Raw genomic sequence first — 57671 nt, forward strand, 5'->3', positions numbered from 1 at the left:
ACCTGAAGTTGGAGAAACCCAAACATTCAAGACCTTTGAGCAAGCACGCAACAAATCACTTGAATGGCTCGAAGGAAATGAATTCAAAGCAGAAAAACCTACTATTGGTAAATTTGGTACAAATGCCGGAAAAATGGTGGGGATGCAAACAGCTGATGGCAAGACGGGCTACAGAATAGAACACGATGAAAGAAGTGGTGCACACATAAATGTTTGGTCAGGAAAAAAACCTGCCCCCCACTATCTTTTCAACGCAAGTCCAAAAACCGTATTGAAATTGATTAAGGCATTTAAAAAATGAGCTACTTTGATGAAGAACTAGAAAAAGAATTCTCCACATATCACACCCCCTATAAAAAACTAGAACAGGGTACGCATGACGACTTTGTTATATATATAAATAATAAACTGCCATTCGCAGGCGCTAAGATCGACTGGAACTCACTACCCAATAGCAAAAATTTCAACGAGCATGAAAAAAGCCAAGCATTTAAACTAATCACAGAAAAGATACGATCACTAGCCACACCCGAAATATTTTTTATTGGCGACTCATTGACAGAGTGCGCCTATCAAGTGGAAATCAAAGACTTGGAGCGAGCCTTATTAATTTTCTCCGAAATCCCACAACACAGTTATTTCTTCCCAAAAGATCTTAGTTGGATTGGCTGCATAAGTGCAGAAGGACATATAGACCTTAGCACCATTTAAAGTTACACAAATATTCGCAACACAAAAAACTTACGGGCCAATACCATAAAATCAAAATAACCCGTATTTTTGTGCTTAATGTAAGAAAAGTGGACTGAACAAGCGGACGCCCATCAGCCGGTATCAACCCTTTTTTCAGCATATCGACAACAGCGCTGGCCGCTCCTTGTTTCTGCGTTATGACGACGGCCACATCTAAGAGGTGGCCTACCAGCAGCAACGTACCAAAAGCGGTCCTCATGGTGAGCGCCACACCCATAGCAAACAGTGCCCCCTGGTCACACCACTACAACGAGCGCAATCAACTCTCCACCTCACTGGTCAACAGATGGACATTAAACAAGTTCTATTCGTCATTTTAACTATTTTTTCGACGTCAGCACTTGCCCAGGATATCGGGTTTGGATTCGTTAAAAGCAATCCAGATGGAAAGGCTTATTTATATACGACTCAGAATATTTCAAGTGACGATGCCATTTCAGTCCAGTTCCCTGATGCCAACGGAGCCGTCGCTTGCTGCAAATCAACAAAATCAAATGGAGGAAAACGGCAACCAGGTGATGTAACCGATTTGCTCAACGAAGCCGACATGCACATCTACGGGCTCGACATTCAATACAAAGAGCCTTTTATCGGTATAGCCGTAGTGGGTAAAAATGTAAGCGAACACGGTGTGTCAGCGCTGGAAGTCAAGGGACAAGCAACAATAATCAGCACATGCTTAAGCCAAGAAGGCGTTCATCTTTACTCAAAAAAAAATGGACGCTTGAATGGTCATTTGTATTTAAGTCTCGGGTACGACGTAGAGCCAACCTATCAATCTTGCGAAACGGAACGTCAAAGCTCCGTACCGACAGACGTCTCCCGCTACATCAAAAGTAGAGACAACTGTGACTCTCTGCGCGGCGACATTCCTGCTCCGGACCCTGCCGACCCGGGGAGTCTCGATCGTGCCATCAGCAATATCAATAAATATTGCAAAGGAACAGATCAGCAGCTGAAGCAGTTGAAGGAGAAATACTCCGGAAACAAAAGCGTTGAAACGCTGCTCTCGACTTACGAAGAAAATATTGAAGCGGATATGAGTTTTTAGATTCGCTCATCAAGGACGACAGTTGTGACATCTGAAAGCATTTCACCACAAGCCTGGTTATCCGAGAGCCCGCTGCAAACGGGCGAACACCTGTATCTGATCATTAGCGCCGCCAGCGATGCCGATGCGCTGAAGACGCTTTATCAGAACGAACCCACCACCCAGGCCGCCCCGATCTGGGGCGGAACACCCTACGCGAGTTGGCAACAGGTGATGCCCTACCTCACCGAACTGAAGCCCAACTCGGGTTTTCTGTCGTGGATTGCCGAAACGGACGCGCAAGACTGGGGATGGCTGGCGGTTTCAACCAGCACGCCGGAGGTGGTCTTCGAACACCTTCGCAGCCTGACCCAAGTGCGCATGCCCGATGGAACCGAGGTGTTTTTCCGGTTCTGGGATGGGCGGCATATCTATCCGATTCTGGAAGGCTTGGGTGAGGCGGCGGGTGAAGTGTTGCCGGTGTTTGATCGGTATCTGATTAATGGCAAGCGGCTGGATATCGGGCCACGCGTGGTGCCGGTGGCGAAAGATTGGCCTTGGTGGGAGGTGCCAAAGACGTTGCTTGATGGCTTGGCCAAGCAAGACCCGTCGACCTTGATCGGCAACCTGATGCAATGGCTGGAAGAGGAACGCCCAGACATCTACGCCGCTTACCCCGACAGCAACCTGAAGCTGAAAATCGCACGCTTCGTGCGTCGGCCCGATGCTCCGAAAAACTTGAATGAAGCACTGTTAAACCACCTGATTCTGGAGCAAGGCTGATGGATCGCGTTGCCTACGTTGATAACCAACTGAGTACGTTCAAGGACAGTCTGAAGCTGTACCAGGAACAAACCAAAACCTGGTATGCAGAGGTCGCCGATAAAGGCAGTCGCGCTGCAGACTTGCCTTCTTTGCTCGGCATGGAGCGAGTGATCAAGGTCGGCAACTCCAGCAAATCCGTCAGCATGACTGACGGCGATTTCTCCTCAAACGTCGCTCAGTGCCCACTCAAAGGCCCATTGCTGATCGAAAGCAAATTCGAATCGGTCTACGACATTCCGCTGGGCGATATCGAAGTTGAAATCGTCGCGGTGGAAGGTGGCGCAGTCAGCAAGGTCAAGCTGGATGCCCAAGGCAAAGCAGCCTGGACAGGTGGTGTGCCGGGCAAGTTCTACAAGATCCGCGTTCACAATGAAGTGACACCGGCGCAGATTGATACGCTGTTCAGTTCCTATGGCGGCCTGACTGCAGACCTTGAAGGTTTTCTGCGCAAGGAATGGGCGGGCTTCAAACCGCAATGGTCGAACGTGTCGGCTTCCGGCACTGCCATGGCGGTCGGCAACGGCATCCTTGAAGGCGGCTGGGAAGCGATCAAAGGAGTCTGGGACGGCATCAGCCTGGTGCTCGATATCCTGCAAGACCCAGGCAAGTTTGCGAAAGACCTGGGCGCTGGCACCCAGAAACTGATCGACCTCGCCAAACAAGCACCCGACGTCATGAAAAAGGCCATGTTGCTGGCCAGCGACGAGGCCGCGCTGTTCCTGATGGTGCGCAGCGCCGTTGTCTGGCTGGCGGGGCTGCCACCGATGAAGATGGCTGGCGACGTGGCGAAAATGACCACGGCGGCGGTCGTGGGTATCGCCATCGACATCGTTATTTCGATCGTGCTGACCATCGCTGCGGAAGGTACGGGGGTCATCTACCTCGCCGCGCGGTTGAAGAAGTACGGCGAAATTATCATCAAGGCCGTGACCGGTTTTGTGGAGTCGGTGTTCAAGATCATCAAAGGCTTCATGGAATACGTCACGAAATACACCGCCGTTGCCGCGCGTGGTGTGACGGCCCAGATGAAGAATGGTTTGGCTCAGCTGCGTTTTGACGGGAAGAAAAACGCCAAACTGGGCAAGGGTAAGACCGGCGACGACGCGTCTAGGCAAGCCACGACACCTGCCGACAAAAGTGCCGAACCTGCCGCCAAAACCTGCACGGACAAGTGCCCCGTTTCGATGGTCACCGGTGAAGAGCTGTTGACGCTGACCGATGGTCAACTCGACGGCCTGCTGCCCTTTGAGTGGACGCGCCTGTATCGAACCAGCGCCGTGGAAATCGATTGTGGCCTGGGTTACGGCTGGAGCCATGCGCTGGCGCACCGTGTCGAGATCAACGGTGACGAAGTCATCTGGACCGACCACGAAAACCGTGCCACGCCGTTTCCACTTCCGAGCCAGCAACGCCCCGCTATCACCAACAGCCTGTCGCGCGCAGCGATTTTTATCGGCGACGATCCTTCGGAACTGGTTCTGGCACAGGCAGGCAGTCGCCCTTCCTTCTACCACTTCCGTTACAACAGCAAAGGCGCAACCCTCATCGCCATCAGCGACAGCTATGGCAACCGGTTGCACATCACCCGTGATATTCACGGGCGAATCAAACGCCTCGATAACGGTGCCGGCCGCGCCCTCCTCCTGCGCTACGACCGAAAGCACATCGTCGCCGTCGACTATCAGCAGTTCCTACCGGCGGACACGCTGGAAGATGCCTGGAACACCGTCCAGACGCTGGTCACGTACAGCTATGACGCGCAGCATCGCCTGATTGAAGCGAAGAACGCGGCCGGTGAAGCCGAGCACTATCGCTACAACGATCAGCACGTGATTCTCGAACGGCAATTGGCGGGTGGTGCCAGTTTCTTCTGGGAATGGGAGAACGAAGGCAAGCTCGCGCGTTGCGTCCATCACTGGGCGAGTTTCTCGCAGATGGAAGCACACTACGTCTGGGACGATAAAGGTAGCGTCACGGTTACCAACGCCGATGGCAGCGAAGAGGTTTATACCCACGACGATAAAGCGCGGTTGATCAGTAAAATAGACCCCGATGGCGCGGAACACCTCAAGGCCTACGACGACAAGGGCCAACTGATCGCAGAAAAAGATCCGCTGGGCGCCGTGACCGAGTACCGGTATGACGAAGACGGCTTGATGACGGCGGTCATTCCTCCGGAAGATGAACCGGTCACGTACGAATACAGCAATGGGTTCGTGAGCGATGTCCATCGCGGCAAAGTCACGTGGAAGTATCAGCGCAACAATCAGGGCGACATAACCCAGCAGATCGATCCGCACGGCAACGCCACCCTCTACAGCTACGACCGCCAAGGCCGCTTGCTGGAAATCCGTCATCCCGATGGCAGCCGCCATCAACTGGGCTGGAACAACCTCGGACAACTGCTGGAAGAAAGCCTACCTGACGGCGGTCAACGCAAATACCGTTACGACGCCTTGGGCCGGCAAATCACCCGTCAGGAAGAAACCGGCGCGATCACCCACTACCAATGGGACGCCGCCAATCGCCTCGCACAAGTGACCCTGCCCGGTGGCGCGACCCGTGCATTTACCTACAACGCCTATGGCAAAGTCACCGCCGAGCGCGATGAGCTGGGGCGCATCACTCGCTACGAATACGCCGATGGCCTGCACCTGGTCAGCCGCCGCCTGAATCCGGACGGCAGCCAACTGCGCTACCGCTACGACAACTCTCGCCTGCTGCTGACCGAGATCGAAAACGAACGTGGCGAGCACTACCACCTCGATTACTCCGCCAATGGCCTGATCCAGCAGGAAACCGGTTTCGATGGTCGTCGCACCGCCTACGAGTACGACCTCAACGGCCAATTGCTGAAAAAAACCGAATTCGGCGACGACGGCAGCGAACTGATTACCGAATATCAACGCGATGCCGCTGGCCGGTTGCTGGTCAAGACGCTAGCCGATAGCGAGGAAATCCACTACAGCTACGACGCCTTCGGCCGCTTGGTCAACGTCGACGATGGCAACTGGCCCCTCGCCTACGAATATGACCTGCAAGATCGCTTGATCACCGAACATCAAGGCTGGGGCACGCTACGTTACGAGTACGACTCGCTCGGCCAACTGAGCCACTGCCGCCTGCCCGATGGCAGCAAACTCGACTATCGCCACCAAGCCGGTGGCCGCCTGAACAGCATCGACCTCAACGGCTCGCGCCTGACCACGCACCAGTTCAGCGCTGGTCAGGAACTTCAGCGCCAGCAAGGCCTGCTGCTCAGCCAGTACCAGTACGACGAACAAGGCCGGCTGCAGGCTCACACCGTCAGCCAGCAGGAACGCAACCTGTTCCACCGCCGCTACGCCTACGACGCCAACGGCAACCTCGCCGGCATCGACGACAGCCGCAAAGGCAATCGCAGCTACCACTACGACCCGCTCGACCGCCTGATCAACGTCCGTGGCAGCACCCCGGAAAGCTTCGCCCACGACCCTGCGGGCAACTTGCTGGGCCAAGGTGACCAACCCACCGCAAACCTGGCCAACGTCAAAGGTAACCGCCTGCTGATGCAGGGCGACCGCCACTACGACTACGACGCCTACGGCAACCTGACCCGCGAACGTCGCGGCACCGGGCAGAAACTCGTCACCGAATACCGTTATGACTGCCAGCACCGTTTGATTGGTGCCAGTCTGCCGGGGGGCAGCCTCGCGTCCTACAAGTACGACGCGTTCGGCCGACGCATCGAAAAAACTGTCGATGGCAGCACCACTGAATTCCTGTGGCAAGGCGAACGCCTGATCGCCGAAAGCGCTGACAACCGCTATCGCACTTACGTTTATGAACCGGGTAGCTTCCGTCCACTGGTGATGCTTGATGGCGAAGGCCCGCTGAAGGCGACGCCGTTTTACTACCAACTCGACCATCTGGGAACACCGCAGGAGCTCACCGACTACAGCGGCGAGATCATGTGGTCTGCCAAGTATCGCGCTTATGGCAATCTCGCTGCACTCGATGTTGCCGAAATCGACAACCCGTTGCGATTTCAGGGGCAGTACTTCGATGCGGAGACGGGCTTACACTACAACCGGCATCGCTACTACAATCCGGGGACCGGGCGGTATCTGACGCCGGATCCGATCAAGCTTGCGGGTGGGTTGAATAACTACCAGTACGTGCCTAACCCTACGGGGTGGGTGGATCCGTTGGGGTTGAATGGATGTCCAGGGGCCGGGAGCAATCCTGATTCGAAAAATCCCGCCGACAAAGCTAAAGTTGAGACTAAGGAGCCGCCAACCCCGGAGGTTACTTGGTCAAGCCCTTCAGTTAAAAGAGCCTCCGATCAGCTTGATCGCGGGGCGAAAGATGTAACGGTTAACAGCAGAGGAGAGGCTGAGGAGCTATTTAGAGGGAAATACGTAGGTGAAGGCTATAGAAACGCCGAAGAATTTAACTCCGTGACCGCCAAAGACTACTTTGTAACTCCCGAAGGGAAAGAGTCATACTACCACTGGGACGACACACCCGTTTCCAACATCGAAACCAGAAAAGTATACATGGCGAATCACAGCCCTACTGACCCCCATGCCGCCTTGCCACATTTGCAACTACATCCAAAAGACGGCAAAGTAATCCGTATCTACTGGCCAAATCAATTTGAGGGGCAAAAATGAACGAGCAGAAAACAATCCCACGAAGTGTTTGGTACGGTCTCGACGGCAAAAGCTACGACTCAATTGCGCAAGAATTGAACTCTGAAGACCCACTATCGCGTAAATGGGCCGCGATATATGCAATTTACAAATATAAATTTCTAACGAACGATCCTTTTCGATACTATGACTTTATAAACAATTCAAAAAACTCTCGGTACGCGATCATAATATTTTCAGTACCTATTGAGACACTCGAAACAAGCGACGGCATAGATGACCGCGACATAAATATAGAAAATTTTGAAGAGTTGAATTCAGAAGAAGAAATAAATAGCTTTTTGAAAAACAACCAAGTCAACCCAGAGTTGTTCACAGCTCCATGGCGTTGTGACTATCCACTTTAACTCACCAAAAACAGGCCAGCAAAACAATAAAGCAACAATAAAGGGGACGGATTTATTTTCATCGAAAGAAAATAAATCCGTCCCCTTTTCACTTACGCCTACGACACCAACGGCAACCTCGCCGGGATCGACGACAGCCGCAAAGGCAATCGCAGCTACCACTACGACCCGCTCGACCGCCTGATCAACGTCCGTGGCAGCACCCCGGAAAGCTTCGCCCATGACCCCGCCGGCAACTTGCTGGGCCAAGGCGACCAGCCCACCGCGAACCTGGCCAACGTCAAAGGCAACCGCCTGCTCATGCAAGGCGACCGCCACTACGACTACGACGCCTACGGCAACCTGACTCGCGAACGTCGCGGCACCGGACAGAAACTCGTCACCGAATACCGTTACGACTGCCAGCACCGCTTGATTGGTGCCAGCCTGCCGGGGGGTAGCGTTGCGACCTATAAATACGACGCCTTCGGCCGCCGCATCGAAAAAATCGTCGACGGAAGTACCACCGAATTCCTGTGGCAAGGCGAACGCCTCGTCGCCGAAAGCGCTGACAACCGCTATCGCACTTACGTTTATGAACCGGGTAGTTTCCGTCCGCTGGTGATGCTGGATGGCGAAGGTCCACTGAAGGCGACGCCGTTTTACTATCAGCTCGATCATCTGGGGACGCCGCAAGAGCTCACCGACTACAGCGGCGAGATCATGTGGTCTGCCAAGTACCGCGCTTATGGCAATCTCGCTGCACTCGATGTTGCCGAAATCGACAACCCGTTGCGATTTCAGGGGCAGTACTTCGATGCGGAGACGGGCTTACACTACAACCGGCATCGCTACTACAATCCGGGGACCGGGCGGTATCTGACGCCGGATCCGATCAAGCTTGCGGGTGGGTTGAACAACTACCAGTACGTGCCTAACCCTACGGGGTGGGTGGATCCGTTGGGGTTGAGCAGCGGTTGTCCAGGCAGTTCAGGGAATGGAGCCAATGACCCAACGGCTAATTCAGTCGCAGAGTCATCACCGGTTGCTCCAGCTCCTGCTGAAGAGCTAGATTGGAAAAGCGTAGTACCCGCGAAAGGGAAGTACAAAGGCCAAAGCCGAATAGATCATGTTCAACTTCACAATGTCGATAATCCCGCAAAGCCTCAACATGGGGTTTTCTATGGTGATGGAGTCGATGCGACCAATGAGGCTTGGAGGAAAGCTCAGACAGATGGAATTAAACCGGACGCGACAGGAACATTAAAAGTACCGATGGGAAAAATGGTAGGTCGTTCTGGAGGCGGCGAAGCAGACGCGGGCAAATTATTTTACAATCTTGAAATGAAACTAGTCCCTGGAACTAACAAAATAATCACCTCTTATCCTGCGGAATAAAAATGAAAAAGTATTATTGGTACAAAAACTGCCCAGCCTGCAAGCAAGGAAGGCTGATTATCACTCACGATACTACGAATGAAAGATTATATTTGCACTGCGAAGAGTGCGAGATGGGCTGGTTAAATCCCAGCGACGCTGATAGCAACGAAAATAGCTTCCTAACATTGCTTGTAGAGTTCGAGACGGAAAACCCATCTCTAGAGCTTATCCAGAAAAACAATTGGTCACAGGTAGCAACTCATTCTTTCGAAGAATGACAGAAAAAACATAAACAAAGGGGACGGATTCTGAGAGATCCCCACAAATCTAGTCCAACACATGCGCCTGTTGATGCACCTCGTTTCGCAACGCGCGCTCAAGTCTCTCTAAGGTTTTTCGAGATTTTGAGCCGCTTCCGCTGCGCCAGTATTCCAACCCAAGTCGCCATAGCGACAACACCCTCCGGCGTTTTAGGCTATTGCTTTGAAAGCGATGTTCATGACCTGCTTCGCGAGCCTGTAACCCGGTTAAACAGATAATGTAGTTGGCCAAAGCCGAGACCAGTAACAGCACTTCAATTCGGCGTGGGCAGCAACTTCGATGGTGAGTTATGCCAATGCCAAAGTGCTCGCTTTTTACATCCCGGAAGCCTTCTTCTATCTGCATCCGTTGCTTATAAATCGCCACGATTTTCGATGGATTCCATTGATCCTCCGGCAGATTACTGGCCAGCAACCAAGGCTCTCGTTCACGATTGGCCGATTGCCTGCTGAGTTTGTTTTTGGCGATTGATCCGGTGACGCGCTGGTGTTTTCGCCCCTTGGCTCGGTGCCTGACGCAGTACAAATGAATAAAATGTGGCGCGCTTTGAGTCATCTCGATATGGCCCAGCGACTTCGGTGAAGATGACACCAGAGCGTAGAGATTTTTCACCGGTAGCCAGGTGTTCGAGTCGCTGCGGTAGAGGTCGCGGTTGCGTACCCGAGCTACGTAATACCAGCCTTGCGCCTCGACAGCCTTGATCCAGGGCCGACGAAAACCCGCATCGGCCACAAGAACCGGCACACAGTCTTTAGGGAGCATTTCGGCCAACGTTTGCAGCAATCGCTTTTGATATGTCGGTCATCCTTCGCGCTCGTGAACGCTTTCGTAAATGGGATAGGAACGTCCAGCCAATGGGATGGCTGCGCGCAACAGAGAGAAATCTCCCGCCGCATCAATCGGCGACCAATCGACCAGGATTAACGGGCGTTTCAGCGACCCCAACAAGGCTCGCAACATGACCCAGTAAAATAGCGAGCGCTCCGTTTGGAGGTGACGATTTCCTAACAACCGATCCACTCGTTTAATCGCGTGCTTGGGATAAGCCTTGCCTGACATGAATCGACCAAGTCCTGTCAGAGTTAGACGACGGCCTCGCAGTAATGAACTGACACAACACATCAGCGTTTTCAGACGATGGGAATGGACAGTGGGAAGTGCTTGAGCGAGCGCGCTGTGTAAGAATCGAATAGCCTGCATGGGATCGGGATCTTGTTTTTGTGTGGTGCAATACAAGCTGCCGACCCATGCAGGTCTCTTCAATTCCCAACTTCTTGATTTCTCGTAGGAAAAAGCGGGGATTTCTCAGGGACAGATTTATTTTCACAAAAGATAATAAACCCTCCCCCGTTCTCGCTCTAAACCGCTACCCACCGCCCCACCGCTACCGAACCCGGAATTTTAACCTCCAGACTTCCTAAAAACTGCTCATCAATCGAACGAAGCAAAACTTCCGGCCCCATCAACCCCAACTGAATTGCTTGAACCCCTGAACTGGCAAGCATTAAAGACTTAAACTCCGTTAACGGGCCTTTAACCACCTTGGTCTTAGTTAAATCCTTCTCATGCAACAAATCCGCAGATGCAAAAAACTCAGCCGTATCGAGTCCCAGGGCGGACAACTGGCCGGAGTCCTCCACATCAATTTCCGCATAATGTGTCGCCTGGGCTAAAAATTTTCGCCCGGAAACCTTCCCGTCGATGGCTAACAAAAAGAACGTGAAGGCTGTATTACCCAAGCGGTTCCAGTCGTCTTCATTTGTGTTGCTGGCCTGAGTCCGATGAAGTGTTTTCACCCCTTTGTTAACCAACTCAAAATTCGGTTCAATCGCGTTAAATCTAGGCGGCCCATCGACTGAGGTGGTGTAGTGCCGGAGGGTAAACTTTTTATTCGATGCTTTATCCATTTGTTTTTGATTGGCTTTTTTATCAGAAAAAACCAGCGAGTCGTTTGTTACATCCTTCATGATGGTAAAGGGCAAAACTCTATCTGTTGCATCGTAGCCGGTCTTGTATTTGTCAAAGACCTCTTGAGCAGGAACAGATTTTCTAGCGATTGAAGGGGTCGGTGTCGACTTTTTAAGCGTACAAGCACCCGTGTGATTGGTCTTGCACTGGGGGCAGAGTTTAGGGATTTGAAAGGGAGCTGCTTTTGACGCCGCAGGTTTGGTCGCTGCGATCACCACGCCAGTGGGCATGGTGAAGGGAGGTGATGATGCAGAGGTTGCCCCTTGACCGAGTATTGGGCCTCGCGTTGATTTTTGATGACCGGAAGGATTGTTGGGGGACGCCGGTCGCAAAACGTTAGGCATTGGACTGTTCGATGGCGGATCAGTAGGCATAAATAAACTTACCCCAGACGTTGAGTGGTTATGAACCACGTTACATTTTGAGGCTTTGGTTATAGCAAAGAGGCACACTACAAAAATGTAGGAAATTTCCGAAGGAAATGAGGCCGGGCATATGCAGGCGGGAGCACCGCGTACGGGAATCTGATGGTCATTTGAACCGTGCGCTGGCCCCTTTGACCCATTGGCTCGATACATGCCCGACATCGGCATCAATGCGCCCTCGACGCATTGCACGACACGACGACACCGCAGAGTGACTGCAAAAAAAAACGGGCGATCCAGTGATCGCCCGTTTTTTATGTATTCATTGTCAGCACGTCGCATACGCGCTGCCAAAAAGTGTTCGCCCAGTGCAACAGCCTCGGCATTCCATGCACTGGTAAAGAGCCATGACACTGGACGAACGGGGGAAGTTTAATAGAAGCAGGTGAAGATGTCCGCCTCGCGAACATGAAATTTATAAACACAATGTTTAACAACATGTCGGATGAAATACTATTCAGACGAATGAATAAAACTCACCAACCCGTTCATTAAAACTGATTGTTCTTGTACAAAAAGTTATACAAGAACAATCATTTTTTATAGAGCCAACACTCAATTTTAGTGTGCGCTGGTCACTTTCAGAAGGTCTGTGTAGGTGACAACAACGGTTTGCCCTACTTTCAGGTCCTTGAGTTTCGCTTGAACTTTCGGCTCTACCACTTCAACAGTTTTGGACTGGCCAGCCGGGTTTTCGAAGGTCAATTCATGTTTTGCCAAATCGATTTTGGTGATTTTCAGCTGAACTTGAACCTGACGGTAAGCTTCGCCGGCAGGCATGGAACCGCCCGGTGCCGCGCGGACTTCGCCCGTGCGCTCGGTGGAGCCTGGCAGGCCCTTGTCGACGTCGGTGTCGAGATAAGCCGCAACGGAGCGGGCAACTTCGACTGTGACCTTATCGCCAGCTTTGAGGTTGGCAAGGTTTTTCGCCTTGTCGGTCAGTTGCAGCGTCGTCTCGTTACCTTCTGGCCCTTTAAGGGTGACTTGATGGCTTTTGGCGTCGACCGAGACAACATCAGCGGTGATCGTTGCCGCTTCCACCACGTTAGACAGCGGAATGTCCGCCGCCATGGCGCCAAGGCTGACGGCAGACAGCAAGGTAGCAAGGGTGATGGCTTTGGTCAGTGCGTGGAGTTTCATAGGCGATACATTCCTTGGTAATAAATGACAACAGACCGCTCTGGCTCAGGCGCCGACGCGATCCGTGCCCATGAGCATAGACGCAGTTCAAGGAGTGTTCGAAGTTTCTTCTGCGAGGTATTCACCACCGTCGGTGCTATTGGCGCTTTCCTTGCGCCAGGTCAAGGGAGTGGCACGCAGCGCGTCGTGAACATGCTCGACTTAGCCCGCGATCTACCGAAAGCTGCGACTCAATACCCGGTCATTTCCAGATAGCCTTGCCCCGCGTGGCTGCCACTCAGTTGCACCGGCCCTTCCCAATAGGGAATGCGCAAATCCATCCAGGCGTTTGGATTAAGGGCGTTGAGGGTGAGGTCGAGGTGTTTGCCGGGTATTTTGATCGACCAGCGCACAGGCATCGAACGGCCAGCGACGTTGGCGGTGTCTTGCGGTGTGAGGCGGATGTCGTCGGCGTGCAATGGCTGCGTCTGCCCCTGAGCGTCGATCCAGGTGCCAGTGAGGTACGGCGCGCCTTCCTTGTTGCGCATGCGATAAAGCATCACCTGCTCACCGCTGTCCAGGTGCAGCGAGAACCAGTCCCAACCGGTCTGATTGGCGGTCAGCGGCTGGCTGCTCCATTCGCGGTCGAGCCAGGCCGGGCCGCTGACTTGATAGGTGTTGCCATCGATTTCCAGCGTGCCGCTGGCCTGGAAAAACGGTTGGCTGTAGTAGTACGACGCCTGGCCCTGTTCGGATTTCTGGCTGAAGCCTTTGTCGCCCTGAAGCACCGGCGGACGGCTGGACGTCAGGCGAAGTTGATAGCCAAAATCCTTGTCCCGGGCACTGAGTTGAAGATCCGCTAAAGGATCAGAACGTTGACTGCTGAAACGCCAGTCATCAATCCAGGCATCAAAAGGAGCCACGCTCACACCTGCCTGCCCCACACCGCCACGGGCATAGCGTTCGGCAGCATGATGCACCGTCGCCGACGTCACGGCGGCGTGCCCCAGCCAGATTGTCTGATTACCCCACCCCGCCACCTCGGGCATTGCTTTCAAGGCGCTGCGAAACAGTGTCCATTGCACGCCAAACTCGCGGCCCTGCTCGTCCCTGAGATTGGCGGTGACGTACCACCACTCGATGCGAAAGCCGTCATGTGGCCCATGATCTGCCGGGAAGTTGAACACCCGACCGGGCACCACCGGGGTAAAAGCCGCCGCCTCACCGCCCATACCCGCGAAGCCTTTTTCATCCGGCGCCGGGTTATCGCAGCCGCTCAACAGAAGCACCAGCAACACCACGCCGAGGTTAATCCTCATGAGCAAAGGTCCTCAGCAGGTCCGCCGGTTGCGTGCGATACAGCGCGTACAGCGGCCACGCCGACGCCAGTAATGTCGCCAACAAGGCCAGCCCCATCAACTGCATCAGTTGCAGCGGAAAAACCCGCAACGGCAGGCGCCAACCGAACGCCTGAACGTTGATCACCGCGTCCAGGCACCACGCCAGCGCGATCCCCAGCGGTAACGCCAGCACCAGCGTCAACAGCGCCAGCAACCAGGTTTGCCCGAGGTTGAGCAGCATCAATTGCCGACGCGTCACGCCCAGCGCCCACAACGGCGCCAGTTGCCCGAGACGGCTTTGGCTTTGGGTCAGCAGGCTGATAAACAGCGCCACGCCCGCCACGCAGAGGGTCAGGCTGTTGAGTGCGGCGGTGGCGGCGAAGGTGCGTTCGAACACTTGCGTCGACCAGCCCTTTAGCCGCGCCTGGTCGACGATACGGCTGTCGTCCAGCGCGAAGTGTGCCTGTAACGCGGTGATGAACGGGGGGATCGATTCCGGCTCGATACGCAGATTAAAGCGGTTGGGGGCTTGCTGTGGCCAGCCCCGCAGCAGATGGCTGACATTGACCAGCAGATGGCCCTTGGGATTGCCGTAATCGGCGTAGATTCCGACGATGCGCGGCGACCACGAACCGTTCGGCGTGGGAATCGTCAGGTGATCGCCGAGCCGCACCTTCAGACGTCGGGCCAGTTGTTCGCTGAGCATCAGTGTGTCGTCCCTGGCCAGTTGATCCCATGGGTTATCGCCCAAGGCCTCCAGCAACGGCCAGTGCTGGCGATAGGTCGGATGGTCGATCACGCCAAAAATATCCGCCGGCCAGCCTTGCAACTGGATCGATACTTGCCAGCTAGGCAGTACCGCCGAGACGTTCGGTTGCTGTTTGAGCCACGTGTGCAGTTCGCGAGACTGCGCCGGGTTTTGCGGATTGATGTACAACTCGGCCGTCAGGCGTTGTTCGAGCCAGTTGCTGAAGGTCTGGCGAAAACCGGCGGTCATGCTGCCGGCGCCGATATTCGCCGCGAGTGCCAACAGCAGCGCCATCAACGCCAGGCTCAGGGCCGGTAATTGCTGCCGGCAATCGGCGATAAACCATTGGCCGAGCACTGAATGACTGCGCGGCAATACCAGGTTGAGCGCGGCATTGAGCACCACCGGCAGCGCCAGTGCGGCACCGAGCAACAGCGCCGCCATCAGTACAAAGCCACTGGCCAGGCTGTCGCCCCAGATCAAGGCGCTGAGCGCAATCACGGCCGCCATCGCTGCCACCCAGCCCTGGCGCCGCAACCAACGCGCATGAGCCTGATGCCAGGCTTGAGGATCGGCCAGCGCCAGCAGTGGCAAATGCGCCGCTCGCAGCAGACTGTTCGCGCCGGCCAGCAACGCACCGAGCACACTCAGGCCGACTCCGCTGAGCCACCACCACGGGCTGAGGCTCAACTGCCCCGCCACTTCGGCGCCGTACAAACCGCGCAGGCTGGCGGCGACGTCCGGTAACAGCACACTGGCCAACAGGTAGCCGCTGACCACACCGGCGAGGCCGCCGATCAGCGCCAGAGCGCCGAGCTCAACCACCAGGCACGCGATGAGCATTCGGGCACTGACGCCACAGGCACGCAAGGTCCTGAGCAGTCCCCGGCGTTGTTCCAGCGCCAGGCCGATGGCCGCGTGAACAATGAACAAACCGACCACGAATGACAGAAACCCCAGCGCATCAAGGTTCAGGTGAAAGCTTTCGGTCAAGCGCGCGAGATTGTTCTCCTCGCCACGGGTCTTGAACTGGAGTTGGCCCTTGAATGCCTCAGGTATCGAGGCGCTGAACCCCTTGGGCAACAACAGTCGTGACAGTTGATCCGGCAGACCCAGAATCTGCTGAGCGAAGCCAATATCGACCAGCAAAACACCGGGCGCCATGTCGGTTTCAACGCGCAGCGGCGGCAATGCCACGCCATTCGCGTTCATCGGCCGTTCGCCTTCGTGCAGCCCCAACACCTGCAAGGTCTGCGGTGAGATCCAGGTACTGCCCGGCGCACCGAAAAACTCGACAATCTGCTCAATCGGTAACGCTTGCCCCGCCACCGATGACCCGGGGGGCAGCGACACCGGCTCGATGCCCATCAGTTGCAAGCGCTGGTCTTCATGGCCCTTGAGCGTCACTCGGCCTTGCAGCACCGGCGACACCGGCCAGCCTGAACGGCGCAGTTCGACAAACAGCCCTTGAGAAAACGTTCCACCATCGGGCCCGCTGAGGCTGGCCTGTGGTTCGCCGCCGATCAACTGACTGGCGCGGGCATAGCTTTCCCGCGCCTGGCTGTTCAACGCCTGTACGCCCGTGAGCAAACCGGTGGCCAGCCAGAGCCCGGTCAGTACACTGAAAAATTGCACCGGGTGCTGTCGCCAATGGCTGAGCAGCGCCCGTAGCGTCTCGCGAAAAACCCGCACCTCAGCGTTCGTCCGTGCCAGCCAGACGACCACCGTGCAACACCACTTTTTCCGCCAGCCGCGCAGCCACCCGTGGGCTGTGCGTGACCATTAACAACGTGGTGGGTGTGTTGTCGAGCAATTCCAGCAGCAACTTCAGCACCTCGTCACTGGTGGCTTCATCGAGGCTGCCAGTGGGTTCGTCGGCCAGCAGCAATGCGGGTTTCGACGCCAACGCGCGCCCCAGGGCGACACGCTGCTGTTGCCCGCCGGACAGTTGCTCGGGATAGCGGCGCAGCACATCGTTCAAGCCCAAGCGCTGCACCAGATGCGCCTGCCAGCGCGGATCGTGCCGCCCCGCCAGCCGTGCCTGAAACGCCAGGTTGTCTTCGACGCGCAAGCTGCCGATCAGGTTGAACTGCTGGAACACCAGGCCGATTTCAGTGCGCCGCCAGTTGGCCAGTTGGCCTTCACTCATCTGCTCCAGACGATGTTCACCGCTGCGGATGCTGCCCTGATCGACCTTGTCCAGGCCGGCAATCAAGTGCAGCAAGGTGCTTTTGCCGCTGCCCGATTCACCCATCAGCGCCAGGCTGCCGCCGGGTTTGAGGGTCAGGTCGACGCCTTGCAACACCGGCAACGGACCTTGTGGGGTGGCGTAGCTTTTGTAGACGCCTTGGACCTGAAGCATGGGCAAACCTGTTTGATCAACGTGAAGCAAGGATAGCGGCCCTGCATGTTTTTTGTCCGGTGCCGATTGCTGCCCTTCCCGCCTGCCCACTTACCCTCGGAGGCTGGTCTGACCATAACCATAAAAAACGGAGACACCATGCCTCGTTTCACTTTAAGCCCTCGTGGCCTGTTGGCCTGCCTGATTACTGCTTGCCTGGCGCAATCGGTGGCCGCCGCCGATGAACCGGTCGCCGCCAGCGCACAAACCGCGGCCAACAATGCGGCGGTCCTGCAACAACTGCCCTTTAGCGACCGCACCGATTACGAGTCGGTCAGCAAGGGCTTGATCGCACCTTTCAAGGGCCAGATCAAGGAGGCGGCCGGCAAGGTCATCTGGGATGTACAAGCCTATGACTTCCTGGCCAAGGACAAAAACCCGGACTCGATCAACCCCAGCCTCTGGCGCCTGGCGCAACTCAGTGCCCATGCCGGGCTGTTCGAAGTCAGCCCAAGGTTGTATCAGGTGCGCGGCCTCGACCTGGCCAACATGACCATCATTGAAGGTGACGACGGGCTGATCATCATCGACCCGCTGACCGTCACCGAAACCGCGAAAGCGGCGCTGGAGCTGTACTATCAGAACCGCCCACGCAAACCGGTGGTCGCAGTGATTTATAGCCACACCCACGTCGACCACTTCGGTGGTGTGCGCGGCGTGGTCGATGAGGCCGACGTCAAGGCAGGCAAGGTCAAGGTGTTCGCCCCCGTCGGGTTCATGGAACACGTCATGAGCGAAAACGTGTTCGCCGGCAACGCGATGAGCCGCCGTGCGCAGTATCAGTTCGGCAGCCTGTTGCCCCGTGGCGAGCGTGGCCAGGTCGACGCGGGCCTGGGCAAGAGCTCGCCGAGCGGCGGCACGGTCACCCTGATCCCGCCCACCGACTTGATCGAAAAAGAGCTGGAGACCCGCACCATCGCGGGCCTGGACGTGGAGTTCCAACTGACGCCGGGCACCGAAGCGCCGGCGGAAATGAACCTGTACCTGCCGCAACTGCGGGCCTTGTGCATGGCGGAAAACGCCACGCAGATGATGCACAACATCCTCACCCCGCGTGGCGCACAAGTGCGTGACGCCAAGGCCTGGGCGCAATACCTGGACAGCAGCCTGGCGCGCTACGGTGACAAGAGCGACGTGTTATTCGCCCAGCACAACTGGCCGACCTGGGGTGGCGAGCGGATCCGCACGTTCCTGGCCGATCAGCGTGACATGTATGCCTTCCTCAACGACCGCACCCTGCATCTGTTGAACCAGGGGCTGACACCGCTGGAAGTCGCCGACGCCATCAAGAAATTGCCGGGCACTCTGGACCAGAAGTGGTACACCCGGGGTTACTACGGCTCGTTGAGTTTCAACGTGCGGGCGGTGTATCAACGCTACCTGGGTTTCTACGACGGTAACCCGGCCAATCTCAATCCGTTGCCGCCGGTGGAAACCGCCAAACGCAGTGTCGAGGCCATGGGTGGCCAAGCGGCGGTGCTGGAGAAAATGTACGCGTCGATGGCCAAGGGTGATTACCGCTGGGCCGCGCAATTGGGCAACCAGTTACTGTTCGCCGACCCGGAGAACCCGGACGCCCGCAAGGCTCAGGCCGAGACACTGGAACAGATGGGTTATCAAAGCGAAAACGCCACGTGGCGCAACATGTACCTGACCGGCGCCATGGAACTGCGCAACGGTGTACCAGCGCACGCCGGTAGCTCGGTGTCGGGGGACATGGTGCGAGCGATGAGCCCTGAAATGTTCTTCGATTTCCTGGCCATTCGCCTCGACAGCGACAAAGCCGTGGGCCACGACATGACCCTGAACTGGACGTTCGAAGACCAGAACAAGGACTTCACCCTGACCCTGCGCAATGGCGTACTGACCCACCGCGCCGGGCTCAACCCTCAGGCCGATGCCGGTGTGAGCATGAGCAAGGCAACACTGGAGCAGATCAGCCTCAAGCAACTGGACTTCCCGACGGCGATTCAGAAGGGGTTGATCAAGTTACAGGGGAACGGGAAGAAGATTGCGCAATTGATGGGCAGCCTGGATAGCTTCAGTCCGCAGTTCAATATCGTGACGCCTTAAACCGCGGCGCGCCCTTCGCGGGCAAGCCCGCTCCCACAGTGGAATACATTTCAACCTGTGGGAGCGGGCTTGCCCGCGATGGCGGTCTATCGGTTTACACAGGAACCACTTCAACCGCCGGCATCTTCCATCGCTGTTCGATCACCTGCTGTTGCGGCCCGTATAGCCGCAGCACCAGCGTAAACGCCCCACTCGCCGGCGTCGGCAGCCAGTTGCTCTGGACTTGTGGTGCAGAAGGCTGCATCAGCAGCGTCAACCCGCCGTCCGCATCCGCCAGCAACGAATCGCGGCTGCTCAGGCAGTAACGATCAATCGAGTTGGCGACCAATTGCCGGTCCGGCAGGTCATACAAGGTCAACGACCAGAACTCGCTGGCCGGCGGCAATTGCCCCGGCGCAAAACGCAGTCGATATTGACGCCCGCCCTGTAAGGGTTGCCCCTGATTGTCCTGACGACTGCCGGTGTAGAACGCCTCTTCGACACTGTTGCCGTAGATGCCGACGTGCGCCGCGACCGCGCGGTTGAGGTAATTACCGTGCAGCGCTTCGCGGGTGCCAAACAGGCCCAGCGTAGTGCGCACCTGGCTCACCGCGGTTTGCAGTTGCGCCTGGGCATTGGCGATTCCGGCGATTAACGCCTGACGGGTTTCCACCGATACCCCATCAACATCGAACGCCTGGCCCGGCACGATGCCGATGCGGGCGAAACGGGCACGTAATGCCCGCTCGGGCGGTTGAGTCGGGCACAGCGTGAGGATCTGATTCAACACGGCAATGAAAGAGGGCCCCAATCCGCTTTTACTGTCCCACGCCGGCCAGTCAATTGCGGGCGCCGCGATCGGTGCAGCGCTGGCGGTGTATTCATGCAGGGCACGCAAACGGTATTGCTGCTGCAACGCGCGCACGGCCGGCAAGTCTTCGGCGTTTTTCAGGCCGGTGCGCCCCAGCACCATGACGATCTCGGTCTCGCTGCGCAGCACGGCTTTGATTCCGGGTGGCGTCGGCCCTTGCCAGTCAGGCCCGGCGATCAGGTAATCCCCCGCCTCGCGACCGGTGCTGAGCACGCCGACGTAAGCAAAATTGTGCGTGTATTGGTCCACCAACTGGTGCACGTAATAGCGATCCTTATCGACCGCCGGCACACTCAGCACCTGCGGTTCGCTGCGCAAATCGAGCCAGGCCCAGGAGTACGGCGTGTCGTTGTTCGGGGTGACAATTTCGCGGTTCTTCGGGGTGTACAACTCGCTGTAGTGACGGAAGCGATTGAAGCCGCCGACGTATTCCGGCGCGGCGGGATTGAGCAGCTGTTTTTCCAGGGTCTGGTAATGCATAAGCATCGGGTAGGCGTAGATCCACGCCTCCTGCGCGATGGCTCGAAGGTCATCGGATTCTGCGGCCAACAACCAGCGTGGAAACACCAGACTGCCGCCCAGCACACCCATGCTGCCCAGCATGCGGCGGCGACTGAACATCATATTCATGGCTCAACCCTCGCAATCGTCGGCAGCTGATAACTGCCATCCAGCGCACCGGCCTTGGGCAGGTACAAACGCAACAACACATTGAACGGCCCCTCGGGGGTCGGCAGCCAGTTGCCCTGCTGTGCGGCGGTCGGCGCATCGGGTTGCAGCATCAAGGTCAAGCCACCGTCGGCGTCATAGTGCAAATCAGGGCTGCGATCACCCAGGGCGTAACGCTGGATCGAATTGGCGGCGAGCAACTGGGTCTTGCCGTCGTAGAGGGTCAACGACCAGAAGGCATTCACGGGCGGCAATTGCCCCGCGGGGAAATGCAGGCGATAGGTTTTACGCCCATCCAGCGTCTGGCCCTGCGCATCGTGCAAGGCCATCGGGTAGACCGCTTCCACCGGATCATTGGCGTAGATATAGCGCCAGGCAACCGCCGCACGGGTCAGGTCGTCGTCGCCAAACTTGCCGACATTGGTCGGTGAGCGAAACCAGCCTTGTTGCTCCACCGACACCTGGCTCGACGCCGCCCGGACTTGCTCGCGCCCGGCCTCGGCACCCTGGGCAATCGCTTCGCTCAGCGCTGCCGGCGGTTCGAACGCGGCACCCGGCTTCACCCCAATGGCCGCGAAGCGTTCAAGTTTCGAACGCTCGGTTGGCGTCCATTCATGCAGCGGCGCCAAGGTATTGAAGGTGGCGAACAATGCCTGGGCCGGGCCTTGTTTGGTGTCTTGATAGGCGGGCAATCGCAACGGAGCCAACGCTGCCGGTGCTACCCCGCCGGTCACCTTGGACAACGGCGCCAAGGCGTAGCCCGTCAGCACGTTCGCTGCGTCTTGCAGGTCCGCCTCACCCTTGACCTCGGTGCGCCCGAGCAGGAACACCAGGCGACTCGGCGAGCGAATCACACCCCTGAAACCGCTCGGTGTTTCACCGTGCCAATCCGGCCCGGCAATCAGGTAACGCCCGGCTGTGTTGCCGGTGGCGCGGGTGCCGATGTAATCGAGGTTGTCGGTGCGCATGTCGACCAGCTGGAAACTGTAGTAGCGCCCTTCCACGGCCGGAACGTCCAGCACCATGGGCTCGCCACGCAGGTCGAGCACAGCGCGTGAATAGAACGTGTCGTTGTTGGGCGACACCACTTTGTTGTCTTGCGGGCCCAGCAATCGCGGCTCGCTGTAGAGCCGGTTGAATGGCAATTTGGCGGCGATGGCGCTGAGCACTTTGTCATGTTCGACGGTGGCGTAGGCGAAGACGTAAGCCTCTTGCGCCAGCGCCTTCGCCTGCGGCTGATCGAGGGTTGTCGCATGAGCGCTGCCCAGGCTTGCGCCCAGGGCCAGAGCGGATATCCAGTAGCGCACGGTTGATCTCCTGGTGGATGCAAACACTGAAATCCTGTGGGAGCGGGCTTGCCCGCGATGGCGGAGTGTCAGTCAACATAGCTGCTGAATCTGAAGGCCTCATCGTGGGCAAGCCCACTCCCACAAGGACTTGCGGTGTGTGTGAGATACGATTTACTTCGCCCAGCGCCGCAGGTCCGACGGTGTGTAGTCATCGGTCGTGGCCGCGAAGCCGACGCGCATTGGTTCAGTCTCTTCGTTGGCCAGACCACCGGCGTAGTAGCGCCCGGAGATCAGGTCGTAGGACGTTTCCAGCACGTTGTAGGTAAAGCCGTGGTCGTACTGCTGAATCGCGTGCAGCTCGCCGCTGCGCCACAGTTCGCCGCGACTGTCGTACTGGTCCGACTGAGCGATCTGCCAGCTGTCTTCGTCGACATAGAATCTTCGCTTGGCATAGATGTGCCGGGCACTGGGCTTGAGCGTGGCTTCCACCACCCACACCCGGTGTTTCTCGTAACGCGCCAGGTCCTGGTTGACGTGGTTGGGCTTGATCACTTCGTCGTACTTGAGGCTGTGGCTGCCGATTTTGTAGCTGTTGTACGGGATGAACAGCTCTTGTTTGCCGATCAGCTTCCAGTCAAAACGATCCGGCGCACCGTTGTAGCCGTCGATATTGTCGGCGGTGATCAGGCCGTTGCTGTAACGGGCGCTGTTGTCATAGGCGATCATCGGCGCACGGCGAACCCGGCGTTGACCCGGCAGGTATTGCCACGCGGAACGTGGCTCGGCCACCTGGTCGACCGGCTCGTGCACCAGCACCGCTTCGCCGGACAGACGCGCCGGCTCCAGCACCCGGCTCTTGAACATGAACAGGATGTTGGCGCCCGACTCCAACCCGCCGACGGTGTCGGCGAAGTTGATCAGCGACTGGTTGCGCACGTAACTGGTGGCGCCGTTTTCACGCACCAGCGCCGAGCTGCTGATGCGCTCGTAACTGCCGCCGCGATAACGGGTCATGTGGTTCCACATCACCTCCAGGCCTTCGGTAGGCAGCGGAAACGGAATGCCGTGCACATAGCCATGCAAGCCATTGCCGCCATCGGCCATGCTGGTTGTGGCGACGTTGTCGCGGCTCTGCGCCAACACCTCCTTGGGCAGGTTGGCGCTGCGATGACTCGGGTAGATGTTCATTTTGTAGCTGTCGGGAAAACGCTTGAACATCGCGATCTGCCCCGGGCTGAGAAACTTCTGATACTGCGCGACGTTTTTCGCGTCGATGGTGAACAACGGCTTCTCCGACGCATACGGATCGCTGTAGCCGCCCTTGCTGTCGACACTGCCGGCGTTGCTCGCCAGGCCGCCGGTCCAGGCCGGAATACTGCCGTCGGCATTGCCAGCCATTTCCGACCCCATGGGGGTCAGGGTTTTGCCCAGCGCGGCGGAATCAGTGCCTTTGGCCTGAGCCAGGCCGACGGTGCAGGCCAGCGCCAGCACGCACAATTGCATACGCATAACGGTTCTCCTTAGAAGTCTGCCTTGAAGCTGACGGATGCGAAATCGCGGTCGTCGAGGGTGCTGTAATCGTTGGAACCAAAGAAGGCGTTGTAGGCCAGTTCGACGCTGTAATCGTTCATGTAGACGCCGGTCAGGCTCACGCCCAACGCTTGCTGGCCTTCCTGGAACGGCCCTTGCGGATCGTAGGAATAACCGGAGATGTCTTGTCGCCAGTTGACCGCCGGAATCAGGTTGACGCCGGGCAGCACGTCGCTGTATTCGAGGCTGGCGCGCAGGCGATAACCCCACGACCACTCGGTGGCAAACCCTTTGTCGGTGCAGTACTGGTTGGTGACGCCCGAAGCCACGGTGTTGCACAGCGTGCCGTTGCGCGGCGCACTGCGGCCAAACGCAGAGTTGCGGCCCAGACGTTCGTCACCCAGGTCGTCGATGTGCACCACACCAGCCTCACCGAACAGGCTCAGGCGCGTAGCGCCCAGCACGTTGTCGATGGCCTGGGTGGCCGAGCCGGTCATCTGCCAGACGCCTTTGCGCACCCAACCGTCGTAGCGACTGCCATTGGTCGTGCTGAAGCCCGGTGGCAGGTCAACCCACGAACTGCCGCCCGGTCCGGAGATCACCGCAACGTTGATGTCCGGTGCGTTGATCGCCAGTGGCATGTTCGGCCGATAGCTCAATTCACCGGCCAGGGAAATACCGGTGTAGGGCTCGACGCCGTTGAGGCTGATGCCGTACAGGTGAATGTTTTCCGGAAACGCCGCCGCATAACTCGGCGCCTGGACACCGCCGGGGAACGTGCCGGGCAGGCTGGTGTTCTTCGCATTGAGGGTGAAATACGGCAGGCGCGAGTGATAGTTGATGTAGTAGATCGCCGCTTCGGCATCGTTCAGCGAATGGATGATGTTGCGCAAGGCGAAGCCGAACTGACCGTTGTCGGACGGTGATTCATTACCTCGGGCTGTGGCGTACAACCCCGCGGCCTGCATTTGTTGATCGGTCTGCACCTGACTCAAATACAACGGCCCGCAACCAGGCTGGATGGCATCGCTGCTGGCGAAGAACGTGCCGCAACCGTCGAGTACGCTGGGCCGCCAGTTGTACTGGTAGAAACCTTCGAGGTTGAGGCTGTCCGTCAGGCCGAAGCTGAAGGAGACCATCTCCACCGGTAACTGGCCTTCCTTGATTTCCACACCGGGGCGGTTGAACGCCGAGATGTCCAGTGGGTTAATCACGTTGATGCCGTTCTGGATCAGCAACGCCTCGCCCCACGACAACACCTGGTTGCCAACCTTGACGTTCAACGGGTGGTCGGCCACCTGGAAATCTTTCCAGACGTAGGCGTCGAGTGTCTTGAAACCCTGGAACTTCGACAGGTCATCCCAGCCCGAATCGTCGAAATCCTTGAAGCGGCCATTGCCGGTTTCGTAGGCGTGGTCGTACCAGTACTTGAAGCGAACGAACGCCCCCTGGCCCTGGCCATCGAGACTGAAATCGGTGAGGCCCTTGAATATCTGCGAGATGGGGTCGCCCTTCTCGAAGTTCAGCCGGTTGTCGTCGGCGCTGACGCTGGTGCCGTTGGCGCGCACGCCTTGGGCTTGCAGCGCGTTGGCGCGGGTCATCAGGCTTTTGTCGGGGTTTTGTGTCGACCAACTGCTGCCCAGGGTCAGGGTGGTTTTGGTCGACAGGCTCCAGTCCTCGTTGATCTCGTAACTGGTGGCCTGGGCCGGCCCGGTCAAGACAGCGAGGATCGCCAGCGCAAGCGGTTGCGGGCGGGTGTGGCCAAGCCTGTGAAGTCGCGGTCGGACTCCGGCTGTGGCCGAGCTTTTTCTTATCATTATTAGGCTCCGGTCAGATTTACTCAGCCCGGACACGGTGCCCAACAATCAGTGCCGACACGCAAGCGATGGCCGACAAAAAGTAATCATCACCGCCACTTCGACCTGTAGCAGCTGACGAGCAGCGCGAGGCTGCGTCCGGCTCTGTAGCAGCTGACGAGCTCCAGCGAGGCTGCGTCCGGCTGCGAAGCGGTCGTGAATCCGGCACGCGCGGTCTTACTGAAACACCACGCCGCCTGATCTCACGACTGCTTCGCAGCCGGACGCAGCCTCGCTGGAGCTCGTCAGCTGCTACAGACCGGTGTGGTTACAAGGAGAGGCGAAACTGTTTGGGGGTGATGCCGAACTGTTTGCGAAAGGCCCGGATGAAGTTGCTCGGCTGACGGTAACCGAGGCGTTCGGCAATTCGTTCGATGGGTTGATCACCGGCCGTCAGCCAATGCCGCGCCATGTCCAGGCTGTCGCTGCGGGTGGTGTGCGCGGCGGCGGTTTGCCAGTGCCTGAGCATGCTTTGATGCAAGAACGGATTGGCCCCCAGCAGCGGTTCGTCGAGGCTGGCCAAGGGCATTGTCAGGCACAGGTGCGGCCCCTCGTGCACGTCGATGCCGACGCTGCGTAACCACTGCCCCGCGGCCTGTTGCGGCGTGAGGCAGACCTCGACAAACACCTCGCCCGGCGCCCGTCCGACCCGTCGGGCGATGTTGCGCACCAGGGTCAACGCCGCGGCATCCAGACCGAAAAAATGCGGTTGCTGGTCCGTCGCGCGCAAGTGCAATCGGGCCTGCCCGTGCGCCTCTTCCAGTTCGGCCATCACGTAGTTGGTGACACGTGGCAGGAACTCGGTGAAACAGACCAGGCTGGCGCGCAGGGTCGTGGCGGAGTCCAGCAAAATGTTCAGCCCTTGCAGGCAATTGGTCGCCATCCCGTTGACCAGTTCACAGCCAAACGTCGCGCCCGCGCCCAGACGTTCACATTCACTCCAAAGCTTTTCGACGAGGTGCGCGGGAACCGGCAGCCCTTGCCCATCGTGGCACGACAAGTTGATGCCGGCCCGTTGCAGCAATTGCTCCCGGCACAAACCGGACTGTTGGGCGTGGCTGAGAATGGTGCGGGTAAAGGCGCTGGAAACGAACGGTTGATCAGGCATGGCAGGCTACGACGAGTAAACAGGGTTGTAGTTATGCCAGTGGTCATGGTATCGATCCAATGCATTAAAAGTATTCCAGGAATGCAGGAGACGCATGATGGACCTACGCCAGCTTCGCCACCTCGTGGCGCTCGCCGATTACCGTAATTTTGGCCGCGCCGCCGAGGCGATCAATCTCAGCCAACCGGCCTTCAGTCGCAGCATCCAGACCCTGGAGCGGGACCTCGGCTGTGCCCTGGTGGAACGCAGCAGCCGCGAGTTCCGCCTGACCGGCCAGGGCGAACTGGTGTTGCAACACGCCAGGCGCTTGCTCACCGGCAGCCAGGCGCTGCACAACGAGCTGACTCAATACAACGGCCTGACGGGCGGCGAACTGCACTTCGGCTGCGGTCCTTACCCGGCGCAACTGTTGGTGCCTGAGGCGCTGGCGCAGTTCATTCAAGCGCACCCGGCGATTCGCACCAGCTTTCACCTGGGCGACTGGGAGCAACTGGCGCTGTGGCTGCGTGAACAGCAGATCGAATTTCTGGTGGCCGATTCGCGTTACTTCACCGGTGATCCGCAGTATCAGGTGCAACTGTTGCGGCCCCGTCGCGGGCGATTTTTTTGCCGCGTCGGCCACCCCTTGGCGACGGGTGAACGCCTGCCCCTTCGCGCCCTGCTCGACTACGCCGTGGTCGGCACCCGGATTCCGCCGATGATTCGCAAGATCCTCGCCGATGTGCAGGGCGAGCCGGACTTCAACCCCAGCGTCGAATGCGCGCAATTCGATGCGATTCGCCGGGTGGTCATGCACTCCGACGCCGTCGGCATCGCGACCATGGAAGCCCTCGATGAACTGGCCAGCCAGGGGCATATCCACTTGCTGACTTTTACCGACATCCCCAGAGATGACCCGGCCCTGCAATTGCACTACGGCATCGTCAGCCGCCCCGGTCATTCCTTGACGCCGGCAGCGCTGGCGATGGTGGAAGCGATCCTGGCGGTGGACCAGCGATTGCTCGCGGTGGATCAGGTCTAACACCGCAAAACCTATAGGAGCCGAGCTTGCTCGCGATGGCGGCATATCAGTCACATAGAGGCTGAATGTTATGGCCCCATCGCGAGCAAGCTCGGCTCCTACAGGGGTTCTGCGTTGCTTTTGAATCAGGCGCGACGCGCAAATGACTGCATCATCGCTCGCGGCTCACCCAAGGCGCGTAGCAGGCAATGCATTGCTTCTTCACGGCTGCGTTCAAAGCGGTAACGGCCCTCGATGTACAGCGCCAGCTTCAGTTCTACCGATTCGTCCAGCGGCAACGGCACCTGTTGAAGCCCGAGTACGCTGGCGACCCGGCTTGGCAGGCTCATGCCGAAGGGCTGCCGATCCGCGATCAGCTTGGCGGCCAGTGTGCTTTGGGTGTTCACCGCAATCGTTCGGCGCAGACCTTTCAAGCCCAGATGCAAGTCCACCGGGCTGAGGCCGTCGCGGCGGCTGGAAATCTGAATCTGCGGTTGCTCAAGAAAGGCTTGCAGGGTGCGCGGCGGTTCCTTGAGCGCGGTGCCATAGGCAAACACGTAATGGTCGGCCGGCAACACCTGCTTGTGCAACCCGGCGAGCCCGGCCAGCGGTTGGTCGAGGTCGATGAGGATGTCGAGTTTGCCGCTGGCCAGCTCCTGCAAGGCATCGCGACGGCGCGGCTGGAAATAGCGCACCTGCCAGTCGGCCTGGGGGGATTCGAGCAAGGCATCGAGCAGCACCGGTTGCAGGCAATCCAGGCAGCTGATGCGTAACAACGGATTGTTCTGCCGCGCCGCCGGAATCATCCGCAAACCATCGCGCAATGATTCCAGGGCGGCGCGCACATAGTCCGCCAAACGGTGCGCGACCAGCGTCGGCGTCACGCCCAGACGGCTTTTGATGAACAGCGGATCGCCACACAATTCGCGCAGGCGGCGCAGCGCATTGCTCATGGCCGGTTGCGACAGGCACATCACTTCGGCGGCACGGGTGACACTGCGTTGCTGGTAAATGGCATCGAAGGCGAGCAGCAGGTTCAGGTCGAGCTGGCGTAAATCAAGCATGGTCTTGCTCCGGCAAATCGCTTAACGTCGAGCAGCCTAACCAGTGTCCCGGAACATGCTGTGAGCCCTACATGACAAAAAGCGATCAGCGACTGCCCCATCAACCAAGGTCCCATCAATCAAGACCGAATGCGTTTTATGCGCCGACCTTGCTGCCGGCCATCGAAGAACTGCTGGCCCGAGGCGTTGCCCGGGATACCCTCGAAGGTCTGTTTCGACGCAGCCTGTTCGAGCTGCGCACGCCCTTCATGCGCATTCCGCTGTTCCTGTCGCGGCGCTTCTGGACTTTTGCGCTGGAGCAGACCGGCGACCGTTTGATCGGTCTGGCGGCGGGCCGTCGCTTCGTTTCCACCGCCACCAACGGCCTGACCTACCTGTTCGATGTGGCGGCGTCACTGGAAAGTGCCTGCGCGTATTTCGAGCGGTTTTTCCCGTTCTTCAACGGGCATTTCCAGGCCCAGATCGTGCGCAGCGATGACGGTGTGGAATTGCGCCTGATCGACTGCGGCAGCGTGAAAGCCGGTGCGGCGACCACCGATTACATCCTCATCAGCCTGTGCAGCATGCTGCGCCGCAAGTTTCTCGCCAGTGGCCTGGAACGTGATCCGGTGTTGAGTGTTGGCCTCGCGTGGCCAAGGACCGCCAACCCGACCGATCACGAACAGGCGTTCCGCGCACCGGTGCGCTGGGCACAACCGCACCATTCGATTCGCCTGGACCGACAGTTGTTCGTGACCGCGCTGACGCCGGGCAACCATGAGCTGGAACACACACTGGTGGAGTTGCTGGAACAGACCCGGCGCAACAGCGAGCCTACGTTGCTGGAGCAAGTCAGCGACCATTTGATCGCCGATCTGGCCAGCGCCAACTGGCAGCAGTTTTGTAACGACCATCATTTGCTGGAACGCACGGCGGCACGCCGGTTAAAGGCGCTGGGCTGGAGTTTTTCGCAGCTGCAGGATGAGTACCGGCGCTGCCGCGCGGAAGATTTGTTGCAGGCGGCAGACCTGGAGTTGGTGGAGATTTCCGACCGGTTGGGCTACAGCGATGTGCAGAGTTTCAACCGCGCCTGTTTGCGCTGGCTGGGGTGTGCGCCGGGGGTGTATCGGACGCGGTGGGTGCAGCCTTCAGATGAGTGATGACCGGGCCGACGCCATCGCGAGCAGGCTCACTCCTACATTGGATTTGTGGCGTTCACACCCCCTGTAGGAGTGAGCAGGCTCGCGATGAGGCCGGTCCTGCCAACCTAAAACCTTACTGCCCCACCGCCACACTCGCAGGCGCCTGCGAGGGCGTCACGATGCTGTTCAGATCGATATGTTTCCACTGCGGTTGCGCCCCGAGGCGCGCATTGAACCGGTAGTTAAACGTGAATGCATCGGCCGTCGGCACGCTCAACGGTTTGCCGTACACCGCCTCAATTCCCGTCAGGTCATACCCCATCAACTGCAACAGCGTGGGGAAGATGTTGTAGTGGCTGGAGCGATCCTTGTTGACCGGCAATTGTGCCTGCCAATCCAGGGTCTTCAACGTGCTGCCCTGGATCACCACCAGCGGCACCAACCCCTCCTCTTCCACCGGGTCACCACCGCAATGGGTATTGAGCCCGGGATTGCCCCGCTCATGCAGATCCTGTCCGTGGTCCGAGGTGTATATCAGCAACGCGTTGCTCAAATCGGCTTGCACGAACACCCGTGAGAAAAACTCGCCGACGTTCCACAGCAAGGTGTTCTTGTAGGCATTGCGGTACAGCACCCAGTCATCCGGCTGACCGTTAAAACCATCACGCTTGCCGGTGTCCGCTACTTCCACAAACTGCCCGCGAGGCAAGGTCGGGCGGTACGCCATGAACGCATCCGGGTATTTATCGTGCACCGGAAAATGCGCGCCGACCTTATTGATCACCACCAGTTGCGGTTGACCGTCATTCAACAGTTCGATCAGCTTGGCCGCCGCCGCCATGTCGCGGTCACGCACGCTGGTCTGGTCGAATTGCACAAACTCGTCGATGTCCTTTTTCTCGGTGTCGTTCATCAGGTTCTGCAGGTTGCCGCCGGTACGCTGGGCGTCGATGTAGACTGTGCGCAGGCCGGCCTTCTTCGCGTACTGCCAGATCGACGGCAGCGTGCTGTTGATGCGCATGTAGTCAGCACGGGTGCCACCGTAACGCAACGTGACGTTGGTATCGGCGCTGCAATTGGCGATGGATGCGGCGTAGCCGTAGTTGAAAATCTCGACACCCGGACGCGGTTCCTTGAGGTTGCTGTGCACACCGAACGGCGCGTTGATGTCCAGGTAGTTGCCGGAAATGCTCTCGTCGATGATCAGCACAATGTCGTGGCCCACAGGCTGATTGTTCCGCGCCAGGCTCACCGGCTCACGCGGGCCAACGGTGTTGTGCAAGGCTTCATAGGTAAACAGGTTCAGATAAGCCAGCGGTGTGTACATGATCGGCAAGCCCCGGGCGCCCTCGCCGGCCCGCACGAACAACACCGCACTGAGCAGCAGCACCCCGAGTACCGGCGCCGCTACCAGCAACGCACCGGGCAGCGGCATGCGCCGGCGCGGCTTAAGCCCGATGCCGAACAACAACAGCAAGCCACCGACCACGCCACTGATGATCGCGTCGCGGTACTGGTAGATCGCTTCCTGAATGAACCCGCCGGAATACACCAGCGACACGAAGCTGCTGTAGGTCAGGTAATCGGCCGTGACTCGCGTATAGACGTCGAAAAATACCGCGGACACGAACATCACCAGCGCCAATAAATGGCGAATCAGCGACTGACGAATGTAAGCGGTCATAAACAGCGCCACCGTCAATACGATAAACATGCCGCCGAACAGCAACACCGGCAAACCGAGGCCCATCGCGCTCAAACGTTCGAGGTAATAGTCATAATTCTTAAACAAATAGACAACTAACAACAGTTCTTTGAGATATCGAATCATTATCTTTCCGGTACTTGCAAAGAGCATTTGGCCAATAGATTGTCGGTTATTTTTTGACACTAGCACCGAGCCATCAAACCGCAAGAAATGTCGGACTTTTACACAGCGCGTCAAAAAAACGTTGACTCAAAACTGACACACTTGTGGGGACAGATTCCCCAATTTTGTGCACGCGAGACCGTCTATCGTTTAATTTTAATCCTTAAAAACCCTTCAAAACCGCGACAAATCCAGCGCCAACAAGCACTTGATGGCATTTAGCCCCCGAAAACGGGGGCTCCTTACCACAACATCATGTCATTTTGCTGACACGTTTGGCCAACGCTGGGCTATACCCCTTTTGACAGTCTTTTCTTTGTTATCTCAACCGTCTTACGAGGCACGCCGATATGGACGTGAGCGTATTTGGTACGGGCTGCGTTGGCCCGATACAAGTAACAGCACTGGCCGATGTCGGACATCGCGTCCTGTGTGTCGACATTAATTCAAACAATATCAAACAGCTGCAACAAACAGTTCCGCCGCTCTGTGAGCCGATGTTTTCCAGCACTCTGGAAGAGGGTTTGCATTACAGCGCTATCGGTTTGCAGCACATTGCACCCGAGGCACCGCGTCCATGAAGATCCTCGTCACCGGTGCCGCCGGATTCATTGGTGCCCATTGTGTGTTGCGGCTGTTGCGCGACGGGCATCAGGTATTCGGCCTCGATAATTTCAACGATTACTACGACCCGCAACTCAAACACGACCGCGTGGATTGGGTGCGCGAGCAGGCCGGCCATTTCCAGCTCGCCACGATGGACCTGGCCGATGCGTCGGCCATCGAGGCCCTGTTCGCCCGTGAAAAACCCGAGGTGGTGATCCACCTCGCCGCCCAGGCCGGGGTGCGTTACTCACTGGAAAACCCCCGCGCTTACCTCGACAGCAATTTGAGCGGCTTCCTCAATATTCTCGAAAGCTGCCGCCGGCACCCGGTCAAGCACCTGATCTATGCCTCCTCCAGTTCGGTGTACGGCGCCAACCAGCACACGCCGTACTCGGTGCAGGACGGCGTCGACCACCCGTTGTCGCTGTACGCCGCGACCAAAAAAGCCAATGAACTGATGGCCCACAGTTACAGCCACCTGTTCGGCATTGCGTGCACCGGCCTGCGCTTTTTCACGGTGTACGGGCCTTGGGGGCGACCAGACATGTCGCCGATCCAGTTCGCCCGCGCCATCGCCGAGGGTCAGCCGCTGAAGTTGTTCAACTACGGCGAGCATCAGCGCGACTTCACCTATATCGACGACATCATCGAAAGCATCGCCCGCCTGATCGAGCGTGCGCCGCAGGCCAATGCCGATTGGGACCGCGAGCAACCCGACCCGGCCAGCAGCATGGCGCCATGGCGCATCTACAACATTGGTGGCCAGCACCCGGTGGAACTCAAGGACTACCTGGCGCTGCTGGAGAAACACCTCGGACAAAAAGCCATCGTCGAGTTGCTGCCGCTGCAACCGGGCGATGTGCTCAACACCTGCGCCGATGCCAGCGACCTGGCGCGCGCCACCGGTTTCCAGCCGAGCATTGAGCTGGATGAAGGACTCGGGCGTTTCATCGCCTGGTTCCGCGATTACTACCCACTGCCTATCGCCCACGCGCCGTTCGCGGCTGAACATCAGCGGAGGACCCTATGACTGGACATGAAAAGAGTGTGCCCCTCGATCAATTGTGCCGAAACAAACGCCTCGATCCCGAGCACCGGATTCGCATGGACGCGGCGATTCACATGCAGGGGCGCGGCTGGATCACCGGCCGTGACGGCGGCCGGCCCTGGACGCTGTCGCGCACGAACAGGGTTTTCGCCTGTGTCGGTGCGCTGATGATCCTGGTGCTGATTTCGCCGATGCTGCTGGGCCTGGCGCTGGCGATCAAGTTCAGCAGCCCGGGGCCGGTGATGTTCGTACAGAAACGCACCGGCTATCGCGGCCGAAAATTTGGCATGTACAAATTCCGCACCATGGTGGCTAACGCCGAGGAGCTCAAGGAGTCGCTGCGCCACCTGAACAAACACGGTGCCGACGCCATCGACTTCAAGATCGACAAGGACCCGCGCATCACCGGTATCGGCGGCTTCCTGCGGCGCAGCAGCCTGGATGAGCTACCGAACCTGATCAATGTAGTGACCGGCGACATGCGCTTGGTGGGTCCCAGGCCTACTTCATTCAACGCCTACCGCTACAAGGACAATCACCTTGCACGCCTGAGCATCTACCCCGGCATGACCGGCCTGTGGCAGATCTCCGGGCGCAGCAATATCGACTTCGACCAGCGCGTTGAGTTGGATCTCAGCTATATCGCCGAGCAGAGCCTTTTGCTTGATCTGAAGATCCTGTTGAAAACCCCCTTCAAAGTATTCAGCGGCCACGGAGCGAGTTAAATGGACGGTTCATCAGCCAAAAGCCTGAGCATTGCCAACCCGAGCGAGTCCAACCTGACGTCGACCGTGCTCGATCAAAATCTGCGGATCCTGCTGCTGACCGCCGCCAACCCCGGCGCCGGCACCACCACCAGCGCACTGGCCCTGGCCACGCAACTGGCACAGATGAGCAGCGGCCAGGTGCTGCTGGTCGACGCCAGCCAATCCTCAACCAACCTCACGCAGCAGCTGGGGCTGAGCAAAGAACGTGGTTTTCGCGACCTGATCTTCAACACCCAGAGCCCGCCGATGCTGCAGGACTGTGTAGTGAATGTCGCCAGCCTGCCCTTCGACATTTTGCCCAACGGCCGCTATGCGCACGGCACCGAACACCTGACCGCGGAAAGCATAAGCCCGTTGCTCGATCAACTCGGTAGCCGGTATCGCTTCGTGGTGATCGACGGTGACGCGGTGTATTGCGCCACCGACACGCTGGTCATCAGCACCCAGGTGGACGGCGTGATCATGGTCGTGCGCGCCGAAGACACGCGCTGGGAAGTCGCGCAAGCCGCGGTCCAGCGCCTGACCCAGGCCGGCGCGAAGCTGGTGGGCAGTGTGTTCAACCGCCGCAAGTACTACATGCCCAAATGGCTGTACAAAAACCTGTAAGCAACCAGAAAAAAGGATGACGCCATGAACGCCAAAATGCTTGTCCTGCTGTTGCTGCCGCTCGCAGGTTGCTCCAGCAATACGACTGAAACCCAAATGCCGGTACAGATCCTCACGGCCACACCTGCCAACGCCCAGGCCACCGACATGCCCAAGGTCGAGCAGACTTTGCGGCCACAGGATGTGCTGGACGTGATCTTCCACATCAGTACCAGCGGCTCGGATGCCTACCGCATCCAGTCCGGTGATCAGATCGGCCTGAACTTCACCGCGGCCAGCCAGCTCAACGGCAATCAACTGGTGCTGCCCGACGGCACCATCGAATTGCCCGGCGCCAACACCTCGGTGAAGATCGCCGGGTTGTCGTCCGAAGAAGCGCGCCAGGAAATCCAGCGTGCCTATCAGCGCAAACAACTATTCCAGCCGAACCGCAATCAGTTGACCGTGCAAGTCATCAGCCCGCTGAGCAATGAGTCCAACCTCAAAAGCGCGCTGAACCACCCCGCCACCGGCATGAGCCGGGAGATCACCGTGGGCACTGACGGCTATGCGAGTTTCCCGGAAATCGGTGCCGTGCCACTGCAAGGCATGACCGTCAATCAACTGGAAGCCTTCCTCAACAAACGCTACGCGCAATTGCCGGGGCGGATGACCGTCGACGTGCTGCTCAAGTCCACAGCGGGCAACGAAATCTATGTGTTGGGCGAAGTCGGACAACCGGGTTCGTACCCGATTCGCCGACCAGTCTCGGTGCTTGAAGCGCTGACCCTGGCACGGGGCAGCAATGCCAAGGCGCGGCTCGATTCGGTGGTGATCATGCGTCGCAACGGCAATCAGGTTAAGGCCGTGCGTTATGACGTGGAGAAAGCCCTGGCCGGCGATGCCTCGCAAATCGCCTACCTGCAACCGGACGACATGCTCTACGTGCCCAAGACCAAACTGGCCAGCGCCGGTGAGCTCGCGCGGCAACTGGCGGACGTTGTGTTGTTCCAGGGTGTGGGCCTGAGTTTTGGCTACCGCCTCGACAACAAAGACGACAACAACAACTGACTCTCAGGTGACCTGACATGAATCCAAAGGAAAACTACCTGCATGAGTTCTTCAGGATCTTCTTCGCCAACAAGCAACTGGTGAAGCGGGTGTTCTTGGTCTTTGCAGTGATCGCCCTGGTCTTGCCGCTGCTGCTCAAACAGAGCTTCGACATCACCGCGCAAGTCATCGTGCAGTCGAAAAAACTCTCCCAGGGCGACGCCACCACATCCCTGACCGTGGACAACGCCACCTTCATTCCGCCATCGCTGGCGGACATGGAAACCGAGAGCAACATCCTGCGCTCCCCGGCCCTGATCCGGCAGACCATTGCCGAGTTACGCGACAAGGGTGAATACAGCCCCGCTCCCGGTGTGTTCAACAAACTGGTGGCTCAGCCGTTCAAGCGATTCGTCACCACGCCGCTGCGCGAACACCTGATCAACCCGGTGAGAGCCGCGCTGGGTATGGAGATCGATCCGGTGCGTGACACGGCACTGGACACATTGACCCAACAGGCGATCGATAGTTTGAAGATCGAAACCCTGCCCGGCTCCAACGTGATTTCGATCATCTACAGCTTCCCCGATCCGTCCCAGGGCACCAAATTTGTCGCGGCATTGCTGCAAAACTACCTGGCCAGCCGTCAGGAACTGCAATCGATCGACCTGCCGCAAAGCTTCTACGAAACCAAAAAGAAGCAGTACCAGACCCGTCTCGATGGCCTGGAAGGTAATCGGCTGGCCTTGCTTGAAGATGTCGCCTCCTCTGATCCTAAGGAAGAAATCACGTTCCGCCTCAACGCGATCAACACCGAGGAGCAAGCGCTCAACCTGTATCAGGATCGCCTGCTGCAAAGCCAACGCTGGCTCGACTACCTGAAAACCAGCCTGGCCGCCGCCAGCAATTCCAAACTCAACGACTACACCTTCCCCTACACCTTCACCACCACCGTGGACAACGTGGCGTTTGAAGATCGCGAGATCAAACAGATGGGTGAGGCACTGACCACTCAGGTCAGCCGCTACATGAACGACCTGGCGATCTTCCAGCCGGGCAGCGAACCGATGCTGCTGACCCGCGAGCAAATTGCCCGCACCCGCCAGCAGTTTCTGAAAGTGGTGAGCAACCGGATTCAAGAGCGCACCAACGACCTGGCAATTATCAGCTCGGTGATTGACCAGAAGACCGCGCGCATCGCCGAGTTCAAGAATCGTATCCATCAGTTGCAGGAAACCCAGAGCAAGCTGCGGCAGATGGACACCGAGATCGACGCCTTGCACGCGGCGTTCTCCACCTATGCGCAGCGCTTTGCTGAAAGCAGCACCTCGCGTTCGCTGGACAACGACTTGTCCAACGCCCGGGTCCTGAGCCCGCCGTACGAACCGACCGAAGCGGCGTTTCCAAAACCGTTGCTGATCATCCCGTTCGGCTTGCTCACCGGCTTGCTGCTGGCCATTGCACTGGTCTATGTGCGTGAGTTCTTCGATCACCGCTTCAAAGCCCCGGCGCAAATCACCCATGAACTGGGCCTGCCGGTGCTGTTGGTGATCAATGATCAAAACGTCGAGCCGACCAACCCGCACAAGAACTGGTCCGTGCCAAGCCTTGTGCATTGGGTGCGCAATTGAACGCGCCGCTCAACCCCGCCACCGCCCTGCCGATCATTCATTTGCTCAGCAGCGGTGGCTTTTATGGGGCTGAGCGGATGCTGCTGGACCATTGTCTGGCGACGCCGGGGCAGCACCAGGTGCTGTTTCTCGATGCGCCGCCAGAGCTGATCGCACGGTTTCGCCAGGCCGGCGTGGATTGCCGGGACTGCGCGGGACTCGGACCGTTGTTGGCGCATTTGCGTCAGCGCCGGGCGGAATGGCCGCTGATCAACACACACAATTTCAAAGGCCTGCTGTTTGGCTGGGTTGGCGCCACTGTGTTGCGCTTGCCGCTGGTGATCACCCAGCACGGTTTCACCCCGCGCAGCCGCAAGCAGAAATTCTACACCTGGCTGAGCCTGCAACTGTGCCGCACCGCCTCGGTGAATCGTGTGGTCTGCGTCGCCGAAAGCATCGCCGCACTGTGCCGTCAGGCCAGCGTGCGAGCGGACAAGTTGCAGGTGATTCCCAATGGGTTGCCCGCCGCTACCAGCCTGCTTGCGCCCAACGAGAAGCGCCCGCGCTGGTTGGCCGGTTACGTCGGGCGGCTGAGCAGCGAAAAAGGCCCCGACCTGTTTCTCGATGCGCTGATTCCACTGTGTCAGCAACACCCGCAACTGGATGCCGTGATGCTCGGCGACGGCCCGGAACAGGAATCGCTGCTGGCGCGCATCAACGCGGCGGGTTTGCAGGCGCGCATCAACTTGCCGGGTTATCAGACCGACATGCATGCGTGGTGGCGCCGACTCGATGCGCTGGTGATCAGTTCGCGCACCGAAGGCACGCCGATGATTTTGCTCGAAGCGATGCAGGCCGGGGTGCCGGTGGTGGCGTTCGGTGTCGGCGGGATTCCTGATGTGCTGGAGGATCGGCACAACGGCTTGCTGGCGGCACCCGCCGACAGCGCCGCCCTCGCCCGCCAGATTGACACTTTGCTGACGGAACCGGCACTGGCCGCGCAATTGGTCGACAACGCAAAACGTACCCAACTGGAGCGCTACGACCTCAAGGCATTGGCCGAACGCTGGTCGCAGCTTTATATCCGTACCGCACGGGAGGCTCGCGCGTGATCTTTCCGCTCTCGATCGTCAGTTTGCTCGGCCTGGTTTGCCTCGGTTTGCTGGCCAGCCCTTATCCGTACCTGGCACCGGGCGCGGTGCTGGGCCTGGTCGGTATCGCGATGCTGTACCGCAAACCCACCTGGGGCTTGCTCGGCATTGCGGCACTGGTGCCGTTCGAAGGGTTCTTCAAGGACAGTTCGCTGTCGGGCACCAAGTTCATCGGCGCGTCGCTGGCGCTGATCCTGATGTTGCAATTGGCCATCCACCAACTGCCGTCCGAACGCCTGCGCAGCAATATCTGGCGTTTCCTGATCGGGTTCCTGGCGCTGTACCTGCTCAGCCTGTTGAACACCGACGACATGGGCATGTCGTTGGGGCACCTGCGAGAACTGAGCGTCGGCCTGATCCTGTTTGTAATCACCCTGCTGATTGGTCGGGACCTGAACCTGGACCTGTTCGCCAAACTGGTCACCGTCAGCGTCACGATAACGTGCATGCTGGCAATGTTGTCCAGCAAATATCAGGATCAGGGCCGCGCCGCCGGGTTGCTGGAAGACCCGAACGCCTTCGCCATGCTGATCGCCTTCGCCGTGCCGCTCGGTTTGATGTTGGCGATTCGCAGCCCAAACCTGCTGCAACGCCTGTTCTGGGGCGGGTGCTGCATTTTGCTGTTGGGCGGCATGACCAAGACCGAATCGCGCTCGGGGTTGGTGGTGTTGTTCCTGAGCCTGATGATCGGCGCGTGGCACTACCGCACGCACCTGTCGCGCATCCGTGCGCGGCACCTGGGGTTCGCCATGCTCGGCGTGGTGATTGTGATTCCACTGGCCATTTATGCGATGCCGGCGGGTTATGTCGCGCGTATCCAGTCCTTGAGCATCTTGAGCGCGGGGGCCAAGAGTCAGGACGAATCCCTCGGCCGTCGCGCCTCCTACATTGTGGTCGGCAGCGACATGATCCGGGAAAACCCGCTGCTGGGAACCGGCCCCGGGACCTTCCCAATGCATTACGCCACCACCGGTTATGCCAAGGCGTTTTCGGCCAACCGAAAAGCCGGCGATTTGTACCGCCGGGCCCACAATACTTACCTGGAAATCTTCAGTGAACTGGGGATTCCCGCCGGCCTGCTGTTTGTCGGCATGCTCGCCCTCGGCTTGTACAACCTGGCCCGCGCCCGCCGCCTGTGGCTGCAGCGCAACAATCAGGACCAAGCCGATCTGCTGACACACCTGAGCATGAGTTTTCTCTCGTTGACGCTGTTCTTGATGTTCCTCAGCGCACCGAATCAAAAGTACGTGTGGATCATGCTCGCCCTGACCAGCGTGCTGCGATTGAAAGCCGAAGATCGTTCACTGCCGGAGGCCCGGGCATGAGCCGCATCAGCATTGTCATCCCGATGTACAACGAAGCCCGCCACATTGCACGCACCCTGCTGGCCGCGCAAAAGGCCGCACATGCCGCCGACCTGGAATGCGAGTTGATTGTGGTCGACAACGGTTCCGACGATCAGGGCCCGCACATTGCCCATCAGTTCGGCGCCCAGGTGCTGGTGCAGCCCGGCTTGCTGATCGGTGCGCTGCGCAATCGCGGAGCGGCCGTTGCCAGCGGTGAATGGCTGGCCTTTATTGATGCCGACATCGAAATGCCCGAGGACTGGCTGACGCAGCTGCTCGCGATCGAAGCCACGGCGCAAGCCGATGTTTTCGGCCTGGACCTGCACACCCCGGCCGAGGCGCCCTGGTATGCCACCGCCTGGCAACGTCGCACGCTTCGCCCTTCGCGCAATGGCGCGCACGCCGTGGATTGGTTGCCCAGTGCCAATTTGCTGCTGCGCCGCATCTGGTTCGACAAAGTCGGTGGCTTTAACGAGAACCTGCGCACCGGCGAGGACAAAGAATTCACCCTGCGTCTGCATGAAGCCGGCGCGCGCCTGCTGATCGTCAACCAAAGCGTCGCTATACATTGGGGCTACGAAGCCAATTGGCGTGAATGGATGGGCAAGGAGATGTGGCGCCAGGGCAGTCATCTGCAACTGTTGCGCACCCATGGCATAAGCCTGCGACTGTTGCGGTTTCCGCTGTTGTCACTCGCGGCCTGGGTGCTCGACTTGATGGCGATTTCTGCGCTGTTCAATGGCTTTCCGCATCATGCGGCGATCATGTTGATGCTCACTGCCCTGCCGGCACTCATGCTGAGCCTGCGTCAGAGTCACGAGCACCGCAACATCTGCCTGGTCACTCAACTCTGGGGCCTGCATTGGGTGCGTCTGCACCTGGCAGGCGCCGCATTCATCCTCAGCCTTTGTCATTGGAATGCCAGGAGGCCCGCCCGTGGCTGAATTCATTTTCTGGTTGTGCCTGTTGTTGCCGGTTTACGCCTATCTCGGCTATCCGTTGCTGCTGACCGTGCTCGCGCCACTGTTCGCAGCACCGCGCTATGGCGAGCCTGTGCCGATGAACGTGAGCATCGTGATCGCCGCCCACAACGAAGCGCGACACATTGAACACAAGCTGCGCACCCTGCTCGCCCAGGATTACCAGCCGGCCTCGTTGCAGATCATTCTGGCCAGCGACGGTTCAACCGACGACACGGTGGCCTGCGCGCTCAATGTGATGGACCCGCGCATCACCGTGCTCGACCTGCCGCGCCAGGGCAAAGCCGCGACCTTGAATGCCGGCGTGGCGTTGACCAGCGGCGATATCCTGGTGTTCACCGATGCCGACAACCAATGGTCGCGCGACACCCTCGGCCACTTGCTCGCGCCGCTGAGTGATCCGCAGGTCGGCGCCTGTGCCGGGCACATGGTGATCCCGGTCACTGGCAAAGGCTTGAGCGTCGGCGACAGCCTGTATCGGCATTACGAAGGTTGGTTGCGCAGGGTGGAAAATCGCACCGGCTGCATGGTCTCCGCCGACGGTGCCCTGCTCGCCTTGCGCCGCGAGCTGTTCCAGGACGTGCCGGCGGAGGTCAACGATGACTTCTTTATCAGTACCTGCGCACCGGTGGCCTTCAAGCGCATCGTCTATGTGCCCGAGGCGCAAGTGATCGATCACGGCGTCGATGAAGCGGACAAACAATTTCGCCGTCGCCAGCGGGTCACCGTCGGCGGTTTGCAAAGCCTGGCGCAGCGCAGCGAACTGCTCAACCCGTTGAAGCATGGCCTGTATTCGATTGCGTTGATCAGCCACAAGTTGATCCGGCGTCTGGCGCCGATCCTGTTGCTGCCCTTGCTGCTGAGCAATTTCTGGCTGTGGGACGACCACGGTTTTTACCGCCTGAGCCTGATCGCGCAGTTGATCGGTTATGGGATCGCCGTCCTCGGCCTGCTGGATTCACAACACCGTTTGCCCAAGCCCTTTCGCCTGGCCGCGTTCCTGCTGGTGACGCTTGCCGGAATGAGCATCGGCCTGTGGCAGTTCCTGCGTGGCCAGCGCTATGCCCAGTGGAATCCCGAACAGAATCGTTGAAAGGACTGCGCCATGGCGATCAAACAATTACTAAAGCGCACCAGTGGCTGGCTCTATCTCAACTCGCCAGTGGGGCGCACTCAGCTGCAAGGCGCCGGGGTGATCCTGATGTTGCATCGGGTACTGGCCGACGACGCTGCCGCCGACCTGCCCCATCGCAATGAACTGTGCGTAGGGCCCAAGGCGTTCGAACACTTGCTGGCGTGGCTGAAAAAACACTTCGATTGCGTGCCGCTGATGGAGATTTTGCATCCGGGCAAGGTCAGGTCGGACCGGCCGAAAATCACCCTGACCTTCGACGATGGCTGGCGCGACAACGCGGTGAATGCCTACCCGTTGCTGCAAAAGTACCAGGTGCCGGCGAGCATTTTCCTGTCCACCGATTTCATCGGCAGCCGTCAGCGATTCTGGTGGGAAAGCATCGGCGAAACCCTGTGGGGCAGCCACGGGGAACGGGCCCGGATGCAGTTGATCGAGTGCCTGCAAGAGGCCGGTCGGCCCTTGCCGGTGCCGTTCGGTGAGCTGGATATGGAGCGCCGCAGCCTGGCCTTGCTGCATTTTTTGCAAAGCCTGAAAAGCCTGAGCCCGATGACGCTGAATCAATTGACCGATACCTGCCCCGACGAATCGCTGCCCCAGGCGCTGGACTGGCATCAAGTCCGCTCGCTGGAAGCCTCCGGGCTGGTGCGCTTCGGTCCGCATGGCGCCAGTCACGCGATCCTGACCGGCCTCGACGATCAACGATTGCACGAAGAACTGAGCCGCAGCCGCGAGGCCTTGCGCAATGGTTGCAACCGCCCACTGCCCGTCTATTGCTACCCCAATGGCGACAACGATGCGCGGGTGCGCGAACAGGTCGCCGCGCATGACTTCCCGTTCGCCCTGGGCACCGGCACCGGGATTTATCGCGGCACCAACGACCCGTTGAACTTGCCACGCTTCGGCGTCAGCCAGCGTGTGGCGCGCAATCCGCAATTGCTGTCGTGGCGTTTGTATCGCGGGGCTCGCGCATGAGCCGTAGCCATTACCTCAAGCATCTGGCCCTGAGCATGGGCACCAAACTGGCGATGATCGCGCTGCGCCTGCTGCGCAATGTGTTACTGGCGCGGGTTCTCGGTCCCAGTGAGCGCGGCTTGTTCGCGCTGCTCAGCACCCTGCCCGACCTGATCAGCGCCGCTACCAGCGGCGGGCTGAATTCGGCGGTCGGTTATCAGGCAGCCAAGCAGCGACCGATGGGCTTGTTGTTGAGCCAGGTGTTGGTGTTCGGTTGTCTGCTGGCGGGAATGCTGACCTTGCTGGTGGTGGCGCTGGTGCGCGAATTCGGCAACGAGCTCGACATCACCACGCAACTGGGGCTGCTCGCCTGGCTGTTGCTGTTGGCGGTGCCACTGACCGTGCTCAAGAGTGGATTGTTGACGCTGCACAATGCCTCCGGCGGTGTGGTCGCGTTCAATGCCTTGCGCCTGGTGGAATCGCTGGCGCCGCTGTTGTTGTTTCTTGCGCTGTTCTGGATGTGGAAAGAGGCGGCCCTGGAAGCGGCGTTGATCAGTTGGCTGGCGGGGATCAGCCTGGTGGTACTGGTGGGATGGGTCTGGCTCAAACGCGAGCAGCCATTGACGTTGCAATGGGACCGCGCCAGTCAGAACGAACTGCTGCGCTACAGCGCACGCAGCCATCCGGATTTGTTGTTCCAACAAGTGATTCTGCGCTCTGATTACCTGTTCATCGGCGCCCTGCTCGGCAGCACCGCGCTCGGTCATTACGCCATGGCCAGCGCCGCCGCCGAGTTGCTGCTGATTGTGCCGGAAGCGGTGACTACGCCGCTGATGAAACGCCTGCTGCAACAGGAAGAAGGCATCGACAAGGTCACGCCGCTGGCCCTGCGCCTGACCGCCACGGTGATGCTCGGTGCCTGCCTGACAATGGCGGTGATCGGTGAATGGCTGATCGTCACGCTGTTTGGTGCGGTCTATCAACCGGCGTATCCGGCGCTGTTGGCGTTGCTGCCGGGGCTGTTGGGGCTGTGCTACGCGAGCATCCTGCGCCTGGACCTGTTGGGCAAGAATCGCCCCGGCAGCATTTCACTGTTGATGGGCCTCGGCGCCTTGCTCAATCTGGCGCTGAACCTGGTGTTGATTCCGGCGTACGGCATCGTCGGCGCGGCGGCTGCTTCGTCCATCGCTTATCTGGTCGTGACGATCGCGCTGCTGGTGATGTATTGCCGGTTGAGTGGCGTACCGGCCTGGCAAACCCTGATCATCCTGCCCAGCGACGTGGCGCCCATGCTGCTGATGCTGCAAAGGAAGTCGGCATGAGGTATTTCGCGCTGCTGGTGAGCCTGGGCCTGACACTCGACGCCTACGCCGGACCGATGCGCTGGGCGGACATTCGCGATGGCAGTCTGTACCTGCAAACAGATCAGCCCGATACGCTGACTGTGCGCTGGACCCCGGCCTGGCAAGCAGACGCCAACGAAGAACACCTTTACCTGCTCGATGGCAAAGGCCGGTTGCAAGGCGAACGCCTGATCGCCGCCAGTGAGTTGAGCGGCACCCAGAGCTGGCCTTTGGCGCCTGGAGCGTCCAGCTATCAACTGGAAATTCCGGGCTACAGTTTCCGCCGCTACAAGGTTGAGCACGACGAGCGCACGGTGGCGCTGTTCGCCCCGGCCAAGGTGCATTTCAGCGCTGAAACCCATGACGGCGACGAGCTGTTTTTCAAGGTGGCGGCCGGTGAACACGCGGTGCTCGCCGGCAAATTCCACGGTGGGGTCGGCGCCTTGCAAGCCCAGCGTATGGGTGACGGCAAACAGGTGGTGCTGGCGCTGAAACCGTATCGAGCGTACTGGCAGTTCGACCAGGTCGAGTTGCCGGTCGCCAAGGATGAACAGGTCTGGCACCTGCGTTTGCAAGGCAGCGGCAAAGTCGCGTTCTGGCTCGACGGCACCGCCAACTTGTTCGCGCAGAATCCGCAGCAACTCAAACCGCTACGCGAGGATGCGGGCGACGTGCGCCTGACCCTAGGCAAAGACGTGCTCGGCCCGACACCGAACCTGGGCATCGCCCTGCCCTACGTGATGCCGCCCGCCTCCAGTTATGCGGTGCTCGACGCGCTCAAACCGCAAGCAGGTGCCTACTACAGTTTTGTCGACGTCACGGCGAAAAAACCGCAGTACGAAGATGCGTTTCGCCAGGTTTATCAGGACCGCTTCGGCATTACTCAAGACATCACGCTGTTGGCTGGCAGCCAGCGCCAGGCCGACCTGCGCGCCGACACCCTGAGCAACGCCGGTCTCGATGCCTGGCTGGCCTCGACCCGCGCCCTGGGTGGCAAGGGCACGCATTACATCGGTTTTGCCGATGAGCCAAATCTCAACTACCCCGACTACGCCCACTATCAAAACATCTTCAACAGCATGGCCCGGCAAGTGCGCAGCAATCCGGCCAACGCCAAGGCCGGCGTGCGCATCGCCATGCCAGCCAGTTCACGCTTGGTCAACGGTCCGTTTGCCGACAATGCGGCGGATAAGCGTGGCATCGATTGGGCGAAACGCCTGCTGGCCGAATCCGGTGACCAGATCGATGCGCTCGCCTGGCACGAATGGATGATTCGCGATTTGCTGGCAACACGGGTGTATCGCGACAGCGTACGCCGCGCCGCCGACCTGGTGGGTCTGGACGGCAACGGCCGGCCGCGCAAAGCGTTGTTGCTGGACCAGACCAACCTGTCCAGCGGCTCCAGCCTGAGCCCCTACGATCAAGACACCCATTACGCCTCGCTGTGGTGGACGTCGGTGGTCATCAACTCATCCCAGGACGGGTTGCTGGAGATGCTCAACTGGTTCCAGGCCGCCGATGAACCGGACTACCCAAAGGGCATGTTGAAGGTGCTCGGGGATGATCGCTTCGAACTCAAGCCCGTGGGTTTTGCCCAGCAGTTCATCCAGCAACATTGGCTGCACAACGTACTGAAGCTGGAGAACGACGCCTTTGCAGTCGACGTGCTGGCCATGACTGAAGACGATAAACGCAGCCTGTTGGGGGTCAACAAAGGCCGACGTTTACAGCATGTGAGCCTCAGCGGAGCCGCATGCCCGCTGGCCAACGGGTCGTTGCGCTATTTCGGCGCCGACAACCGCAGCCGCGACGCGCCATTGCACTGCCAGAACGGGCGCGTCAGCTTTGATCTGCCAGGAGAAACCCTGTTCGCTTTGAGCTGGAGCGCCTCATGAACGCCTCGATTGCGTTGCCGCGCAGACTATCGCCGCGCAACGCAACACTCCCACCACGGCCACTGCCGTCAGGAGCACACATCATGAGTGTTTTGCACAAACTCAGCGAACAGATCAAACAAAAAGGCTTGCAGGCCACGGTCAAAAAAGCCTGGAAACATTACGTGTTTTTCCACCAGGAACTGCTGTGGATGGAACGCGACCTGGTCAGCCCGGTGCCGCCGCACAAACTCAAGTCCTACCCTGCACTGCGCGTGGAAACCATCACCCCGCAAAACGCCGTGGCTTTTACCCGTTATTTCGGTGATCGCGTAGCCACCATGGCCGAACTCGCCCGCGAGGGTTACACCGGGCACATGCACCTGGACGATCAAGGTAATGCAGTCGCCTTCATCTGGGGCGCGGCGCGCAACTATTACGACAAGCATTACTACGGCTGCTGGTTCCCGGTGAAGCCAGGCGAGTTCTTCGAATTCGGGGGCGAGCTGACGCGTGCCTATTGGGGCACCACGCTGTCGGTGGACCTGCAACTGCAACTGTGGAAAGCCATGCAGGCCCGGGGCTGCGACAAGGTGGTGGATGTCTGCGAGTTCCACAACATTCCGGCCCTCAAGCTGCACATTCGCATGGGGTATCACGAACAAGGGCGGATCATGAACGTGTACAGCCTATTCGGCTGGCGCTTCTACCGCGAAACCCGTTACACAGGCTCGCGGCTGGAAGCCTTGCGCAAACCGGCCCCTGAACCTGTCCCGGCCTCGGTGACCTGACGATATGGCGGTACGATTTGAATGGCGCACTTCGCTGTGCGCCGCTGACTTCCCGGCAGCGGCTTACGAAACGCTGCGTCTGCGGGTGGCGGACCACACGCCGTTCAACACGCTGGCCTGGATGGCGGCGTCCGAACAGGCATTGAGTGCCGGGCAGAATCTGCAAGTGCTGCTGGGTTGGCAAGACAATGCGTTGGTGTTTTGCCTGCCGCTGGTGGCCTCCGTCGAGCGTTTCGGCAGGCTGCCGTTTCGGGTGCTGCATCACCTGGGTTATCCCCTCGCCGACCGCCTCGCCCTGCTCACGACCATGGACGCCGCAGCGACTCGCAAGGCCTTGATCGAAATCCGCCGACAGCTTCCCCATGCCTTGCTGCAACTCAACGAGGTGTCGGAACCGACCGGCGAAGAGAATGTGCTGGCCCACTGGTTGAGCCGTAGCTCGACGGCCGAACGGCGGCTCAGCTGCCGAGTCCCGGTGCACTTGATCAGCAACGCCGACCACCAGGAGGTTTCCGGCGATCCGCGCTACAAACTGCGCCGCGCACGTAAACGCATCGCTGCGTGTGGCGCCATCGTCCGGCGGATCACGCCCGATTCCACGACCATGGGCCCGTTGTTGCAGGCCATCAGCGACGTTGAAGCGGTGAGCTGGAAAGGCGACGAAGGCGTGGGGATTTTCTCTGACGAACGTCATCGGCAATGGATGGACCACGCCTTCACCGCCCTCGCCGGGCAAGGCTTGGTGCGGGTGGTGGTGCTGGAGCTGGGTGGCCGATGCATCAGCTATCGTCTAGGGTTGCTGGAGCAGGGGCGGCTATACGATTACAACCTGGCGTTCTTGCCGCAATACGCCGATCTGGGCAGCGGTCGGGTGCTGCTTGAAGAGTGGATTCGCTGGGGGCTGGACGAGCACTGGCGCTGGATCGATGCCTCGCGGGTCAGCCTGGAAAACTCCAGCCATCAACTCCACGAGCGCATGACCGGGCAACTGGAACATTGGCGCTGGAGTTTCTATTCCTGGCGCCCCAGCGGCATTGCGTTGGGACTGGCCCTGCGCCTCTGGCAACAATTCAAACCTGCCTGGCAACAGTGCAAAGCCCGGCGTGCGGCAGCGGCGGTGGTCAAACCCGCACCTGTTGCAACGTCCGCTGCCAAAGCCGCCGAGCCGACAACAACAATCATGGAGAGCGAAAATGCCTCGCCAAGTCATAGTCAACGCTGACGATTTCGGCCTCAGTGCCTGCGAAAACGCGGTGATCTTCGGGGCGTTCCAGGCCGGGGTGATTAGCTCCGCCACCGCCATGGCCAACATGCCAGCCTTCGAAGCGGCATGCGTGATGGCCCAGCACCCGATGCTTGAAGGCCGGATCGGGCTGCACTTCAACCTCACCTACGGGCGCCCCTTGAGCCAATCGATTCTGGGGCGAAGCAACTTTTGCGACAACGCTGGCGTGTTCGACTTCAACCTGCCCCGCCACCGCTTCTGGCTCAACCGACGGGATCGTGAGGCCGTGCTTGAAGAGCTCGAAGCGCAATGGCAACACTGCGTGGACAACGGGCTACGCCCCAGTCATCTGGACTCCCATCAACACGTGCACAACATTTGGCCCATCGGTGAGATCGTCGCCCGTTTCGCCGCGCGGCAAAAGGTTGCGGTGCGCCTGGCACGCAACCTGGGGCAAAACCTGAGCCTGCCCAAGCGCGTCTTCAAGGCGCTGCTCAATCGGCGTTTAAGCCACCTGGCCGGGGTCACTGCCGACTATGTGTGCACCCCGGTTGATCTGCGCAATGAAGCGCCACCGACTGATGGCCTGCTGGAGATCGTCGCGCACCCCAATCAGCTCGGTGCCGATTTTGGCGACGCCTATCTCGATCAGGGTGAGTCGTTGAGCGCTCTGCTGGAGCAGCGTTTGCCGGGGGTGAAACGGGTTTCCTACGACGCGGCGGGCAAGTCGTTCAGCACCCACGCGCAGGCGGTTATGGAATAAAAATCGAGCGATTTCTTGACGCCTGAATTGTGTCAACCCTGTTACACACATTGAAATAAATTGCCGGTGGCGGCGGTGCCACGAAATGCCCGCCGTGATCTATACCCATCAATACTTTCATCCACGCATGACCAATCCTTGGCTAGGGAGGGCTCCATGAGCGCACTCGGTAAGCTTCGCGAACGTATCAAACAAAAAGGCCTGAGCCGCACGTTCAATACACTGTGGAAGCGCTACGTATTTTTCCATTGGGAGTTGCTGTGGATGGAACGCGACTTGGTCAGCCCGGTGCCGCCGCATAAACTGCGCCCCTATTCCGGCTTGCGCCAGGTGACCATCTCTGCACAAAACGCCACGGCGTTCGGCAAGCATTTCGGTGACCGCGTCGGCACCATGGCCGAACTCGCCGCCGAAGGTCACACCGGGCATATGTACCTGGACGACGAAGGCCATGCCTGCGCGTTCATCTGGGGCAGTACCCGCGACTACCACGACCGTCACTATTACGGTTGCTGGTTCCCGGTCAAACCCGGCGAGTTCTTCGAGTTCGGCGGCGAAATGACCCGCGCCTATTTCGGCACCAGCCTGTCGGTGGACGTTCAAGTCGCGCTGTGGGAAGCGATGCAGGCGCAGGGCTGCCACAAGGTGGTGGACGTCTGCGAAACCCACAACATCCCGGCCCTAAAACTGCACATCCGCATGGGATATCACGAACAGGGCCGCGTGACCCACGTCTACGGCCTGTTCGGCCTGTGGCGCTTCTACCGCGAAACCCGCTACACCGGCTCACGCCTGGACCCGCTGCGCAAACCGGGGCGGCCGGAAGTGACGAGTGCGGCGCAGGCTTGATTGCACTGGCGTGCGAGGCGTCAGTGACACTGCTTTCGCGAGCCTGCTCGCTTCCACAAGAAATCTACGATGCACACCGAATGTGCGCGCGACGCAGGTTAAATGTGGTAGCGAGCCGGCTCCGGGCGGCGTTCCGATGCAAGGGCCAGACGTAGCACTACCCAGTTTAGTGTTTCACCACCACCAACGAAAAACACATCGGCAATTGCGCCCTCTGCTGCTCATACCGGTCATACAGTTCTTCGCGATTGGAATGCGGGTATTCCTTGAAGTGGCTGATCTGCAGCCCGGCCTCAAGGGCACCGGTGAAGATCGCACCCAACGTGTGGACGAACCAGTAAGACGCCGCAGCCTTCTGTTCAACCTTACCCTGGTAAACGATCGGCTGGTTCTGCACGAACGGTTCGCTGCGAAAGTACGAGCTGTCCAGGCGATAGGGATCGGCTGACTCCGGGTCGAACATTTCCAGGAATGGATGGGTTTCATACACCACCAGCGCGCCGCCGGGCTTGAGGGTTTGCGCGACATGGCGCAAGAACTCACCGATGTCCGGCATCCAGTTCAAGACACCGATGGTGATCAGCGCCACGTCGAAACGGCCTTGCAGTTCAGGCGGCAGCTGATGGATGTCGGCCTCGATAAATTCGGGCTGATGAGGCGAACGAGTCGCCAGCTCCCGCGCCTGATCGAGAAACGCGGCAGACTGATCGATGCCAATCACCGTGCGCGCGCCCAACGCAAACAGCGAAAGGCTCTCGCGTCCGTTATTGCAACCCAGTTGCACCACGTCCTTGCCGTCTACACCCACCTGTTCCAGCACGCCGGTGAGGGTCTGGTCCAGGCAGGAAAAATCCTTCTGCGCGACCGCTATCAAGCGCTCCTTCCATTCGGGGGTGTCTTTGTGGTGTCGGGCGGAATCGTTCCACGCCTCGCGGTTGCTGGCGATGGCATTTTCTTTTGTCGGCATTTCCATTGCGCGCTCCAGAATCGGGTCGTTGATTAACCGGACCGAGTCTAGTTCATGCCTGAAAATCACCCCATCGAGACTTTGTAGTAATCGTGTAAACCGCGCCTCAACGACGCTTGCTCATGGGAGCGCTATAGTTAATGACCTTGGGGAAACACGGGAAATCCGACTTCGCAGGTGTTGCCATGAAGACGTTCGAACAGACGCTGTTGCTTGCCCTTTGCCTGGTCGCCACTGGTGTGCACGCGGATGACAGCCTGATGGAAACCGACCAATCAAGCAGTGAATTCAGCTATTACGGGAAGGATCAACCCTTTTCCCACCCGGTGCCGCCCTCCATGAGCATCGTTCCGCCAGGCGCGTACATCCCGACTTCACCACAAACATTCATCCCGGTGTCGAGTCAGCACGTGTTCCACGACTCCCGCTTGCCGACGGTGGCGGACGCGTCGGTGCGAGTGTTCATTCGCACCTATGACGAGGAACACGGTGTCTACGTGAACCAGGAAGTCGAGGACCCGAGTTGCATGTTGTCATGCCTGCGCCAGGGCCCCGCCTTGTAACACAGGTCAATGCCTACCACTGGCGTTTGTCCGGACGTGCCAGGCCGAGTTTTTCGATCCGGTAACGCAGCATGTCTCGGCTCAGGCCCAGCAGCCGTGCGGACTTGGTGACGTTCCAGTCAGTCTTGTCGAGCATCTTGCGCACCATGTCGCGCTCGACTTCAGGCAGGTTCATCGACTCAGTGCCGTTGTAGATCGGGCGTGGTTCGTGGTTTTGCGGCTCATGCTGATACATCGGCGGATCATCCACCAGGCTGAGGCAGACGTTCAACTGATGCGCGGCGATGGTGTCGCTTTGCGCCAGCAGCACAGTTTGCTCAAGCATGTTGCGCAACTCACGCACGTTGCCCGGCCAGCTATAGCTGAGCAGCAGTTCTTCAGCCTGATCACTGAAATGCAGGTTCGGTTTGCCATAGCGTTTGCCATGGACGGCTAAAAAGTGCCGGGCCAGTAGCAGAATGTCTTCGCCACGGGCATACAGGCGCGGCACCTTGATGGAAATGATCCGCAGGCGGAAGAACAAGTCACGGCGAAACTTGCCCTGCTGCACCATCTGTTCGAGGTTGCAGTTAGTGGCGCTGATCACCCGCAAGTCGACCTTGCGCTCCTTCACCGAACCGACCCGACGAATGGTCCGGTCTTCCAGGAGTTTCAGCAGTTTGGCTTGCAGCAACAAATCCATCTCACCGATTTCATCAAGAAACAACGTACCACCATCGGCCGCTTCCACCAGACCGACACGGCGGTCCTTGGCATCGGTAAAGGCGCCCTTCTCGTGGCCGAACAGTTCCGACTCCACCAGATTGGAAGGGATCGATGCGCAGTTGAATTCAATGAACGGGCCTTTGCTGCGCGGACCGTCGAAGTGCAGCGCCCGGGCCACCAGTTCTTTACCGGTGCCGGTCTCACCCTCCACCAATACCGGCGGCAAGTCGGTGTTGGCCATGCGCCGCTCGGCGTCGAGCAACTGGGCGATGGTGTTCTTCAGGTAGTGCATCGGCGCCGATTCACCAATCAGTGCCTGCACGCCGGATTTCTGCGCCTCGCGTTCCTGATAGAACGACAACGTGCGCTCCATGCGATCAGTGGCCAGCGCCTTGTCCAGCAACAGCTTGAGCTCCGGCAAGGCCACCGGTTTAGTGACGTAATGGAAAGCCCCCTCTTTCATCGCCACCACGGCATCTTCGACATTGCCGTAACCCGTCATCATGATCACTTTCAGATCCGGCGCGCTGACGCGCAGCTTCTGGATCAAGTCGTGACCACTCATGCCCGGCAACGAGTTGTCGGTCAACACCACGTCAGGGGCGAACGTTCCCAATTGCACCAGTGCATCTTCAGCAGAATGGCAGACCGTTACCTCGAAGTCTTTACGCTCCAGGTAGGTCTGGATATTCTCGGCGAGGATTTCGTCATCCTCGACCAGCAATATGCTGTGCTCCATATTCCCCTCCCGTTGCCGCTTTAAAATTGAGACAAACGCGGGTTCCCTCCTGCTCCTGGCTGGTCAGTTCGACCGAGCCTTCGAAACGCTCCATTATTCGTTTAACCAGGGCCAGGCCTACGCCCAGCCCTCCTTGTTTGGTGGTGAAAAACGGCTTGAAGACCATCTGTTGTTGCTGCTTGGTCATGCCTTTGCCGGTGTCACTAAGGGTCATGCGTACATGGCCGGGTTGTGGCTGTTCGATATCAATACTCAATTGACCACCCTTGGGCATGGCTTCCAGGGCGTTGGCAAACAGGCTATTGAGAATTTGCGTCAGCAGCACCTGTTGGCTGACGACCGGTGGGCAGGCTTGAGGCGTGAATCGCACCTGCACGTTCGACCGTTTGATCAACGCATCGAATGCACTCAGGGTGTCATCGATGGCCAGCACCAGGTCGACCGTTTCGCAGTCGTCATTCATCGGCCGCAACGACACCAGCAATTCCCGAACCCAGCGTGACATGCGATCGACCTGATTGATGATGTCACCGATATTCTTCTGCGCATTCTGGCTGGCGATTTCCTGGGCCAGTTCGGCGCTGGAGCGAATGTTCGCCAGCGGATTACGCAAACTGTGTGCCACCGCCGAGGACATTTCCCCCAGGGCGACGAAAGTTTCATTGGTGATCAATTGCCTCTGCTGGCTCTGCAGCAGCACTGAAGCACGGCGCACAATCCAGAACAACCCAAGGTAGATGACCAGGCCGCCGAACACGGTTGCCAGCCAGATCGCCTTGAAACCACGCTGGATGCGCTCCACCAGGTCGACCGGCTCCTTGTAGATCTCGACCATGGCGACCACTTTGCTTCTGTCGGCATTGAACATCGGGATGTAGTTCTCGACGAACAGGTACTCCGGCTCGCGCAGCAGCTTCTGCTCGGGACGCTCGTCGTCAATTTCGTGGTAGCTGGTGGACACCGGTTCTTTCATTTCAAAAGAGGAGTCCAGCTCATCGTCGTCTTCGATGCGTACGCCGATCAGCTCCGGGTTCGTCGACCAGACCACGGTACGATCCAGCGCGTACACCGTCGCCAACAAAATGTCCGGCAGGTGCTCCACGTGATCGAGAAATTCAATACGGGCAGCCGCACGGGCGCCTGGCGACACGTCGGGATAGGCGTTGTCCAACCGTGGGTCGAGCATTTCGCCCATGGTTCTGGCAGGGCTGATCGAGGCATGGCGAATTTCGGCGTCACCAATGGCCTGAATGAATTGCGCGGTCAGCATGGAATCGCGTTCGATACTTTCGGTTACCACAAAACGCGTGGATACATAGCCAAGGCCCAACGCCACAGCGGCAATGATGAAAAAGCTGGCCAGGGAAAACCAGCGCAACAGATTGAACTGCCCACGCCCGCTCTGGCCTGCGACGGCCGGTGTGACCGGTACCGGTTCTTGTTGTTGTTCGAGTATCGGCATAGGGATGTCCTGGATGCTCGCATCTAGCCTGTTCAGCCGCATTTCAGATCAGTGTAGGCGGCAATGTACGTGCCTGACTGAGCGAATGATAGTATTTCGCCGCTATTGCGCCTGCGCCGCTTTCAACGGTTGCTGGCGATCAGTTTCTTCCTGCAAAAATTCCACAATCGACTGCGCGGATTTCTCATCCAGACGCAGGTTGGGCATCGGGATTCTGTCGTAACGCTCGAACAGCTCCACGGCAATCGGGTCTTTCTCCTTCAGCATGCTGTCCGGCTCGCGAATCCAGCGGTTGAGCCAGGCCGGGTCGCGTTCGCGGGTCACGCCGATCAGGTCCGGACCAATGCTGCGCATGCCGATGCCCTGCCCGTCCATCGGTCCGAGGCTGTGACACGACGCGCAACGGGTACGAAACAGTTCTTCGCCATTGCTGGGCGGGCGAATTTCCGGGGCGTTGGCGTAGCTTTGTTCGACGCTGGCTTTTTTCCAGTTCTGCAAAGTGTTGGCCAACTGATCAGCCAGAATCCACGGATTCTCGAACGGTGATGCTTTCATCCAGCGACCGGTGCTCTGGTTGCCGACGATCAGGCTCAGGTTGTGGTCCTTGCTGCGCCCGTTGTCGACGCCTTCAATGAACAGCCCGAGTTTCTTGCGCAGCTCGGTGACGTCGGCAAATTCCCCGGTGAGGAATTTCCAGCCCGGCCCGACCTTGAAGCGTTGCGCATAGGCCTTGAGCACTTCGGGTGTGTCGCTCAAGGGATCGATGCTGATGGAGTAGAAAAAAATGTCCTGGCCGACCCGGTCGCCGAGCAGCTTTTGCACCTGGCGCAAGCGTGCGGTTTCCAGTGGGCAGGAGTCGCTGCATGAGGTGAAGATAAAGTTGATCACCACCACCTTGTCTTTGATCAGGTCATCGAAAAAGTGCACCTGCTGACCGTCCTGGTCGGTCAGCAGGGTGTTGGGGAAATAGTCGCCGCCCCAAGGTGTCGCCGACTCCGTCGGCGCCAGCACACCTTCATGGGCCAGCAGCACCTGACTGGCTAACAAACAGACGACCAGTACCAGTATCAGGTGCATGCCCAGAGCGCGGGAGCGCGGCGTGTGTACATTCATGTCCATGTCGGCTCCCTCGCGGCGTTTCATTGTTTGACTGTCACTTTAGGGCCGAAGCCGTCGCCAGTACGGAAGGTAGGCAGTGCGGCGGAGTTGACGTAGCGCACACCATCCCAACTTGGCAGCGGTGTTGGCATCAACTGGAATTGCCCGGGCTTTTCAATGTCCCAACGCAGCAGCATCGAGTTGTCTTCATGCTGGGTGTTGTGACAGTGCTCCATGTAGGTCCCGGCGAATTCGCGGAAGTTGATCGCCATCTCGACGTTGTCCAGGCCATCTTTTTCCGTACCGATGCGATACACGTCCTTACGCGCCCATTTTTCCCATTCCGGTGGTGCCTTGCCGCCGCGACTGAGGATGATCCCCTCCTCGAAGTGCACATGCACCGGATGGCTCCAGCCACCACCGCCGAGCTTGATGTTCCAGACCTCCAGGGTGCCGAAACCGGCAGCCCCCGCATCGGTCGGACCGTTAGCCAAGTGAGTCGCGGTGTTCAAGCGACGCGGGTCCATGTGGAAGCCGAAGCCGCCATCGGTCTTGACCGTCCACGGTGCTTCATCGGTGCCGTCCGACCGGCCGAAGGTGAAGGTGCGGTGACGTGCCTGAGCGAGCAGCGCCTTGTCGGCCGCGTTGTCGCGATGGATCTTCAGCGGGATCATCACCAGGCCTTCGGCTTTACCCGGTTTGGCCGGTTCGTACGCTGCCGGGTCCATGGCCAGGTCCTGACCAGTGTACGCCTTGACGTTGAGTTGCAGGATCTTGCCCACCGCCGGGTCACCCCTGTCCCACATCGGCCCTTTGCTGGTTTGCTTGATCACCGCCAGGTATTTCTCGGAGAGCACGTCTGCCAGCGACACTGGCTCTTTCGGGCCTTTGCCGTCGTCATGCACCAACAGGTTGACGAAGAACACCTTGTCGCCAGGCTTGATGCCGTTTTTCGCGAAGTTGACGATGATGTCGAAGCGTTCGGCAATGCCTTGCGTCGGCAGGATCGCGTTGTGGTTCTGTTTGTCGCCGTCGGCGTCGAGGTCCATGGTGCCGTCGAATGGCACGCTGTGTTCCATGATGTTGCCGTCGTTGGCAATCATGTGGAACGGCACGCGGGCATAGGACACTCCCGAACCTTTAGGGCCCTGGAATTCGCCGCTGGTGCCTTTGATCTCCCGCACCATCGCCAGCTTGTAGTAACGCGACACCGAGCCATTGAGGATACGGAAGCGGTAGCTGCGAGCGCGCACATCCAGCGTCGGTTTCCACTGCCAGTTGACCAGCACCTGGTCACCGAGGAAGCCGTCGGTGTTGAACGGGTTGAACCACAGCTGACCGCTTTGATCCCAGGCCTTGTCGGCCACCACCAGGTTGACGTCGTAGTCGCGGTTACCCCACGGCAACGCACTGCCGCTTGGGAAACGCAGGTTGACACCGTCGTTCACCGATTCATTGCCACGGTCCAGGGCGCTGTAGTAGTTCATCATCGCCGCGTTGCCCTTGTAGACGTTCTGCGCGGTGAAATCGAGCATGTGGTCGTGGAACCAGTGGGTGCTCATGGTTTCGCGCCAGTCGCCACGGATCTTGATCGTGCCGTTCTCGCAAGTCTTGCGGCTCGGGCTCATGTCATTGGTCCACAGGGTTTCGCCCGGTGAGCAAGGGAACGCCGCGCGTGGATCGTGCGCATCGGTGTTGATGGTGTCATAACCGGCCAACTGAATTGGCCACCGATAGTCGTAATACTGGCCAGGGAAGAAAAACGCGTTGGCATAACCGTCGCTTTCCGCCGGGGCGTGGCCGTTGTGTTCGTGGGTAGTGATGGTGTGCAGGCCAAACCCCATGTTGGCCGACGGGTCGATCGGCAGGCCGTTGTAGTGACGCATCAACACCGGCTGGCCGTAACGCACCATCAGCAGTTTAGGCGGCAACGTGCCGTCGAAGGTCCAGACCGAGTTGTGATTCTGCACCGGCATGTTCGGGTGGAAACGCGCATCGACGCCTTTGGCGGTGCCATCGGTGGCCTGTACGCCGGCGACGTTGTGGTAGAGGCCACCGGGGCCAAACTCGCCCACGGCGTAGCCATGCATCTGATGACTGTCACGCCACCCGGTGTTGGTCCTCACCCCGGTTTGCACGGTTTTGTAGGCCATTTGCGGGTAGAACTCATTCCAGCGCTGATGTGACCAGCCCTTTCCTGGCGGACGACCTTCAGCCGCCGAGCCGATATGGCGATTGAGGAAAATCTCGATCTGCGCCTGCCAAGGGTTGCGGTCCACCACGTTGGAAAACTGACTGGGGAA

General features: G+C 58.9%; 43 protein-coding genes and 3 pseudogenes (2 of these 46 running past the window's edge). 28 read left to right on the plus strand and 18 right to left on the minus strand.

The window, feature by feature from the left end; translation table 11 throughout:
- The 7 genes and pseudogenes from BMS17_RS02690 to BMS17_RS02725 all read left to right on the plus strand — a co-directional run.
- Positions 1-301, plus strand: the end of a protein-coding gene (locus BMS17_RS02690; protein WP_077430364.1) for an RHS repeat-associated core domain-containing protein. It extends 4430 nt beyond the left edge of the window; only the last 301 of its 4731 coding nucleotides appear in the window; its start codon lies off the left edge, out of view; the stop codon is at positions 299-301.
- On the plus strand, positions 298-711 hold the full coding sequence (locus BMS17_RS02695) for a hypothetical protein (RefSeq protein ID WP_077430365.1): 414 nt from the start codon (positions 298-300) through the stop codon (positions 709-711). The genes BMS17_RS02690 and BMS17_RS02695 overlap by 4 nt, the downstream gene beginning before the upstream one ends.
- A 328-nt stretch (positions 712-1039) precedes the next feature.
- Positions 1040-1804 carry a hypothetical protein gene (locus BMS17_RS30535; protein ID WP_077430366.1) on the plus strand — a complete coding sequence of 255 codons (765 nt, stop codon included), beginning with the start codon at positions 1040-1042 and terminating at the stop codon, positions 1802-1804.
- A 24-nt stretch (positions 1805-1828) separates the two neighbouring features.
- Complete coding sequence (locus tag BMS17_RS02705; RefSeq protein ID WP_077430367.1) at positions 1829-2566, plus strand: DUF4123 domain-containing protein; 738 nt, start codon at positions 1829-1831, stop codon at positions 2564-2566.
- A complete protein-coding gene (locus BMS17_RS02710) occupies positions 2566-7263 on the plus strand; it encodes an RHS repeat-associated core domain-containing protein (RefSeq protein ID WP_256577129.1) in 4698 nt (1565 codons plus the stop codon). The genes BMS17_RS02705 and BMS17_RS02710 overlap by 1 nt, the downstream gene beginning before the upstream one ends.
- A 479-nt stretch (positions 7264-7742) precedes the next feature.
- Positions 7743-9026: pseudogene (locus tag BMS17_RS02720) on the plus strand (RHS repeat domain-containing protein); the annotation flags it as partial.
- Between the two features lie 2 nt (positions 9027-9028).
- Positions 9029-9286 carry a hypothetical protein gene (locus BMS17_RS02725; protein ID WP_077430370.1) on the plus strand — a complete coding sequence of 86 codons (258 nt, stop codon included), beginning with the start codon at positions 9029-9031 and terminating at the stop codon, positions 9284-9286.
- A 49-nt stretch (positions 9287-9335) separates the two neighbouring features.
- Here BMS17_RS02725 and BMS17_RS02730 read toward each other — a convergent pair.
- The 6 genes and pseudogenes from BMS17_RS02730 to BMS17_RS02755 all read right to left on the minus strand — a co-directional run bounded on the left by BMS17_RS02730 (position 9336) and on the right by BMS17_RS02755 (position 17291).
- Positions 9336-10529 (minus strand): annotated as a pseudogene (locus BMS17_RS02730) (IS4 family transposase).
- 158 nt (positions 10530-10687) lie between these two features.
- Positions 10688-11641: a hypothetical protein gene (locus BMS17_RS02735; protein WP_139348057.1), complete on the minus strand. Its 954-nt coding sequence runs from the start codon at positions 11639-11641 to the stop codon at positions 10688-10690.
- Positions 11642-12283: 642 nt separating this feature from the next.
- Complete coding sequence (locus BMS17_RS02740; RefSeq protein ID WP_046027825.1) at positions 12284-12862, minus strand: hypothetical protein; 579 nt, start codon at positions 12860-12862, stop codon at positions 12284-12286.
- 230 nt (positions 12863-13092) lie between these two features.
- Complete coding sequence (locus tag BMS17_RS02745) at positions 13093-14160, minus strand: lipocalin-like domain-containing protein (protein WP_046027826.1); 1068 nt, start codon at positions 14158-14160, stop codon at positions 13093-13095.
- Complete coding sequence (locus tag BMS17_RS02750) at positions 14150-16621, minus strand: ABC transporter permease (RefSeq protein ID WP_077430372.1); 2472 nt, start codon at positions 16619-16621, stop codon at positions 14150-14152. Before BMS17_RS02750 ends, BMS17_RS02745 begins: the two co-directional genes overlap by 11 nt.
- Position 16622: 1 nt before the next feature.
- Positions 16623-17291: an ABC transporter ATP-binding protein gene (locus BMS17_RS02755; protein ID WP_077430373.1), complete on the minus strand. Its 669-nt coding sequence runs from the start codon at positions 17289-17291 to the stop codon at positions 16623-16625.
- Positions 17292-17429: 138 nt separating this feature from the next.
- On the opposite strand from BMS17_RS02755, the gene BMS17_RS02760 reads away from it, so the two are divergent.
- Positions 17430-19403: an alkyl/aryl-sulfatase gene (locus BMS17_RS02760; RefSeq protein WP_077430374.1), complete on the plus strand. Its 1974-nt coding sequence runs from the start codon at positions 17430-17432 to the stop codon at positions 19401-19403.
- A gap of 94 nt (positions 19404-19497) precedes the next feature.
- On the opposite strand, the gene BMS17_RS02765 is transcribed toward BMS17_RS02760, so the two are convergent.
- The 5 genes from BMS17_RS02765 to BMS17_RS02785 form a co-directional block, all read right to left on the minus strand.
- Positions 19498-20883 (minus strand): DUF1254 domain-containing protein, encoded by a 1386-nt coding sequence (locus BMS17_RS02765; RefSeq protein WP_077430375.1) that lies wholly within the window; start codon positions 20881-20883, stop codon positions 19498-19500.
- A complete protein-coding gene (locus BMS17_RS02770) occupies positions 20880-22229 on the minus strand; it encodes a DUF1254 domain-containing protein (RefSeq protein WP_077430376.1) in 1350 nt (449 codons plus the stop codon). The genes BMS17_RS02765 and BMS17_RS02770 overlap by 4 nt, the downstream gene beginning before the upstream one ends.
- 153 nt (positions 22230-22382) lie before the next feature.
- A complete protein-coding gene (locus BMS17_RS02775; RefSeq protein WP_077430377.1) occupies positions 22383-23720 on the minus strand; it encodes a DUF1329 domain-containing protein in 1338 nt (445 codons plus the stop codon).
- An 11-nt stretch (positions 23721-23731) separates the two neighbouring features.
- Complete coding sequence (locus tag BMS17_RS02780) at positions 23732-25558, minus strand: DUF1302 domain-containing protein (protein ID WP_077430378.1); 1827 nt, start codon at positions 25556-25558, stop codon at positions 23732-23734.
- A 307-nt stretch (positions 25559-25865) separates the two neighbouring features.
- Positions 25866-26705: a helix-turn-helix domain-containing protein gene (locus BMS17_RS02785; protein WP_077430379.1), complete on the minus strand. Its 840-nt coding sequence runs from the start codon at positions 26703-26705 to the stop codon at positions 25866-25868.
- Positions 26706-26799: 94 nt separating this feature from the next.
- On the opposite strand from BMS17_RS02785, the gene BMS17_RS02790 reads away from it, so the two are divergent.
- Positions 26800-27726 carry a LysR family transcriptional regulator gene (locus BMS17_RS02790; protein ID WP_256577130.1) on the plus strand — a complete coding sequence of 309 codons (927 nt, stop codon included), beginning with the start codon at positions 26800-26802 and terminating at the stop codon, positions 27724-27726.
- A gap of 125 nt (positions 27727-27851) precedes the next feature.
- Here BMS17_RS02790 and BMS17_RS02795 read toward each other — a convergent pair whose 3' ends face one another.
- Positions 27852-28769 carry a LysR family transcriptional regulator gene (locus tag BMS17_RS02795; RefSeq protein ID WP_046027915.1) on the minus strand — a complete coding sequence of 306 codons (918 nt, stop codon included), beginning with the start codon at positions 28767-28769 and terminating at the stop codon, positions 27852-27854.
- A 71-nt stretch (positions 28770-28840) separates the two neighbouring features.
- Between BMS17_RS02795 and BMS17_RS02800 the strand changes: the two genes are divergently transcribed.
- The gene (locus BMS17_RS02800) at positions 28841-29908 is read left to right on the plus strand and encodes an AraC family transcriptional regulator ligand-binding domain-containing protein (protein WP_046027917.1); all 1068 of its coding nucleotides are present in this window, start codon (positions 28841-28843) and stop codon (positions 29906-29908) included.
- 115 nt (positions 29909-30023) lie between these two features.
- Here the strand turns inward: BMS17_RS02800 and BMS17_RS02805 are convergent, their stop codons facing one another.
- Positions 30024-31721: a sulfatase-like hydrolase/transferase gene (locus BMS17_RS02805; RefSeq protein WP_046027918.1), complete on the minus strand. Its 1698-nt coding sequence runs from the start codon at positions 31719-31721 to the stop codon at positions 30024-30026.
- Positions 31722-32110: 389 nt separating this feature from the next.
- Between BMS17_RS02805 and BMS17_RS02810 the strand changes: the two are divergent.
- From BMS17_RS02810 to BMS17_RS02890, 17 genes and pseudogenes are all read left to right on the plus strand, one after another.
- Positions 32111-32287 (plus strand): annotated as a pseudogene (locus BMS17_RS02810) (UDP-glucose 6-dehydrogenase); the annotation flags it as partial.
- 50 nt (positions 32288-32337) lie between these two features.
- Complete coding sequence (locus tag BMS17_RS02815) at positions 32338-33396, plus strand: NAD-dependent epimerase (RefSeq protein ID WP_046027921.1); 1059 nt, start codon at positions 32338-32340, stop codon at positions 33394-33396.
- On the plus strand, positions 33393-34139 hold the full coding sequence (locus tag BMS17_RS02820; protein WP_077430380.1) for a sugar transferase: 747 nt from the start codon (positions 33393-33395) through the stop codon (positions 34137-34139). Before BMS17_RS02815 ends, BMS17_RS02820 begins: the two co-directional genes overlap by 4 nt.
- Entirely contained in the window at positions 34140-34787 is a 648-nt protein-coding gene (locus BMS17_RS02825) for a CpsD/CapB family tyrosine-protein kinase (protein ID WP_046027924.1), read from the plus strand.
- Between the two features lie 24 nt (positions 34788-34811).
- A complete protein-coding gene (locus BMS17_RS02830; RefSeq protein WP_046027926.1) occupies positions 34812-35837 on the plus strand; it encodes a polysaccharide biosynthesis/export family protein in 1026 nt (341 codons plus the stop codon).
- Between the two features lie 17 nt (positions 35838-35854).
- Positions 35855-37447, plus strand: coding sequence for a Wzz/FepE/Etk N-terminal domain-containing protein (locus BMS17_RS02835; RefSeq protein WP_046027927.1), 1593 nt, complete (start codon positions 35855-35857; stop codon positions 37445-37447).
- Entirely contained in the window at positions 37444-38538 is a 1095-nt protein-coding gene (locus BMS17_RS02840; protein WP_077432162.1) for a glycosyltransferase family 4 protein, read from the plus strand. The genes BMS17_RS02835 and BMS17_RS02840 overlap by 4 nt, the downstream gene beginning before the upstream one ends.
- Complete coding sequence (locus BMS17_RS02845; protein WP_077430381.1) at positions 38535-39902, plus strand: O-antigen ligase; 1368 nt, start codon at positions 38535-38537, stop codon at positions 39900-39902. The genes BMS17_RS02840 and BMS17_RS02845 overlap by 4 nt, the downstream gene beginning before the upstream one ends.
- A complete protein-coding gene (locus tag BMS17_RS02850) occupies positions 39899-40867 on the plus strand; it encodes a glycosyltransferase (RefSeq protein WP_046027930.1) in 969 nt (322 codons plus the stop codon). The genes BMS17_RS02845 and BMS17_RS02850 overlap by 4 nt, the downstream gene beginning before the upstream one ends.
- Positions 40860-41996: a glycosyltransferase family 2 protein gene (locus BMS17_RS02855; protein WP_046027932.1), complete on the plus strand. Its 1137-nt coding sequence runs from the start codon at positions 40860-40862 to the stop codon at positions 41994-41996. Before BMS17_RS02850 ends, BMS17_RS02855 begins: the two co-directional genes overlap by 8 nt.
- 12 nt (positions 41997-42008) lie before the next feature.
- Positions 42009-43010 carry a polysaccharide deacetylase family protein gene (locus tag BMS17_RS02860; protein ID WP_046027934.1) on the plus strand — a complete coding sequence of 334 codons (1002 nt, stop codon included), beginning with the start codon at positions 42009-42011 and terminating at the stop codon, positions 43008-43010.
- Complete coding sequence (locus BMS17_RS02865) at positions 43007-44311, plus strand: lipopolysaccharide biosynthesis protein (protein WP_046027936.1); 1305 nt, start codon at positions 43007-43009, stop codon at positions 44309-44311. Before BMS17_RS02860 ends, BMS17_RS02865 begins: the two co-directional genes overlap by 4 nt.
- On the plus strand, positions 44308-46227 hold the full coding sequence (locus BMS17_RS02870; RefSeq protein ID WP_046027938.1) for a hypothetical protein: 1920 nt from the start codon (positions 44308-44310) through the stop codon (positions 46225-46227). Before BMS17_RS02865 ends, BMS17_RS02870 begins: the two co-directional genes overlap by 4 nt.
- A gap of 83 nt (positions 46228-46310) precedes the next feature.
- Positions 46311-46997, plus strand: a complete 687-nt coding sequence (locus tag BMS17_RS02875) for a hypothetical protein (RefSeq protein WP_046027940.1) — start codon at positions 46311-46313, stop codon at positions 46995-46997.
- Positions 46998-47001: 4 nt separating this feature from the next.
- Positions 47002-48219: a GNAT family N-acetyltransferase gene (locus BMS17_RS02880; protein WP_077430382.1), complete on the plus strand. Its 1218-nt coding sequence runs from the start codon at positions 47002-47004 to the stop codon at positions 48217-48219.
- On the plus strand, positions 48191-48985 hold the full coding sequence (locus BMS17_RS02885) for a ChbG/HpnK family deacetylase (RefSeq protein ID WP_046028261.1): 795 nt from the start codon (positions 48191-48193) through the stop codon (positions 48983-48985). Before BMS17_RS02880 ends, BMS17_RS02885 begins: the two co-directional genes overlap by 29 nt.
- A gap of 156 nt (positions 48986-49141) precedes the next feature.
- Positions 49142-49834: a GNAT family N-acetyltransferase gene (locus BMS17_RS02890; protein WP_046027943.1), complete on the plus strand. Its 693-nt coding sequence runs from the start codon at positions 49142-49144 to the stop codon at positions 49832-49834.
- A gap of 166 nt (positions 49835-50000) precedes the next feature.
- On the opposite strand, the gene BMS17_RS02895 is transcribed toward BMS17_RS02890, so the two are convergent.
- Positions 50001-50807 carry a bifunctional 2-polyprenyl-6-hydroxyphenol methylase/3-demethylubiquinol 3-O-methyltransferase UbiG gene (locus BMS17_RS02895; protein ID WP_077430383.1) on the minus strand — a complete coding sequence of 269 codons (807 nt, stop codon included), beginning with the start codon at positions 50805-50807 and terminating at the stop codon, positions 50001-50003.
- A 179-nt stretch (positions 50808-50986) separates the two neighbouring features.
- On the opposite strand from BMS17_RS02895, the gene BMS17_RS02900 reads away from it, so the two are divergent.
- The gene (locus BMS17_RS02900) at positions 50987-51364 is read left to right on the plus strand and encodes a hypothetical protein (protein WP_046027945.1); all 378 of its coding nucleotides are present in this window, start codon (positions 50987-50989) and stop codon (positions 51362-51364) included.
- A gap of 13 nt (positions 51365-51377) precedes the next feature.
- On the opposite strand, the gene BMS17_RS02905 is transcribed toward BMS17_RS02900, so the two are convergent.
- The 4 genes from BMS17_RS02905 to BMS17_RS02920 form a co-directional block, all read right to left on the minus strand.
- Complete coding sequence (locus BMS17_RS02905; RefSeq protein ID WP_046027947.1) at positions 51378-52808, minus strand: sigma-54 dependent transcriptional regulator; 1431 nt, start codon at positions 52806-52808, stop codon at positions 51378-51380.
- Complete coding sequence (locus BMS17_RS02910; protein WP_046027949.1) at positions 52777-54270, minus strand: sensor histidine kinase; 1494 nt, start codon at positions 54268-54270, stop codon at positions 52777-52779. Before BMS17_RS02910 ends, BMS17_RS02905 begins: the two co-directional genes overlap by 32 nt.
- 102 nt (positions 54271-54372) lie before the next feature.
- The gene (locus tag BMS17_RS02915) at positions 54373-55383 is read right to left on the minus strand and encodes an SCO family protein (RefSeq protein WP_139348129.1); all 1011 of its coding nucleotides are present in this window, start codon (positions 55381-55383) and stop codon (positions 54373-54375) included.
- A gap of 26 nt (positions 55384-55409) precedes the next feature.
- Positions 55410-57671, minus strand: the 3' portion of a protein-coding gene (locus BMS17_RS02920) for a multicopper oxidase domain-containing protein (RefSeq protein WP_046027952.1). It continues 546 nt past the right edge of the window; only the last 2262 of its 2808 coding nucleotides appear in the window; the start codon falls outside the window, past its right edge — the gene reads right to left on this strand; it ends in the stop codon at positions 55410-55412.

The sequence above is a fragment of the Pseudomonas sp. C9 genome, from assembly GCF_002000165.1.
In the GTDB taxonomy this organism is placed as follows: Bacteria; Pseudomonadota; Gammaproteobacteria; order Pseudomonadales; family Pseudomonadaceae; genus Aquipseudomonas.

Coding starts and splice junctions, on each gene's coding strand:
- BMS17_RS02695 (WP_077430365.1), top strand. CDS start 298: ATGAGCTACTTTGATGAAGAACTAGAAAAAGAATTCTCCACATATCAC.
- BMS17_RS30535 (WP_077430366.1), top strand. CDS start 1,040: ATGGACATTAAACAAGTTCTATTCGTCATTTTAACTATTTTTTCGACG.
- BMS17_RS02710 (WP_256577129.1), top strand. CDS start 2,566: ATGGATCGCGTTGCCTACGTTGATAACCAACTGAGTACGTTCAAGGAC.
- BMS17_RS02725 (WP_077430370.1), top strand. CDS start 9,029: ATGAAAAAGTATTATTGGTACAAAAACTGCCCAGCCTGCAAGCAAGGA.
- BMS17_RS02735 (WP_139348057.1), bottom strand. CDS start 11,641: ATGCCTAACGTTTTGCGACCGGCGTCCCCCAACAATCCTTCCGGTCAT.
- BMS17_RS02740 (WP_046027825.1), bottom strand. CDS start 12,862: ATGAAACTCCACGCACTGACCAAAGCCATCACCCTTGCTACCTTGCTG.
- BMS17_RS02745 (WP_046027826.1), bottom strand. CDS start 14,160: ATGAGGATTAACCTCGGCGTGGTGTTGCTGGTGCTTCTGTTGAGCGGC.
- BMS17_RS02755 (WP_077430373.1), bottom strand. CDS start 17,291: ATGCTTCAGGTCCAAGGCGTCTACAAAAGCTACGCCACCCCACAAGGT.
- BMS17_RS02760 (WP_077430374.1), top strand. CDS start 17,430: ATGCCTCGTTTCACTTTAAGCCCTCGTGGCCTGTTGGCCTGCCTGATT.
- BMS17_RS02765 (WP_077430375.1), bottom strand. CDS start 20,883: ATGAATATGATGTTCAGTCGCCGCCGCATGCTGGGCAGCATGGGTGTG.
- BMS17_RS02775 (WP_077430377.1), bottom strand. CDS start 23,720: ATGCGTATGCAATTGTGCGTGCTGGCGCTGGCCTGCACCGTCGGCCTG.
- BMS17_RS02780 (WP_077430378.1), bottom strand. CDS start 25,558: ATGATAAGAAAAAGCTCGGCCACAGCCGGAGTCCGACCGCGACTTCAC.
- BMS17_RS02785 (WP_077430379.1), bottom strand. CDS start 26,705: ATGCCTGATCAACCGTTCGTTTCCAGCGCCTTTACCCGCACCATTCTC.
- BMS17_RS02790 (WP_256577130.1), top strand. CDS start 26,800: ATGATGGACCTACGCCAGCTTCGCCACCTCGTGGCGCTCGCCGATTAC.
- BMS17_RS02795 (WP_046027915.1), bottom strand. CDS start 28,769: ATGCTTGATTTACGCCAGCTCGACCTGAACCTGCTGCTCGCCTTCGAT.
- BMS17_RS02800 (WP_046027917.1), top strand. CDS start 28,841: ATGACAAAAAGCGATCAGCGACTGCCCCATCAACCAAGGTCCCATCAA.
- BMS17_RS02805 (WP_046027918.1), bottom strand. CDS start 31,721: ATGATTCGATATCTCAAAGAACTGTTGTTAGTTGTCTATTTGTTTAAG.
- BMS17_RS02815 (WP_046027921.1), top strand. CDS start 32,338: ATGAAGATCCTCGTCACCGGTGCCGCCGGATTCATTGGTGCCCATTGT.
- BMS17_RS02820 (WP_077430380.1), top strand. CDS start 33,393: ATGACTGGACATGAAAAGAGTGTGCCCCTCGATCAATTGTGCCGAAAC.
- BMS17_RS02825 (WP_046027924.1), top strand. CDS start 34,140: ATGGACGGTTCATCAGCCAAAAGCCTGAGCATTGCCAACCCGAGCGAG.
- BMS17_RS02830 (WP_046027926.1), top strand. CDS start 34,812: ATGAACGCCAAAATGCTTGTCCTGCTGTTGCTGCCGCTCGCAGGTTGC.
- BMS17_RS02835 (WP_046027927.1), top strand. CDS start 35,855: ATGAATCCAAAGGAAAACTACCTGCATGAGTTCTTCAGGATCTTCTTC.
- BMS17_RS02850 (WP_046027930.1), top strand. CDS start 39,899: ATGAGCCGCATCAGCATTGTCATCCCGATGTACAACGAAGCCCGCCAC.
- BMS17_RS02860 (WP_046027934.1), top strand. CDS start 42,009: ATGGCGATCAAACAATTACTAAAGCGCACCAGTGGCTGGCTCTATCTC.
- BMS17_RS02865 (WP_046027936.1), top strand. CDS start 43,007: ATGAGCCGTAGCCATTACCTCAAGCATCTGGCCCTGAGCATGGGCACC.
- BMS17_RS02870 (WP_046027938.1), top strand. CDS start 44,308: ATGAGGTATTTCGCGCTGCTGGTGAGCCTGGGCCTGACACTCGACGCC.
- BMS17_RS02875 (WP_046027940.1), top strand. CDS start 46,311: ATGAGTGTTTTGCACAAACTCAGCGAACAGATCAAACAAAAAGGCTTG.
- BMS17_RS02880 (WP_077430382.1), top strand. CDS start 47,002: ATGGCGGTACGATTTGAATGGCGCACTTCGCTGTGCGCCGCTGACTTC.
- BMS17_RS02885 (WP_046028261.1), top strand. CDS start 48,191: ATGCCTCGCCAAGTCATAGTCAACGCTGACGATTTCGGCCTCAGTGCC.
- BMS17_RS02890 (WP_046027943.1), top strand. CDS start 49,142: ATGAGCGCACTCGGTAAGCTTCGCGAACGTATCAAACAAAAAGGCCTG.
- BMS17_RS02895 (WP_077430383.1), bottom strand. CDS start 50,807: ATGGAAATGCCGACAAAAGAAAATGCCATCGCCAGCAACCGCGAGGCG.
- BMS17_RS02900 (WP_046027945.1), top strand. CDS start 50,987: ATGAAGACGTTCGAACAGACGCTGTTGCTTGCCCTTTGCCTGGTCGCC.
- BMS17_RS02905 (WP_046027947.1), bottom strand. CDS start 52,808: ATGGAGCACAGCATATTGCTGGTCGAGGATGACGAAATCCTCGCCGAG.
- BMS17_RS02910 (WP_046027949.1), bottom strand. CDS start 54,270: ATGCCGATACTCGAACAACAACAAGAACCGGTACCGGTCACACCGGCC.
- BMS17_RS02915 (WP_139348129.1), bottom strand. CDS start 55,383: ATGAATGTACACACGCCGCGCTCCCGCGCTCTGGGCATGCACCTGATA.